The sequence below is a fragment of the Sphingobacterium multivorum genome (assembly GCF_039511225.1).
Taxonomy (GTDB): Bacteria; Bacteroidota; Bacteroidia; order Sphingobacteriales; family Sphingobacteriaceae; genus Sphingobacterium.
The window spans coordinates 2,246,749-2,304,419 of sequence record NZ_CP154261.1 but is presented as its reverse complement, the minus strand read 5'-3'; the positions used below and the strand labels follow the sequence as shown (position 1 = coordinate 2,304,419).

The following is a 57,671-nucleotide window of genomic DNA, read 5'->3' as shown; positions in this document are numbered from 1 at the left end:
ACCACTTTGTAGGAATGCCTTGTACTCTTCTACATTGTAGTTGGCACCACTCTGGGGCACCAGTTTTTTGCCCGTCGGATCAACAATGACATACAGCGGCTGTGAATTGCTATCAAATGTAGCCGCTTGAAAATCGCTGTTTTTCTTACCGATGGTATTGATCTTTTTGCCACTATACTTTGAAACAAATTGTTCGTTTGCAGCCAGCTCCGTCTTATCATCCACAAAAAGTTCGGCCATCACAAATTCTTCTTTTAATAATTTTGCCACAGCTTTGTCCGTCCAGACATTCGCTTCCATTTTACGACAATTGACGCAATTCCAGCCCGTAAAATCAATTAAAATAGGCTTGTTTAATTCTTTAGCCGTAGCTAAGGCCTGGTCGTAATCATAATAAGGATCAAATCCCTTAGGCGTGCCTCTTTCATGAAAAATTTCAGCATATTTTTTCACCTTTCCATCTGAATGCGCAGCAGCTCCGGCACTTACGCCCGAAGAAAGATCAAAATCTTGTGTTGCCGATGGTGGTAAAAAAGCGGAAATTGATTTTAAAGGCGCTCCCCATAAGCCCGGCACCATATAGACCACAAAAGAAAAAACAACGATGGCCAAAATAGTTCGAGGAACAGACAGGAATTTCAGCTCACTATCATGGGAGAACTTGATCTTGCCAATCAGGTATAGCCCCATCAAAGCAAAAATAGCAATCCATAGCGATAAGAACACCTCTCTATCCAACCAGTTCCAGTGGTAGGCTAAATCGACATTGGATAAAAATTTCAACGCTAAAGCGAGTTCCAAAAAGCCTAACACGACCTTTACACTATTCAGCCAACCACCAGATTTCGGTAAGGATTTAAGCATCGAAGGAAACATCGCAAACAAACCAAAAGGAATGGCCAGGGCAATGGAGAATCCCAGCATCCCAACTGCTGGCCCCAATCGCTCGCCTTTCGAAGCTGCCTCAACCAACAGCGTTCCAATAATCGGTCCCGTACAAGAAAATGAAACCAAGGACAAGCTGAAAGCCATAAAGAACAAGCCAACTAACCCACCTTTATCCGATTTGGCGTCCATTTTATTGACAAAGGAGCTTGGTAAGGTAATTTCAAATGCGCCAAAAAAAGAAGCCGCAAAGCCAACCAACAACAAAAAGAAAATGAAGTTGAAGATACCGTTGGTCGAAAGTGCATTGAGTGCATCAGATCCGAATGCGACCGTGATAATCATTCCCAAAGCCACATAAATCACAATAATAAATAATCCATATAACAGGGCTTTACTAATACCGCTGGCACGACTCCCCGCCTGTTTTGTAAAATAACTCACCGTCAGCGGTAGCATCGGAAAAATACAGGGCATCAATAAAGCTGCAAAACCACCGATCAGTCCCGCGATGAAAATACTCCACAGCGATTTTTTGCCTTCTGCCCCAGCTTTGGCTACGGCTGTCCCAGCTGCTGATTTCGTTCGGGCGGAATCGGCCTTGACGGTAGCGGTATCTGGGGACTCCTCAAAAGACAGTGAATCGGGACTTATCGTACCATCCGTAAACTCAAGCTCCTCCAACTTGTTTGCTGTTGTATCCGCTTGGGCAAACATTGCCCCAGGCGCAACCAGCAACAACAAAAGGATTAATAATTTAAAATTGACTTTCATGTTGTGTTATTCTTAGGTATAAATTGGTTTTTGAATAAATGAAACCCGAGGAGCTAGAGACTCCCCGAGTTAACTATAAACATATGAAACTAAATCTTTTTAAGCACCAAATACCGGATTTGGCAATCTGCAGATCGGCTGAAAACCTGAGAAATCAACGTCTGTAGAAAGATATCCTTCTTTTACCGGCTCCTCTTTCACCAAATCCGTACTTAGGTATTTTTTGTTATCATCACAAAGTAGGGTCACCACGACCGCTTCATCGCCTAGCTCCTGCTGTAATTTAATCGCTCCGATTACATTTGCTCCCGAAGAGATTCCAACAGCCAATCCCAATTGGCGAGATAGCTTCTGCGCCATGATAATGGAGTCGCCATCGTTGGCACATACGACCGTATCGAGTTCATCCAAATCCACAATGGCAGGAATAAATTCATCAGATATTCCCTGAATACGGTGTGAACCTACCTTATGCCCTGTAGTTAAAGTTGGACTTTCTGCCGGTTCCAGGGGATGTACACGGACATTTGGGTTTACCTTTCTTAAGCTTCTACCCACACCCATGACCGTACCACCAGTTCCCACACCAGCAACAAAAGCATCAGCAACTAAGCCCTGTTCTTCCAGTTGCTTGACAATCTCATAACCGGTGGTTTTCTCATGCGCTTCGGCATTATATTGATTCTCGAATTGCCGTGGAAGAAAAACACCGCCCTTCGCAGCAAGCTCTTCACTTAAACGGATACTACCTAAAAAACCACCTTCTTCTTTGCTTATCAACTGAATATCCGCACCCATACTACGGATAATATCGGTACGTTCCTTACTCAACCAATTGGGCATAATAATCTTTACCTGATGACCAAGTGCTTTACCAATTGCTGAAAAAGCAATCCCTGTGTTTCCACTTGTGGCTTCAATAACAACATCACTCGGCCGGATCTGACAATTCATATACGCTTTGTATAAAATATAAAGCGCCATCCTATCCTTGATGCTACCGGTCAGGTTGTAGTTCTCACATTTCACGAAAATTCGTCCGGGTTTACCTTTGTAAGTATACTGTAGCTCCAACATCGGTGTATTTCCGACCAATCTCCACAGATGTTTGAATCTCTTGTCCAATGCAGGCGACAAACACGCACTTAATAATTCTTGTTCAGCCATTTCTTATAAATGATTATTCTGTTGCAAAATTGACCATTGACAAGATAATATTCAACACATCACTATAATTTCAATAAAAATTAAATTAAAAGACATAAAAACCAATAAATAATTCAGAACAATAGCGTATTTTTACAGCCGTACCGAAAATATTCAGATTATGGAATTGGATGAAATAGATGTAAAATTATTACGCCTCCTACAGCAAGACGCCTCCATGAGCAATAAAGCACTATCTTTTGAGCTCAACAAGTCTATTGCTGCTGTTCATGAGCGCGTTAGAAAGCTGAAGCGGCTGGGTTACATCAAAAAAACGGTGGCGATTTTGGACCGCCACAAAATAGGCATTGGGTTAATTTCCTTTTCCCAGGTCTTTCTCAAGGCGCATACTTTTGAAGTGTTGAATGAATTCGAAAAAGAGGTGGCTAAATTTCCCGAGGTGATGGAATGCTACCAAATGGCGGGTTCTTATGACTTTATGTTACGTATTGCAACCAAAGATATGGATGCTTATCATATTTTTCTGCGGCATCGACTGGCTGTATTACCGCAAGTAAATACCGTACAGACCTACTTTGTATTATCGGAAACGAAAAGTGAGACGGCTTATCCCCTTTAAAGGTCGTATTAAAAACGAAAGAAAAGCGCTGTCATGTGTCACCGTGCTCTATAGCATATGACAGCGCTGAAAAAACATCTAATCGAACAACAAGGTTCCTGTCACATTCCAACTACTAAAACTCGTTCCTTCAGGAGCTCCCTGTGGAATCTGCACCTGCATTGTATGGTCGCCGGCTTTTAAATCCCCCAGATCAATGTAGATTGGTGGTGTTACTGTACCCGGGCACCAATTGGAGCGGCTCAGATCGGATGAAGACAGACCTGTGGCAAAATTGCCTGAAGCTGGGTTTGACAAACGGTACGAGCCACAATCATTACGCCAAGGCGTGTATTTAAAGCGTAACGAATTGTCTAGGAAAATGCGGTTTTCCTTCGGCACAAACTCATCTCCGTTCCCCCAGCCTCCATGCCCTGTGGTAATGTAGCGTAATTGCACGTTTTTAGCGTCCTGGTCCAAATGAAACGAAACAGTAAGACCTTTCTCCTTATCAAACATAGATCCATACTCCTGGCCGCCCATTTCCATCACGTTGGTTGTGGTAAATAAAGACATCGTCTTTTTCAGGCTGCCCTTTGACTCGGCATCAAAACCCGGATGCACCGTCAACTCCACACTCACCTCATGTCCGTTTTTATCATAATTGCCAATGAAGGCCCCTACATAAACTTCCTGCTCGCTCAACATACCAGCCAATTCCGTTACGTCCTGACGGTACAGTACTGAATCTTGCCAAACCTTATCCTTCAACTGAAGATAGTTAAACTGCTTAACACCAAAGGGTGTAAAGAAACGCATCAATTCAACAATGGGCTCAAAAGATGCTGTTTTTACAACGCCTTGATAAGCTTTACCATTTCCATTTTCATACGTAGGCAGGGTACCCATACCATTTTTCATGCCATCCAAAAAGCTTTGCGCCTTGTTGGTCGGGATGATAAAAACTGATCCCGTACGGTCATAGGCATCACCCTTCGATTGTTCGACCAACTGCACAAATACATTATCGCTAGTCTTTATTTTTGGGATCTTCACCTTTTTTACCAAAACAGTCCCATTGGCAAAACGCAAAATAGAATCCGACTTTACATCATCCGCAAAACGTATGCGCTCCTTCCGAAAAACAGGTATTTGGATAAAACGATTCTTCCAGATCAGATCTTTATACGAGAGTTCATCGTACAATTTTTCATTTCCTTTCAGCCGCAGTTGCTCCGGTATCGTCTTTACCTTTTCTACTTTGGTGGCAAAAGTCCGTGTATTCCCGTTGCGGATCACTTCGAGTACCAGACCAAGGTCCTGACCAAGTTCCGTGGGTGCACCTTTTACCCCTAATTTATCGGTATACCAAACTTCTATTTTATTGGAATTGATGCTGGTCTCCACTTTTTTGCAGGGATAGCCCAAGATTGTTTTAGTCTCGTTTGTCGTGTTAAATTTTTGCTTCGAAAGCGCGAGCGAATCTTTGGTTAGAATGATTGACCCGTCTTTGAGTTTAGCAATTTTAAGTAAGGCATTGCCTCCGGAACGCTCCACCACAACCCGCTCGTATGGCGGCGCCAACTGTCCCTGCATTTCCTTCGCTGAACTGACAAAAGTCTCCTTTTCATTGGCATAGACGAGGATGGCATTTTGATTGGCAGCTGTATTCCCATTGAAACTTTGGTTATATTGAATGACATAACTCGACAGCTTTTGCGCCTGCGACGACAATGACAAACATAAAATAGACGTAAAAAGAATACTTTTCTTCATAGCATGTGTATTGGTTTAGATGCAAAAATAAGAAAGGCTTTAGGAAATCCTAAAGCCTTTCTTATTTTATGCTAAAACGTTTATTTAATCAACCAGATATCCAAGAGGTAGAATACCGCAAAAATCACCGAGGCATAACCATTGGTTGTCATAAAGTCACGATTGACCCGACTTAAATTAGTCGATGAAAACAGGGTATGCTGGTAAATTAGCAATGCACCGTAAAAGGCCACACCTAAATAATAAATCCAACCGACAGGCATCAAAAATGCTGGTATTAAAATAAATATAAAAGAAAACACGTGCAGACCTTCCGAAACGCGCATGGCTCCCTTCGTTCCCAACCAAACGGGTATAGAATTCAGCTGATTGGCCCGATCAAACGCTTCATCCTGCAACGCGTAAATAATATCGAAGCCGCTCACCCAGGTCAACACTGCGAAGCCATAAAGTATCGGAACAGTCGCAAACTGTCCTGTAATAACCATATATGCACCTATTGGAGCCAATCCTAGTCCTGCTCCCAACACAAGATGGCATAAGGGTGTTATGCGCTTCGTATAGGAGTAAAAAAGCACAACAAAAAGTGCAATGGGCGACAACATAAAGCAAAGAGAATTGATAAAATATGTCGCTGCGATAAAAATCAGGCAATTTACTAACGTAAAAATCAATGCATTTTTAGCAGAAATTTTTCCGGCAGGAATATCACGCATGGCCGTTCGCGGATTAATGGCATCAATATCGCGATCCAAATAACGATTGAATGCCATAGCGGCATTACGGGCCGTTACCATACACACGAGCATCAAAACCAATAATTTCCACGAAAAGGTGTAGTCCGTTGTGTGCAATGCCAAAAAGAAGCCGATGAAGGCAAATGGTAATGCAAATACACTATGGGCAAATAAAACTAAGGACAAGTATTTTTTCATCTGAACTTAAGATCTAGCTAAAACTGTTCGTTTCCTTCGGGTTCAGGGCGAACAAATCGGCCATTAACTTCATCAATGGCTTCTAAAATAGGCTCATGGCCCATTTTCTTTTCCGCTGACGTTAGGAAAATCGGCGGCACCTCTTCAAACCACTGAAGCAATGATTTTTTAAATTTCGCAATGTTCACATCGGATTTGACGGTCGATTGCTTATCGGCCTTGGTGAAAACCAACATAAAGGGTAAACCGCATTCACCCAACCAATAGCAAAAATCCAAGTCTATCTTCTGTGGTTCATGACGGCTATCTACCAATACAAAAACACATTGCAAATTGTCCCGATGAGTAAGATACCTACGGATAAACTTCTCCCATTCCGTGCGACTTGTTTTAGAGGCTTTGGCAAAACCATAACCGGGCAAATCCACCAGATACCAGGTATCGTCGATGATAAAATGATTGATCAATTGAGTCTTACCAGGCTTTTGGGAGGTCTTGGCAAGTCCTTTCTTGTTGGTCATTGCATTGATCAACGATGATTTACCGACATTCGAACGTCCGATAAACGCATACTCCGGCAAATTGGGTGCAGGTAATTTGTCAACTCTCGTGTTACTACACACGAATTCGGCTTTTTTCACTTCCATGGAACAAAGGTACGTTAAATGAATCCCTTTGACAAGATTTGTACCGCTTCTATTCCATAAAAAAGCTTCGTCTCCCATTTTATTGGCGGGATCATAAAATGTCCCTAATTATTTTTAACTTTCACTTCAAACGATTCATCAAACGACTAAGCGCTTTCCGAAGCTGCAATAGGCAATCGGGGAATACGTATTATTAGCCAAATAAAAGAAGTCAGTATGTCATAAAAGAAATACGTCTTGTAATGAGAGGTTCGAGGAAGTCCTAAAAGAATACAGTATGCCATAAAAGAAATACAACTTGTGACTGAGAGATCCTGCATGTCAGAAATGAAATTCAGCTTGTAATAAGAAGTCCAGTAGTTAAAATGCAAGCATCACCCAACAAGGAATTTTTCGGAACTGCTGTAACAATTCAGCTGCTCAAGATACTAATCACTTAAATAAACGTCAGTCTTTGGGGAAAAAGGAATGCTTTTGACGAACTCAAAGAACGAATTAATTAAACCTTAAAATAGATGTTACTCGAAATCAATCATGTCACCAAAGATTACGCCAATCACCGTGCATTGGACGACGTATCCATTCAAATCCCAAAGGGTAAAATTTTCGGACTATTGGGACCAAACGGGGCCGGAAAAACGTCCCTGATCCGTATTATTAACCAAATTACCGCACCCGATTCCGGTGAGATTTTGTTTAATGGGGAAGCGCTGGGTCCGCAGCATATTGCACAAATCGGCTATTTACCTGAAGAGCGAGGTCTGTACAAAAAAATGAAAATCGGCGATCAAATGTTGTATTTGGCGCAACTTAAAGGACTTTCCAAGCGAGAAGCCCTAGCACGCATCCACGATTGGTGCCAGCGCCTGGACATCACATCCTGGTTGGACAAAAAAATTGAAGATCTCAGTAAAGGTATGCAGCAAAAAGTCCAATTTGTCGCCACGGTCATCCACCAACCGCAATTGATTATCTTGGATGAACCCTTTTCGGGATTTGATCCCGTCAATGCCAATATCATAAAAGAACAGATTCTCCGATTGAATCAAGAGGGGGCGACCATTATATTCTCCACACACCGCATGGAGACTGTGGAAGAGCTTTGCGATAATATTGCCCTCATCAACCGATCCAAGAAAATCCTCGATGGTTCCGTACAGGCGATTAAAAAAGAATACCGAAATCAAACCTATCGATTGGAATATACAGCCAACGAAGATAATTTTCTTCTATCCGAAGACAGCCTATTTAAGGTCATCACGTCGACAAAGCACGAAAAAACATACAACACTACAATTCAGCTAAATAACAATATTCATATCAACAATGTCTTAATGCATTTCTTACCCGAAATACAGCTCAACCAATTGATCGAAATCGTTCCCTCCATGGCGGATATTTTCATTCAAAAAGTTACACAAGTCTCACCCCTATCTCAAGATCATGCATAAAATACTACTTATCATTCAACGGGAATACCTATCCCGTGTCAAGAAAAAATCTTTTATTGTCATGACTTTTGCCGTGCCATTGTTCTTTTTTGCATTGTATGCGGGCATGTTTTATCTGACAAAAAAGAGCTTTAAAGATTCACACACCGAAGTCTTTATTTTAGATGAACAAGGCGACTTTGCGGGAAAACTGCAAAGCAATAAAAATGTAAGTTATACAATCAGTAAACTGGATCTCCAGGCACAAAAAGCGCAGCTGACCCAAAGTGAAGGAAAACAGTCGATCCTTTATATCCCAAAAGATATTTTAACAAGCCAAAGAGCCGAACTCATTACCAGTGGCAAGACCAGCTTTGTCATACAGGAGATCATTAGTGGACAGCTGGAAGAGATCATCCGTGAAAAGGAATATAAAGCCAAGGGAATTGACCTGCAGATTATCCAGTCCATTAAGCCGAAAGTCAGCATCGATGCAAAAGAAATAACAGCCGACGGCGAAGAAAAGAACAGCAACACGGCCATTGCAATGGGCCTTGGTGTCGCTTTGGCTATCTTAGTCTATCTATCCCTGTTTCTTTATGGTGCCCAGGTAATGCGTGGTATTATCGAAGAAAAGAGCAATCGTATCATCGAAGTTATTATTTCCTCGGTCAAGCCCTTTCAGCTCATGATGGGTAAAATTGTTGGAATCGGTATGGTTGGACTGACCCAATTTGTGATGTGGCTTGTGCTTACCGGGGGCTTATTTATCACAGCAACGCTACTGTTTGTCAATCCGCAGGATATGCAGGAAGTCGCCGCTAGCCAACCTGGAGCGGGTAATATGAGTACCGTATCAAAAGCTATGGCCCAGAATGGTTCTGCTTCGATCCTTACGTCGATCCAAAGCTTTAATTTCACAGAAGTCATCATTTTCTTCTTTCTGTTTTTTATTGCCGGATACCTGTTGTATAGTGCTATTTTCGCCGCTGCAGGCTCAGCTGTCGACAACGAAACAGAGGCCAATCAGTTTTCCATGCCCATTACCATGCCCTTGCTATTGACCTATATTCTCTCGTTCGGCGTCATTATCAATGATCCCAATGGACCGATAGCAACATGGTTGAGCTTTATTCCATTCACCTCACCGATCGCCATGCTCGTTCGTATACCTTTTGGTGTACCCCTATGGCAGATACTAACCTCGTTGACCTTGCTCATACTGACCTTCTTATTGGTAACCTGGGTCGCTGCACGTATCTACCGCGTCGGGATTTTGATCTATGGAAAAAAAGCAAATCTCAAAGAAATCATCAAATGGTTCAATTACAAAAGTTAGTTTTATACTGAACCTACTGTCCATAACGATCGAATATTCCCGAACAGTGTCAGAACGTTCCTATAAAAGTACAGGGCCAAATTGCAAGCAATTTGGCCCTGTACTTTTAAGCTCGCGATTAGGCTGCGATCAGATGCAGTATGATCACTCCTAAAGACAGCTCAATTAATATCTTAATTTCAATTTTTTAAAGACAAAATGCCACAGCCATATCGGTCCGACAAGTAAAAACTGTAGAAACTGTTGTCCTGTGATTTTTTTCTTTTCCTTTCCCTTACCGATAAACAGCGCGACAATAGATAGCAATGCGATTCCCAAACATACCCAGATGACAGCCGGGCCACCGTTCTTCTGTGCGTATTCCAGTTGCACGATAAAGAAACTCATACCCCCGATCGAGAATAATATCGCATAGGACAAGGTTGCAGACAGCTTTAAATAATAATAAATAACAATAGCGATGAAGAAAGAGCCCCAATTCAAAAAGGTATGCCAATTGAGTTTGACCAAGAATTCGAACTGTGGAAATGGAATCATCCAGATGCAGCCCATGATACCAAAAAACAATAATGGTAAAAAGATGGCCTGAATCAGGCGGTTGGTCGGATCCTGAAAATTAGCATCCAGCTCCGCAAAATACTTATCCACGGGGCGTAAAGGTTCGACTTCTTGAACTTTCTTCTTTTGTTTCATTCGGCAAATTTAACAAATATTGAGCATGCCTTAGGTCTTAAAAATGATAATATTCCCTATTTTTTGGTCTGCCGTAGGTCATTATCTGCTTTCAGGGCAAACAAACTCGCTTACTCCTATTCTATTCCGTAATATTGCAGCATGAAGTCTTACAAACATATCTTATTCGATCTGGACGGAACCCTGACCGACCCTGCAGAAGGGATTACAAAATGTATTGCCTATGCCTTGGAATCAAAAGGCATCCATACAGCCGATCTGAATAGCCTCAAACCCTTGATCGGTCCGCCCCTTAAAGATTCTTTCATACATACCTTTGGATTTGGGGAAAGCGAAGCAATTGCCTGTGTAGAAAAATATCGGGAGCGCTTTTCAGCCATAGGGCTGTACGAGAACATCCTGTTTGATCGCATACCGGAGCTCTTAACGCTCCTGAAAACAAAGGGGTACAGCATCTATCTGGCGACCTCCAAACCCGAAATATTCGCCCACAAAATATTACAACACTTTGAAATAAATACTTATTTTGATTTTGCGGGTGGAAGCGCTTTGGACGATTCCAGACCGACCAAAACCAGCGTCATCCAATATGTCATGGAGAAGGCCAAACTAACAAATCCACAGGAATGCCTCATGATCGGCGATCGCAAACATGATCTGATTGGCGCAAGGGAAACTGCCATGGATGCTGTTGGCGTACTGTATGGCTATGGTAGCCAAGCTGAACTCGAGCAGGAGTCACCGACCTATCTCATCCAGACAGTGCCTGACCTGATCGAATTTTTCAATTAAAAAATAGGGATCCTAAATTAAAGACAATTTAGGTTGAGTCCATTTAGGTCAACTTGATTCAAGTCTAGTCTATTCAAGTCTGGTCTATTCAGATCAATTCCAATACAGTCTATTGACACCAATTCAAGTCCATTCACCAGGCAAGACACAAGTCAATTCAGGCTAATTCTACTCAGGCCAAGTCTATTCAGAACTGTTCAAGTCAATCCCCAAACACCTTGAATAGCTGAAATCACCCTGTTGGGAAAAGCTGTTGGATTGCATAAAAAAAGCTCCAATCAAAATGATTGGAGCTTTTTTTATCCTGGATCCTCGGGATCTATTTTGCGTAAGACACCGATCTTGTCTCACGGATAACAGTTACTTTAATTTGCCCTGGATACGTCATTTCCGTTTGGATACGGTTAGAGATATCAGCAGCGAGTATTTCCGACTGCGCATCAGAGACTTTCTCACTCTCCACGATGACACGTAGTTCACGACCAGCTTGTATCGCGAAGGTCTTCTCCACCCCAGGATACGATAAAGCCAAGTCTTCCAGCTCTTTTAAGCGTTTGATGTAACTTTCTACAACCTCGCGGCGTGCGCCCGGGCGTGCACCAGAAATCGCGTCACAAGCCTGAACAACCGGAGATATTAAAGCCGTCATTTCGATCTCGTCATGGTGCGCACCAATTGCGTTACATACATCAGGATGTTCCTTGTATTTCTCTGCAAGTTGCATACCTAAAATAGCGTGTGGCAACTCTGGATTATCATCAGGCACTTTACCAATATCGTGTAGTAATCCAGCACGTTTCGCATGTTTAACATTCAGGCCCAGTTCTGCTGCCATTGTCGCTGCAAAATTAGCAACCTCACGCGAGTGCTGTAAAAGATTCTGTCCGTAAGACGAACGGTAACGCATACGCCCTACCATACGAATCAACTCGGGGTGCAGACCATGGATCCCCAAATCGATCGCTGTACGTTCACCGATTTCAACTATTTCATCCTCAATTTGCGTCCGCGTTTTTGCAACAACCTCCTCGATACGTGCAGGGTGGATACGACCATCTGTTACCAAACGGTGTAAAGCCAAACGTGCGATCTCCCGACGTACAGGATCGAAGCCAGATAGGATAATTGCTTCAGGTGTATCGTCAACGATGATCTCTACGCCTGTTGCAGCTTCCAAAGCACGAATATTACGACCTTCACGACCAATAATACGGCCCTTAATTTCATCATTTTCAATATTGAAAATTGAAACGGTATTTTCGATTGCAGATTCCGTAGCGGTGCGTTGAATCGTCTGTATAACAACCTTTTTCGCCTCTTTAGTCGCTGTCAATTTTGCCTCATCCACAATATCTTTGATTTGAATCATGGCTTGTGAGCGGGCTTCTTCGCGCAACGAATCCACCAATTGATTTTTTGCTTCGTCGGCTGTTACGCCAGCGATGCTTTCCAATTGTTTAATCTGTTGTAATTTGAGCGTTTCTACTTCTTCAGATTTCTTTTCATTCAGTTCAACCAATTTATCCAATTGCTTTTTCTTGGCATCCACCTCCTGCTTGTCGCGGTTGATGTTTTCCAATTTTTGGTTAATTGACTGCTCTTTTTGTCTTAACGTATTTTCCTTCTGGTTGATGGTATTGTTACGTTGATTGACTTCCTTTTCATGTTCAGATTTTAATTGAAGGAACTTTTCTTTGGCCTCTAACAGGCGTTTCTTTTTAATGTGTTCCCCTTCCTGCTCTGCATCTTTCAGTATGCTATTTACCTTATCCTTGGCTTCCTGTTCTTGTTTTTTAAACAACAACACCAATAGATAACGACCTATAACAACACCAACAATCAGAGAAATTATGCTATAAATTGCGATGTCCATGTATGTATAATTGTATTATTATGTTTGTTTTTATTAATTATATTCAAATTCCGGTAAAATCATCAATCGGCCTTTCCCTTACTTCGGTATGTAACAACGAAGTAGCGAGCTTACGAAGCTCGTACGACTTTCATGACAAAAAAAAACCGCAATTAAATTTAAACAGGTCTCATGTATTATTAAACTTCGTGATTACATAATTAGGCTTAGATTGTGACCCAGATGGCTTTCGCAAAATGGCCTATATCTTTTTGCGCCTGTAATATTGAAGCGTTAAGTTTAAAATAGTGACAACCCGAATTTAATTGCGGCAAATTCGTCGTTTAAGCTCTAAATATAAAGAACGTAAATTTATTTTTTAAAGAAATCCGTCAACAACTGATCAAGTTCCTGTACTGAATTTTCCAAGCCCACTTCGTGGTTTTGGGACTGCCGCTCTGCATTAAGCATACGCGTCGCAAATTGCAATACACACATGGACAACAAATCCTGCTTATCTCTCACAGTATAGTTTTCCTGCAATTCCTTTACTTTTTCATTTATCAATTTCGCAGCATGTCGAATTACTTCTTCTTCCGCGCTCTCCACCCGAAGGGGATAAACACGATCTGCGATATTTATTTTTATGGAAATCTCTCCCATTTCTTTGAGCTTTTTAACGTTGTATTAGTTTGAATCCGATAACACTTCTCCCAACTATTTCAACAAACTAATACATTTGTCTATTTCCCGCACAAAATCGTTAATTTTTTGTTTTGTGTCAAGTATTTTTTCATTAATTGCTTCCTTATCCGTTTCAGAATCTAACGTACGGGCAACTGCCAACGCTTTGACCTTCTCTTCCAACTGCTTGCTCTTATCGTTGCTCGCATCGAAAGCCACTTTTAAGGATTGTACCTCTAATTTAAGCAAATCATTTTCTTCTTGCAAGACTTCGCACAATTGAATTAAATTTTTCGTTTTCTCAACGATCAGATTCATTTGTGAAGACAATGTTGCCATAGTATAAATTGAATATTACCAATTAATGTTGTATCTCTCATTAACCACGCACTTCCGCGCCTAGTTCCTTCTCAAAATTAACAATTAATTTTTGAACTATCGCATCAATTTGCTTATCCGTAAGTGTTTTTTCTTCATCCTGCAAGATAAAGCTCAGAGCATAAGACTTTTTCCCTTCCGGAATTTTATCACCTTTATACACATCAAACACATTTACCTCCTTCAAAAGCTTGCGTTCGGTCTTTTGAGCAACAAATTGTAGCTTATCGAAGCTCACATTTTCATCGATTAAGAGCGACAAATCTCTGCGCACAGCCGGGAATTTGGAAACTTCTTTGTATTGAATGCTATTCTTACGAATAATTTTCATCAAAACATCCCAGTCAAAATCAGCAAAGAAAACCTGACCTTCAACATCTGCTTTTTTCAAATCTGCGTTTGCAATTGCACCAAACGAAACTAAACATTTCTGCCCTTTCATATAATTCAAACCATAGGCAAAATGTGCATTTGAAGCATCCTGTATTTGAATTCCTTCAATTTTCAAACGTTTGATAAGCGTATCTACAGCCGCTTTAAGGTTATAGAAATTAACGGCGTCTTTTTTGCTGTTCCATTGCTCAGCTTCATTTTTACCTGCCATGGCAAAAGCCAGATGCTGCGTTTCTTTATAGCCTTCGCCATCGAGCGCATACGTCTTACCGAATTCGAAGAACTTCAGGTCAAAGTTTCTTCGTTTTTGGTTATATTCAATCGCACTCAAAACAGAAAAAACCATATTTTGACGCATTGTGTCCAAATCCGAGCTCAATGGATTATACAATTTGACCGCCGTTTCGCTATCATCCGCATAATCCAGCTTCGTAAGAGAGTTGGACAGAATCTCACGAAACCCATTGGCTATGAGCAGATCAGCCAATTGATTTAAGACAACTTCCTTGTCTGGCTTTTCAACCGTATTTAAAGAGGCCTTAATTTGTGACTTCAACTCAATATTGTTATAACCGTAAATCCGCAACACTTCTTCCACAACGTCTACCTCGCGTGTGACATCAACGCGGTATGCAGGTACCAACACATCAAGTCCTGTTTCAGTTTCTGAAGCGACTTCAATGCCAAGAGCGACAATAATGGATTTAATTTCTTCATTTGGGATCGCCTGACCGATCAAACGAACCACATTCGCATAGCTCACGTGAAATGAAAACGGGTTAATCACCACGGGATACTCATCTTTTAGCGTCGATGAAATCGTTCCACCTGCAATTTCCTGAATCAATAAAGCTGCGCGCTTCAAGGCTTCAACCGTAATATTCGGATCGGTACCACGTTCGAAACGGAAAGAAGCATCTGTTTTTAAGCCATGTCTTTTGGAGGTCTTCCGTACAGAAACAGCATTGAAATAGGCCGATTCCAAAAATACATTGGTCGTTTCGGCTGATACACCCGAATGTGCTCCACCGAAAACACCCGCAATACACATCGGTTTTTCAGTATCAGCAATCACCAAGTCCTCTGCAGACAAGGTACGCTCCACACCATCCAGCGTAACAAATTTTTCACCCTCAGTCGCCAAACGAACAAGGACTTTATTTCCAGCAATTTTATCTGCATCAAAAGCATGCAGTGGCTGACCTAAATCGTGTAATATGTAATTGGTAACATCGACAATATTATTGATCGGACGAACACCGATAACATTTAATTTCTCTTTTAACCAATCGGGAGATTCCCCAACACGAACACCGGTAATATTGATACCACTATAACGTGGGCTTGCCTGTGCGTCTGCAACGACCACTGTCGTTCCCTCCGCCTCAGCAGCCTTAAATGCAGAAACATCTGCCTTTAACACGTGTGTACGGAAATGTGCCGCAATATCTCTTGCAACACCTAAATGCGAAGCAGCATCCGCACGGTTTGGTGTTAAGCCAATTTCATAACGGTAATCATCCTGGATATTGAAATGATCTTTCACTAAGGTCCCCACAGCAACGTCAGCTGGTAATTCAACGATACCGGCATGAGATGTACCCAAACCGATTTCATCTTCCCCACATAACATACCTTCGGAAACTTCACCACGAATTTTAGATTTGGTAATTTTAAAAGGCTCTCCGGTAAGCGGATGGCAAGTAGTACCTACTGTAGCAACAATGACTTTCAATCCTGTACGACAGTTTGGTGCACCACATACAATGTGCAATAACTCCGGTCCACCGACATCAACAGTGGTTACTCTTAATTTATCGGCATTAGGATGCTGTTCACAAGTTTTCACTTCACCAACAACCAAACCATCCAATCCACCTGGGATACTCTGCACGACGTCCAAAGCTTCTACTTCCAATCCTGTATTTGTTAAGATCAGCGATAGTTCCTCCGGTGTCGAATCTATATTAACGTGTTGTTTTAACCAATTATATGAAATATTCATCTCGAATCTGATTTGATGCACAAACTTAGATAAATTTGAGTTTATATCCAACGTCAATTTGCCGATCATCGGTGTCTTCGGTAAATTGTCGTGAAATCGTGCTGTTTCGTACGAGACAGCTTCGGGATAGCGTCGTATCAGCTTCGACATGCTAGCGGCATAAATACGACGTGCCTCCCTGTTATCTCCGAGCTAAAGACGGTTGGAAGGCTGTTAGATGCTAGTGAGAAGACGCACGAATATCGACCATGTTCAGACTCAGGGGCGAACACTAAGCGAATAAGAGCCAATTAAAGGGGGCTACACACAAGATTAAGGGAGCTCAGCTCAGGACAATTATAAAGCTATTCTTCGGTATTTTGAAATAGCGTTTGATTAGATTAAAACTGGAAGCAGTTTTTAATCAAAATCCAGTCATTTCCATAAAAATAATATGTAACTTTGTGCTTTAATTTGAAGAACGTTCAAAACAAACATTTATAATGATTCATTTCTTTGAGAACCCATCGAACACTGTATATGGTGTTCAAAGCGTAAACTCTTTATCACAAGAAGACATTACTAAACTCAACTGGCTATTCGGCAACGCCAAAAAACTAGACGACCAAAACCTTAACCATTACTTTGTAGGACCCCGTGCCGCGATGGTGACTCCCTGGAGTACCAATGCAGTAGAAATCACACAAAATATGGGCATTGCAGGAATTGTTCGTATAGAAGAATTTCAACCGGTACCAGCGGATTTCAATGACTTCGATCCAATGATTTCACAAAAGTTCAGTATGTTGACGCAGGACATGTATACCGTCAACATTACACCTGAACCGATATTGGAAATTGAAGACATCGAGGCCTACAACAAATCTGAGGGCCTAGCGCTAAATCCAGAAGAAGTAGATTACCTCAATAACCTTTCGACCAAATTGGGTCGTCTGCTTACAGACTCGGAAGTATTCGCTTTTTCGCAAGCGAATTCTGAACACTGTAGACACAAGATTTTCAATGGTACTTTTATCATTGATGGCGAAGAGCAACCAACTTCCCTCTTTAAATTAATTAAAAAGACTTCTGAAACCAATCCGAACGAGATTGTTTCTGCTTATAAAGATAACGTTGCCTTTGTCAAAGGTCCACGTGTCACACAATTTGCGCCTAAATCGGCCGACAAACCTGATTTTTACGAAGAGAAAGCATTTGATTCCGTTTTATCCGTAAAAGCTGAAACACACAATTTCCCAACTACTGTAGAACCATTTTCGGGTGCTGCTACTGGATCAGGTGGTGAAATCCGCGACCGTATGGCCGGTGGCCAAGGAGCGATTCCATTGGCGGGTACTGCCGTATACATGACTGCTTATTCGCGATTGGAACAAAATAAATTGGACCTTCAGGCAGGAACAGTTACTGAACCGGCAAAGGAACTCAACAAAACGCGTCCATGGGAAAATGCGATGCAAGAACGTCAATGGTTGTACCAAACCCCGGTTGACATCCTGATCAAAGCTTCCAACGGTGCTTCTGACTTCGGTAATAAGTTTGGTCAGCCCTTAATTACGGGTTCTGTATTGACCTTCGAGCATGAAGAGGATGGCCGTAAACTTGGTTACGACAAAGTCATTATGCAAGCCGGCGGTGTTGGCTATGGAAAACTGGATCAGGCAAAAAAACATACGCCGAAAACTGGTGATAAAGTTGTTATCCTAGGTGGTGAAAATTACCGCATCGGAATGGGTGGCGCTGCTGTATCTTCTGCAGATACAGGGGCATTTGGTTCTGGAATTGAGCTTAATGCCATTCAACGTTCCAATCCCGAAATGCAAAAACGTGCAGCGAATGCTGTTCGTGGCTTAGTAGAGTCTGATCATAACCCCATTGTCTCTATTCACGATCATGGTGCAGGTGGCCACCTAAACTGCTTATCTGAACTTGTTGAAGAGACCGGCGGTTTAATTGACCTGGATGCACTTCCTGTAGGCGATCCTACCCTATCCGCAAAAGAAATTATCGGTAATGAATCGCAAGAACGTATGGGACTTGTGATCGCTGAAGATGATATTGACACCTTAAAACGTGTTGCCGATCGCGAACGTGCACCAATGTACACCGTAGGTGATGTCACTGGCGACCACCGCTTTACTTTCGAATCAAAAAGTACGGGTGAAAAACCAATGGATTACGCCCTTGAAGATTTCTTTGGCTCATCGCCAAAAACTTTCATGCGCGATAAAACCGTAGTTCGCAATTACGCTGATCTTGCTTATGATGCAGCCAACATTCCAAGCTACTTAAACCAAGTATTACAACTGGAAGCTGTTGCTTCCAAAGATTGGTTAACCAATAAAGTAGACCGTTGTGTTGGTGGCCGTGTTGCCAAACAACAATGTGCGGGTCCATTGCAATTGCCGTTGAATAACGTCGGTGTTATGGCATTGGATTATAAAGGTAAAGAAGGTATTGCGACAACAATAGGTCACTCCCCTGTGGCGGCCTTAGTGGATCCGGCTGCGGCAAGCAGAACGGCTATTGCCGAATCGCTTTCCAACATCGTATTTGCCCCAATCAAAAATGGTCTTGCAGGAATCTCCCTATCGGCCAACTGGATGTGGGCGGCCAATAATGAAGGTGAAGACGCCCGCTTATACCAAGCTGTTAAAGCCTGCTCGGATTTTGCCATCGCGTTGGGAATCAATATCCCCACGGGAAAAGATTCTTTGTCGATGAAGCAAAAATATCCAAACGGCGAAAACGTCATTGCCCCTGGCACATTGATCATTTCTGCCGCAGGAAACTGTACTGATATTACCAAAGTGGTTGAACCTGTGCTGAACAAAAAGGCTGGATCAATCTATTACATCAACTTATCAAAAGATCAGTTCAAATTAGGCGGTTCGTCATTTGCACAAATCATCAATAAATTAGGTACTGAAGTTCCGACCATTCAAGATGCTGCTTACTTTAAAACAGCATTCAATACCGTACAGCAATTAATTCAAGAAGGACAGATCGAAGCTGGTCACGACGTCGGATCGGGTGGCTTGATTACCACCTTATTGGAAATGACCTTTGCCGATGTTAATCTTGGCGCCAACTATGACCTTTCGGCATTACATGAACCGGATAGCGTAAAAGCCTTCTTTAATGAAAATATCGCCTTGGTGTTGCAGGCAAAAGACGATGCGGCCTTCGAAGCGATCGTGAAAGATGCCGGTGTAGACGCGGTTAAAATTGGTCAGGTGATCGAAGGGAATACAGTGACGATTAAAAATCAAGAAGCTTCCTTTAGCTTTGATGTTGCTGCAACACGTGATGTATGGTTTACGACGTCCTTCCTTTTGGATTCCAAGCAATCTAAAAATGGAACTGCACAACAACGTTTTGATAATTATAAACACCAACCCCTAGCCTTTACTTTCCCAAGTCAATTTGATGGTAAGAAACCAAAAATCGACGGAACTAAAGCACGTCCGAAAGCGGCAATCCTTCGTGAGAAGGGTTCCAACTCCGAACGCGAAATGGCAAATGCCATGTTCTTGGCCGGCTTTGATGTGAAAGATGTACACATGACCGATTTGATCACTGGTCGTGAGACATTGGAAGACATCCAATTTATCGGTGCCGTCGGAGGCTTCTCGAACTCAGATGTATTGGGTTCGGCAAAAGGTTGGGCCGGTGCTTTCCTTTACAATGAAAAAGCGAAAAAAGCCTTAACCGATTTCTTTGCTCGTCCGGATACACTTTCGATTGGTATCTGTAATGGCTGTCAGTTATTTATGGAACTTGAAATGATCAATCCTGAGCATGAAATCCATGGAAAAATGCTACACAATACTTCAGGAAAACACGAGTCAAACTTTGTATCTGTAAAAGTTCAGGAAAACAATTCGGTCATGTTATCGACACTAGCTGGAAGTACCTTAGGGGTTTGGATTTCACACGGGGAAGGAAAATTCAATCTTCCGTATGCGGAAGAGCAATACAATATCGTGGCAAAATATGCTTATGAGCAATATCCGCATAACCCAAATGGTTCGGATTATAATACAGCAATGGTCTGCGACAAGACTGGCCGCCACTTGGCTACCATGCCACATATTGAGCGTTCGGTATTCCAATGGCATTGGGCAAATTATCCAAAAGGTCGTCAGGACGAAGTTTCTCCTTGGATTGAAGCATTCGTTAATGCACGCCAATGGATTGACGAGCAAGGCAAATAAAAAAAGAAAAACTCCTTCATGTATGAAGGAGTTTTTTTTTAGATATCCCTTTTGTATCCTGGTTTGTTCATCATTTGATCAAGGGAATATTTTCCAGAACCCATGACCATAAAAAAGATCAGCAAAAAGAATACGACTATAGAAAGCCACAATTCGGAATTCAAATAACTAAACCCGTGGGTAATATTAACAAAAAATACAGCCCCTACCAGTACCGGAAATAATAGTAATGAGGCCAAACGGGTTTGAAAACCTAAGATAAGGAACAGCCCGCCTACCAAATGGGTAAAAACCACATAGTGAACCGCACCCCACGATGATAAATGGAAACTACTTTGCTCAATCATGTGTTGAACAACATCCCTATCATTTACGAAACTTACACCTTTGGCAAAAATAACGATCCCTAAGGCTATTCTTAGGTAATCGATCCATTGTGGGTGATGTGCATCGCCCCAATGCTCAATTTTGTGTATCAGGTTCATAACATACCTCCTTTTTATAGATGGTTATAGCCTAATAACAATTGAACAGTAAAAAAGTTGTTTGTATGAGATGATTCACTATCAAAATGTTACGAACAGAATACATAGCCTTTACTACGCAACACTTCTGCTAAAACCAATCGTTGGCAAATGAGGCCCCACACTGTTTCCAAAATCAATCAATCAATCAATCAATCAATCAATCAATCAATCAATCAATCAATCAATCAATCAATCAATCAATCAACAAAACCGTAGGTTAGGAGAAACAAAGTCGAATGACAAAATCCCAAAACGCGGTTGTCAGCAGCCCCGCAACAATGCTAAAACCGATCACCAGATTGACCAATTTGGTATTCAGGTGGTATTGCTCGGCAATGATTCCTGAAGTGACCAAGGTTGGCATTGCCGCTTCGAATATACTGATCCGCGCAACAGCACCCTTTACACCAAGTAGTAAAGCAAATAGTAATACCAATGCTGGGGCAAGAATCAATTTATAACTCATCGCTGTACTGATCTGCGAAATCTGTTGTCGCCAACCGTCAAACTTCAACTGTAAACCAATAGAAAATAAGGCCAATGGCCCAACGGTCGCCACCAGCTTATCAAAAAAAGGCTCGGCAACCGAAAGATCAACTAATTGCGACAGCATTAAGGCTGTTATACAACCGATCAAGGGTGGGAAGCTGACTAACTTTCGAAGCATAAATTTGACATCGATCGCCTCGCCATCTTGGGCATTCGCTCGCAGTGCATTGATAATTCCAGCTGTAGAAAGCAGAATAAATGTGGTTTGGTCGCAAATAATTGCAATCGGCAACTGGGCTTCGCCAAAATAGGCGATGATCAATGGAAAGCCAATAAAGGACGTATTGCTATAACCAGCGGCCAATTCCAAACTACTGCGCGAACGCTGTTTGTAGTTTTTACGCCTACAGTACATTTCCATAAATAACCAACTACCTGCCCAAACCAGGATTGCCGAAAACACCGGAAACAGTAATTGCGATGACCATACAATCTTCGGAATATATTTGAAAGACACCGCTGGAAGGGCAAAATAAAGAATCCAGGTATTGATCCCTTTATGTGCTTCGGAGTGAATTAAATTTGTTCGCCTCAACAGCATCCCCGCCGCAATGCAAAATGCTATCATTATAAAATTGACCATGTTTTATTACCATTTTATACGACACAAAGGTGCAATAGTGCGGCAGGCAATAACATGTACAAATACATTCTTTTTATGTACATTTACAGATATATAATCAGAAGAATAATGCGCAAAAAACAGTTTGAGCCTTTGCGGATCAGTGAATTTATTGAGGATAGCTTTCATTTGCCTCCACATGAGCAGAATTATTATGAGCTTGTTTATATTCGTTCGGGCACAGGAACCCATGTGATCAACAAATTTGAACTGAATTATAAACGTGGCGATGTATTTTTAATTAGTCCGGCAGACAAGCATTATTTTAATATTGAAGAAAAGACACATTTTCTGTTTATTTTATTTACAGATACCTACTTCCTGCAGAATAAACGCAATCAAAAGCGCTACGCCTGGATTATGGAGCTGATGAATGACCGGGGATTAAAGGAACGCAAATTGGATATGGACGAGCATTATCGCCTGATTTACACCCATATCCTCGAAGCGGTCCGATTGTATAGTCATACGAGCGTCAGCGAGCGTTCGGACTGGCTATTTGATCAACTCGTCGCAATCTTTGGACTCTATAAAGAAATAGCAGATACGCAACGTTTACCCCAGCAGCATGAACTATATGTTGGCCGATCGATTTCGGCCTACATTCATCAGCATATTTTTTCGCCCGAACAACTTCAGGTCAGCCTACTGGCTCAGAAATTCAATATTGCCCCATCCTATTTTGGTATCTACTTTAAGAAGAACTTCGGCAGCAGTTTAAGAGCGTATATCAATACCTATCGGATCGAACTCATCGAAAACAGACTTAAATCGAAAGATTATACGTTGAAACAAATTGCTGCAGAACTCGGATTTACCGACGAGAGCCATCTTTCCCATTTCTACAAACGCGCCAAGGGTTATAGCCCTTTACATTACCGAACACATCTGACTAAATAGTAAGCCTTCCTGATAATACATCCTGTATATGGTTTAAAACAAATCAATTAATTGATTAATTTTTGGGCGGAATGACACTATAAAACTTCAAGCCCTCCGCTTCAAACTTCTTATATAATACAAGTAAGACATCATTTTTAAAGGCGGAAGCATTGGCAGCAAAATTTACCCAACCGGAAACACTCAGGTAGATCATCTCCGCACTGATGTCCTGTATGCTGATTCCGCTATCTCTATCCTTGATAAAATGGTCGCTATTTTCCATCGCGTCCTTAATCCATTGTTTGGCTTGGTCTAAATCTGCTTTCCGATCGATATGGAGAACAAAACTTGTCTTGCTGTATTCTTGGGATAAGGTCCAATTGACAACCCTTCCCGACAGTAAATCACCATTTGGAATAATGACATCTGCACCATCTCCCGTTTTTAAAACACTAGCGCGTATACCGATTTCCTTGACGCGCCCTTTTTTATCGGCAAGCTCAATTTGATCACCAACGCGAAACGGCTTATCAAAAACCAGAATTATGCCCGAAACAAAATTATTGATGATGTTCTGCATGCCGAGCCCGATACCAACACTCAATGCGCCAATCACGACCGTAAGTTTGTCCAAACTCATGCCCAGGGCCGAGATGGCCATAAAGAAACCGATCAAAATAATGGCCAAGCGAAAGAGCGGAAATAAGGTCATCTTCTGATTATAGACCTGGCTGAGCTGACCGTCTTCACCACCGAGAACGATCAAACTGATATTCTTCTGAAACCAATTGGCCACCAACAGTAATAAAACTGCTACAACAAGATTTCCTAAGGTAAAAGAGATGCTGCCGATGCTGCGTACTTTTCCGAAGAATGTTTCGCTTAGTGCCAATAAACTTTCAATAAACTGTAAGTTATTTGCCAGGACAATGATCGCCAAAAGCACACACACAATACGCAGAATTTCGGTGATGATTGCCAAGGTACGCTGCTCGTTGAAACGCATCCAAAAACCGGAAGTCAACCGATCTTTTTTAAACTGATTACGGACATCTGCCTTAATCATATCCGAAAAATACTGAAGTGTAAAAGACTGTACAAGCCCCACAGCACAGGCAATACTAAAACTACGTGAATGCTCCACATGCCCAATAATATTCAGCGTAATTGCCGTCACGTTGAGTATCGCAAAAATCACATAAATAAAATTACTGATATAGCCCGGACTATCCGCATTCTTTATACGCCGTTTCGTATAACTGACCAATCCTAAAGCAATCAAATTGAAGGCAATACAAACGATACGTAAAAACAGGTCGTCGCTTACGATCATATTGACAAATACATCCAGGATATAGAATACAATAAGGATAATGGCAATTTTACGCTGCAATCCACTCATGCGATGCCTGAGCAAAAACATGAAGATTAACATAACGACCAATTGGGAAGCCTGCAAAATGAAACTTGGTGTAAAGAAGTTTACAAAGGGCAACAGTGTCAGGAGAAAAATAATGGTTTTCCCAACAACTGCGTCAATCGCAAGTTTATGTTCAGGATCATTTTGCCGAAGGACATAAGACACCCGTACAATCCAGTAGCAATAACCCAATCCCAGTACAATCAACAGGATACGGCTCGCCCAATCCGTGCGATTCACATATTTGTCTATCGACTTATTGTTACTGTAATTACTCCGGATATTATTTAAGATCACATCTTTAGAGATGGCTGCCGTATTGGCTTTCCATATCGAACTTTTAGCGGTCACGGAATCGGCTTTTTTGCTTCCGGTTTTTATTTCGTGAACGGCTTCGATCCGAATCAGATGACGTTGATTTTTAGCAATAAGTTCATCAATCGTCCGATTGATCGCTTCCAGCGAATCTTGTTTTGCAGCTAGTTTAAGCTGCGCATTGTCGAGATATTGATACGCTCTACTGTGATTATTGGCACTGATATCATAGCGGTTGATCAGCGTCTTGATCTGATCTGCTGTCACATTGAGGCTATTGGAATAATTGCTGATACTGCCTTTAATAGACTTCAGCTGGCTGATTTCTTCATGGATACTATTTTTTATTAAAGCAATACTATCTTTAGCCGATCCAGCATTCGTTGTCAAGTAGCCATTGGATTTTTCATTCAGCTGCGCGATAAGCTCAGCCATGGAAGCCGTACGAATATTGGATAAAAAGTTTAGATTTACTTTGCGCAGATCATTGCGTAGTTCATTCCGCAGTGAGTCATTTCCAACCCGTGTCGAATCCACATTCGACCGTCTACTTAGGCTGCTATGGTTCGCCGTGCGATCGCCTATCTGATTCTTCCGAACCTGAACGGAGTCCTGTGCAAATCCGTGCAGCTGAAAAGCCAAGAGACTTAAGACAAAAATAAAACGCTTAACAATGCCCAATTTCATACTTCTAATTTTGTTGATTTTCTTTCCCGGCAATAGGTAGTCAAATGCCATGGAAACTACAAATTGCAAAGAAAGGACCAAAGGTTTTTCTCCGACAAAAATAACTTATCTCCTGTTAAAATCGAATAGCATCCGAGAGTTTTAGTTCTTCCAGCCGTTTTATTTTATCATCACGATAAAATAAATTCATCGTCTCAAAAGGAATCAACTTCAAGTCTTTATTGACGATGTGGACACAAGATTTCTTAACCGCACGAACATCAAAATCGTAGGCATCCATAAAATTCATAATGATAATACGGAAAAGATTATCGTAATCAAGATCAGGTGCGCACACTTCCGGCAAACAGCAAAGCAATTGATTTACTTTCGGCTTTACCTTATCCACCGAAATTCCGGTGCTAAATATATCCAGCAATTGCATCTGAACCCCTTTGTCCTGTTCATAGACAATGGTATTGCGCGATTGGTTATTTAATAAAATAGCCGGATCAATATGCCGGGTCAAGGGTATCCGCTCATCGCCTATCTTTAGGATATAACCCATCGCCAAGGCATCAGGATTACAAGGAACAGGAATAATATCATGTGGATCCAATAGGGAATATTGATTCAGGATTTCCTGACGTACCTCAGTCAGTGTCATTTTATGCTGCTGTGCATCGGCGGCATTTCGCCCGGCAATTTCCACCGGTTGAAAAGTTACCCCGCGTACACATCGCTGTTGTAAAGCGTACTCCAAGATTTCCCCGATTTCATCATCATTGGTTCCCTTTTCTAAGACCACAACCAATGTTGTACTCAGATTGAGCGCATTTAATTTGTCAATGGCCTTTTTTCGGACATCCGTGAGATCTTTGCCCCGAAACTTTTCGAGCACGGATGGGCGAAAAGAATCAAACTGGAGATAGATTTCAAATTCAGGCGCATAGGTGGCGAGTTGCTCAGCAAAACCGGGATCATTGGCAATTCGGATACCATTCGTATTGAGCATGAGATGCTTAATAGGTTTTGTCTTCGCAATGTCTAAAATCTTAAAAAAATCAGGGTGTATGGTTGGCTCTCCACCGCTGATCTGAACCACATCTGGTTCACCCTCACTTTCGACGATTTTGTCAAACATCTGTTCAATCTCTTCCAGCGAGCGATGTCGTCCGTAGTGGGGCGACGACATGGCGTAACAAGTTGGGCAGGTCAAATTACAACGGTCGGTGACCTCAACAATGGACAAGCAGCTATGCTGCTCGTGATCTACACATAAACCGCAATCGTATGGGCAGCCATAATGTACTTCGTTGTCAAATTTCAACGGTGTTTCGGAGGCTTTATTATAATTCCGAATGTTCTTATAATAGTCAACATCCGTCGCAATCAGCGTTTTGAAAAAACCATGATCGGGACAGTTTTTGGTCATAAATACCTGTTCATCCTCGATAATAATCTTGGCACCCACACGCGAAAGGCATGTTGGACATAGGCTAATGGTATAATCGTAGTACGTATAGTTTCTTACTGGCATCGTTCTGATTTCTAGTTCATAAAGGTAAGTCCGCAGGCAAGCCCTCCTGCCAGCATTGCTCCAATTCCGCCCAACAATACTTTAAGCCAGGGATTGACATTAAACTTCGACTCCTTATTACCTGCTTTAATAATCGAGCCGATAATAATAACCAAAAGTGCAATGCCAATCACAATAGCACCTATAGTAAGAAGAAAAAGTCCTAGCATCGCGGTACTTTCCGATCCAAATGATCCTTCAAGCAAATACATGATTCCTATTTTTTGATTAAACGTTCATTTTTTAATAAATAAATATAATAAATTATCACCACGATGCAGGTAATTTGTATGGTACTTAGCCCCAAAAGTATAATTGCCCGCGGCTTAATAAAGTCCAGCAGGAAACGAAAACCAAAATAACTAAGCATAAAAAGCTGAAACAACACACCATTTCGATAATTGTATCGTCGTTTAAAAAGTTGGAGCGTTACAAATAAAAGCAGCAAAAATGCGATTTCATACAGCGCAACTGGATGCCGTTTGTAGGCATCGCCCAAGTACATCCCCAATGGAGAGGTAGTGGGTAAACCGTAGGTCTGCTCGAACACACCCGTGTAAAAACATCCTATTCTGCCAATGGCAATTGCGGTAATTAAAGGAAAGACCATGCGATCCCCGGTACTTTCTTTTTTACCCATGATCTTTTTCATCCCTTCTACGGCAACCAAACCTCCTGCCAAACCACCGATTATCGTATTATTCACCCAGATGTAAGTCCATTTATGTGTCGCATTGAGCAACTCAGCAGGACGCTCGAGGGAACCGATAATATGCGAGCCGATTAAAGCGCCTAAGCCGGCAGCAATAACAATAAGAAGTGAATTGATATGCCCTAAACTTTCCTCATCCTTCCATTTGAGCAGTTGGTAATAACGCATCCCTATAAACATCCCCAACCCTTCCATAAAAGGATGTAAGAGAAATGTTTTTCCAAACAAATCTATCGTAACCGGAAATTCAATTAGCACAAGCATAAACAAGTATACGAAAGACGATCAACAAAATGATAAACAAAATTGCTTACCAAGCAGATAGGACGCCAGCATTTAAAAACCAAAAAAGCCAGTCCGAGAAATGGACTGGCTTAAGAATAATTATTTTACGACAGCTATTAAAGCTGATTGCTATACACAAACCGTATTTCCTCACGGAGGTTATAACGCGAAGCCATCACTTCGCCATAGGCGCCTGCAGAACGAATGGCAATTAAGTCGCCACGTTTTGAGACCGGAAGTGGCACTTCCTTACCAAAACAATCTGAAGATTCACAGATAGGTCCAACCACATCATAATTAATGGATTCCACCGTATCGTTCGCACTAATATTCTCAATTTTATGATAGGCCTGATACAAGGCTGGGCGCATTAATTCAGTCATTCCTGCATCCAATACCAAGAAATTCTTCTTGACACCATTTTTGACATACAAGACACGGCTTACCAAGCTTCCGCATTGCGCAACCAAAGCCCGTCCCAATTCAAAGTGCACTTCTTGCTGTGCTGTACGCTCCAGGAAGCGGTCGAAAATATCAAAATAGGCTTCAAAATCGGGAATTGTATTCCCATCCGGGTTTTTATAATCTATTCCCAATCCGCCACCGACATTCAATACACGGATTTGTGTACCGCGTTCTTCAAACCAGTTTTTCCATTCATTGACTTTCACACACAGGCTTTTGAATACGGTCATATCCGTAATCTGTGAACCGACGTGAAAATGAAGGCCTACCAATTCAATAGACTCACATTTTTTAAGCACGGCTGCACATTTTTCCAAATCGGCATTGGGCACACCAAATTTGTTTTCATCAAGCCCTGTTGTAATATAATGATGGGTATGTGCATCCACGTTTGGATTGATCCGTAAAGCTACATTCGCTTTTACATCTTTCTTTGAGGCAAGCTCATTGATGACCTCAAGCTCCTGAATGGATTCAACATTAAACGCGAAAATATTTTGATCGAGCGCGTAATTGATTTCCTTATCGGATTTACCAACTCCTGCAAAAGTGACTTTTTTGGAATCAAAGCCACACTCAATGGCTTTCTTCACCTCATTGCCACTCACACAATCCGCACCAAAGCCGACCGCTTGAATCGCCTTCAATAACTCGTCGTTAAAATTGGCCTTTAATGCATAATGAACATGAAATCCCCGTTTGTGCGAAGCAGCATGCGCAGTCTCCAGGGTCTTGTTTAACACATCCAGATCATAATAATAGAACGGCGTTTCTTTCTCTGCAAACTCCGCCGCAATACCTGTATTTATCATATAAAAACCTAATTCTTAAAATAAGCGATTGTGCAATGAACGTAATGCTTCAGTTTTATGATCTGAATTCAATAGAATTGACACGTTAAAGTCTGAACCACCATACGAAATCATACGAACCGGAAGGTGTTTTACAGCATCAAGCACGCGGGCGGCATAACCATGGCTATTTAAACCAAAATCGCCTACAACGCATACAATGGTCTGATCACCATCCACTGTTACTGAACCAAAATCCTCCACTTCTTTGATGATATCTGCCAAATTTGTGGTATCATCAATCGTCAATGATACCGCAACTTCCGACGTTGTGATCATATCGATTGGTGTTTTATAACGCTCGAATATTTCAAAGACACGGCGTAGGAAACCGTAGGCAAGTAGCATTCTCGACGAATGGATATGAATTGCCGTAATACCGTCTTTCGCTGCTATAGCACGGATACAACCTTTCTGTGCACCGTCTTTACTGATCAATGTCCCTTTTGCATTAGGTTCCATCGTATTCAAAAGGCGAACTGGAACGTTATATTTTTGTGCTGGGAATACCGATTGTGGATGTAAGATTTTAGCACCAAAATAAGCCAGCTCCGCTGCCTCATCAAAGCTTAGATGTGCAATTGGTGTGGTTCCTTTGACAACACGGGGATCATTGTTGTGCATCCCGTCGATGTCAGTCCAGATCTGAACTTCCTCGGCACGGATTGCTGCCCCGATCAAGGAAGCCGTATAATCTGAACCTCCACGGCGCAAATTATCAATTTCACCAAAAGAATTACGGCAAATAAAACCTTGCGTGATAAATAAGGTATTTTCTGGACTCTGGACCAAAATATGGCTTAGCTTTTCGCCAATGTAATCAACCATAGGCTCATTGTCTTCATCAATTTTCATAAAGTCCAGGGCTGGCAACAGCACGGATTTTACGCCAATTTCATTCAGATAAAAATGCCATAAAGCGGTAGACATCAATTCGCCTTGTGCTAAAATAACTTTCTCCTCGATCGGTGTAAACAATTCGTTGGCCAAGGTAGAAATCAGGTTAAAATGGTAATCGATCAATTCTTTACCATTTTTATATCCCTGTTCAGTACTGAAAAGTTCTTTAATAAGGTCTTCGTACTTATCCTTATGCTTCTTGACCAACTCTTTAGCTTCGTCCTTCTTACCTGCTGTGTAAGCTTGACCGATTTCAACCAAAGCATTTGTCGTTCCAGCAACTGCGGACAACACGACGATCTGACGTTCAGCAGGGTTTACAATATCCAACAACCCTTTGATACGTGCTGCACTCCCCACGGAAGTACCACCAAATTTTAAAACTTTCATACTGAAGTTACAATTATTAAATTTCTGTGTGCCAATATAGGCAATTCATGAATTTATATTAAAAAAAATGCGGCACAAAATCATGAAAGTTTTGTGCCGCATACCTTTATGTTATGCGGAAGAATTACTTCTTCAAGTTTTCGATCAGTAGACCAGCCAATTCTTCGCCGATTCTTTCTTGAGCTTCATTGGTCGCCGCCCCAATATGTGGAGTCAACGAAATTTTCGGATGTTTTAGGATCTCCTCACGTGGAGTAGGTTCGTTGTCGAATACATCTAAACCAGCAAATGCTACCTTGCCCGAATCCAATGCTTTCACCAATTCCAATTCATCAATAACACCACCCCTAGAAGCATTGACTAAGCCTACACCATCTTTCAATAATGGGAACTCAGCAGCTCCGATCGCTGGTTTATCCAAAAATGGAACGTGTAAAGAGATAAAATCAGAAACTTTCAATAGCTCGTCCATCTCCACTTGTTGAATAGGCACTTCAACTTGGATACCACCTGAAAGTGTTATAGTCAACGCTTTTGGTCCTTCAAACAAATCCGTGTAAACCACATCCATTCCTAGACCAATGGCGATTTTGGCAACTTCGCGACCGATACGGCCAAATCCAACGATACCAATCGTCTTACCACGAAGCTCTGTACCGGCACCATATGCTTTTTTAAGGGCGCCAAATTTTGTGTTGCCCTCAACAGGCATTTTTCTGTTGGCATCGTATAAGAAGCGTACACCATTCAATAGGTGAGCAAACACCAGCTCAGCGACGGATAGCGAAGATGCCGCCGGGGTATTGACAACAGCAATGCCTTTTGAACGGGCATATTCTACGTCAATATTATCCATGCCTACTCCACCACGGCCGATAACTTTCAAATTAGGGCAGCCATCAATCAGGGCCTGACGTACTTTAGTTGCACTACGTACCGTGATTGCGTCATAAGCAAGAAGCTTTTCCGGAAGCTCTTCTTGCGGGATATGCGTCGTATCTACACTATGACCGGCATCTTCCAGCATTTTTTTTCCTAGTGGATCGATACCGTCATTCGCTAATATTTTCATCTTTATAATTCGTTTTTAAAGGTATCAGTACCATTCAACTTATTGGAAGATCCAATCCCGTGAATACGATACGACCTTTATAATTCTTAATCTAACTAATTATTTGTTCGTCAACTGTTAAATTCCAGCAACATTCATACGACATTAGGCCGTATGCGTGTCCTCAAATTCTTTCATGGCATCAATCAACGCATTTACGCTACTTAATGGTAAAGCATTGTAAATTGAAGCTCTAAACCCACCTACAGAACGATGACCTTTGATGCCAATCAGATTACGTTCTTTCGCCAAAGCCAAAAATTCAGCTTCCAACTCTGGTGTATCCATCACAAAAGTAACATTCATGCGCGAACGATCTTCAACCGCTGCAGTACCTTTGAACAATGGGTTACGGTCGATTTCATCATATAAAGCGCGTGCTTTGATGATATTCTCTTGTTCCAATACCGCAACACCGCCTTTTGCTTTTAACCAACGTAGATTTAACATCGAAACAAAGATCGAATACACAGGCGGCGTATTGTACATTGAACCTCCATTGATATGCAATTGATAATCCAACATCGATGGAAGAACACGTCCTGATTTACCTAAGATATCATCTTTAACAATCACGAGTGTGACACCTGCAGGTCCCATATTTTTTTGAGCACCGGCGTAGATCAAATCATAGTCAGCCACGTTGATTTCGCGTGAAAAGATATCCGACGACATATCAACCACCACGGGCAATGTTGTCTCAGGTTTATCAAAAACCTCCGTACCGTAAATGGTATTGTTGGCTGTATAATGAAAATATGCAGCATCTGTTGGGATGGCATATCCTTTAGGGATGTAGGAATAATTTTTATCAATCGACGAAGCTACAACATCTACTGTACCGAATTTTTTAGCTTCTTTTAATGCTTTTGTAGCCCAGACACCCGTATCCAAATAAGCAGCCTTACCGCCTTCTGGTAAAAGATTCAACGGTGCCATTGCAAATTGCAAACTCGCCCCGCCTTGAAGGAAAAGAATCGAATATCCTTGAGGTACTGCCAATAACTCACGTACTAATTGTGTGGCTTCATCTATCACTGCTTCAAACTCTTTGGAACGGTGAGAGATCTCTAAAATTGATAAACCGGTGTTGTTAAAATCAATTACAGCTTCTGAGGCTTGTTGAAATACTTCCTTTGGCAGAATACATGGACCTGCTCCAAAATTATGTTTCATTGATGTTATAGTTTGTTTGATTGCTATTGTTTAACCCTAGCTAAGCAATCCGTTGTTTAAAAACCAAAGGTAAAATAAAATTATATATTTTTCAACTAATCTGTTTTTTTATTGAAAATTTATAAAATTCTAAATGATTTCAATAAAAAGATCGCACAACAAACAGCTAATTCAATGCAAAAAACATCAAATAAGCAACACTTTCCACGCCATATCTACCTGATTATCTTGCAAATACTCCTTAGCCTTGAGCTGAAGATGGGTATTGCGAGAAGATTGATCACCAATAAAGGCATTTAGCAATTCGTAAATTTCAGGGAGACTCGTTATCTCATCTACCTCCTGTGGGGTGGGTAAACGGTCGATCTGAGCCAACTTCATTTTTTCGTTCTCCGTAAAAACAGTCGATTCCTTTATAAAAGGCGGCAGCTGATTGTAATCCATAAAAAAGCAGAAATTTTATTCAAATTTCTGCTTAATATCTCAGAAAATAAAATTCTTATATTTTTTCAATAATTCGATCTGCAAATTCACTTGTTTTAACTAAGGTAGCATCATCCATCAAATTGTAAAAATCCACCGTCACCGTTTTAGCCAGTATCGTTTCTCCTAAAGCCTTAACAATTGCCGCTGCAGCTTCCGTCCAACCTAGATATTCAAACAGCATGACACCACTCAAAATAACCGATGAAGGATTCATGGTATTGGTATTTGCAAAGCGAGGTGCAGTACCATGGGTGGCTTCAAAGACAGCATGCCCTGTTTTAAAATTGATGTTAGCCCCCGGAGCAATCCCTATCCCGCCAACCATAGCGGCTAGCGCATCAGAAATATAATCGCCGTTCAGATTCAACGTTGCTACAACAGAAAAATCCCGTGGATTAAGTAGGATCTGCTGTAAAAAATTGTCGGCAATCATATCTTTAATCAAAATTTTACCGGAATCCAAGGCCGCCTGTTGTTCTTGGTTGGCAACCTCGGCACCCTTTTCTTCTTTCGTTCGCTCCCACTGTCCCCAAGTATACGTTTTGTCAGCAAATTCCGTTTCAGCAACCTCATAACCCCAAATCTTAAAAGCTCCCTCCGTAAATTTCATGATATTTCCTTTGTGGACAATCGTAACGGAAGGCAGATTATGATCAATAGCATGTTCAATCGCTGCGCGGACCAATCTTTTCGACCCCTCCTCAGAAACCAGTTTGACACCGACGCCTGTCGTGGACGAGAAATTGTAATCGATATCAAGCTCGTCATGCAAGAAATCCTGAAACCTATTGGCTTCAGCTGTTCCTGCCTGAAACTCTATTCCAGCATAAATATCTTCGGTATTTTCGCGAAAGATCACCATATCCACATACTCGGGATGTTTGACTGGTGAAGGTACACCCTCAAACCATTTTGTCGGGCGTTGACATACATAGAGATCCAAATCCTTACGCAACGCAACATTCAACGAACGGATTCCTCCGCCTACTGGCGTGGTGAGCGGCCCTTTGATTCCAACCAGGTACTCTTTTAATACATTCAGCGTATCTTTTGGTAGCCATTCGCCTGTTTCGTTGAAAGCTTTCTCACCTGCCAACACCTCCTTCCAGGTTATTTTCCGTTTTCCGCCATACGCTTTCTCCACCGCCTGATCAAAAACACGCACTGCCGCATGCCAAAGGTCGGGACCAATACCGTCGCCGATAATAAAAGGAATTGTTGGAAAATCTGGAACCTGTAAAGTTCCTTCACTTGACATTGTAATCTTATTTGACATAACCTTCAATTTTAACGGACAATAACTATCCCTTATTAAACATATTTCCGATTTCTTTGCTAATTTTTCTAAAGATTGGTGCAGCTTCAACATCTTCATATTCGTCGATGTGCGCATTTTCCACTCTACTAGGAAACACTAAAACAAGATTTTCGTTTGCATAAATACGATCTAATTTCTTTGCTACTCCATCCAAAGAATCACGATAGGAAACTTCTCCATTTCTAGCCGACACAAAAATAAACATCGCATCCTCCTCCTTAAACGCTTTAAGGCCCTGTAAATTGTCCCAGTTGTCGTAATGTTTGAATGTGACAGGAACAGAATTTTTCAATTCGACGAGATGTTCTTCAATGGCAGCGGCAGAACGTGTATCAACCACAAAAGTGATAGACAGGGATAATTCCTGGGCAAACTTAACCACCTTCTCCAGCCAGTATTCGAAACCAAATTCCGCCTCGCACATCGGTGGTGCAAAAACGACAATGGACTTATTCGAAATAAAAGGTTTTTTAAAATGACATAACATCACATTAGCCGAGGTTCTATTTAAAATACTTTCCGTTTTCTCCCCGACAAACTTATCCATAAAATTGGCCGCACTTGGCCAGCCCAAAACAATACAATTGGCAGAAACCTCTTTTGCCGAACGCGCAACGCCGCTGGCAATGTTTAAATCTATTGTAGCACTTATATTCACATTTGTTTCACTACCCGAAGCATATCTGACCATATTGTCCAGGTTCTTCCGTGCTTTGGACATGTTTAATTGTGCCTGTTCATTATCTTTCACAACGGACACAATATTGACAGGATAGGAACATTTCTTGCTTTTAATGTAGGTTGAAAAATCCAAAATCGGCTCCATATTATCCATATTAGCGATAGAAATCAAGATGTTTTCATCTTTTTCCTTCACCACATCAGTATGTTCTTCGTCCTGTTCACCATCCATAACCACTTTACGTGAGGCATTTCCCGTCACCACCGTGGCGACAATGCAGGTCACCAAAATCAGTAGAATTGTACCATTAAGCACATTTTCATCGATAATGCCGTTCTTATGTCCAACCATGATAACCGCCAGTGTTGCTGCGGCATGCGCACTACTTAAACCAAATATTAGGTTACGTTGACCACGGCTGTATTTAAAAACGATCTGTGTCAGCCAGGCGGCCACATATTTTCCGACGATAGCCACAACGGTCAGTGTTCCGGCAATAATCAGGGCCTGCGGCCCCTTCAAGATCACGCTGACATCGACAATCATTCCCACAGATATCAAGAAGAAAGGAATAAAAATCGCATTGCCAATAAACTCGATCCGGTTCATCAAAGCCGAAGAATGTGGAATCAGTTTATTGAGGGCGAGACCGGCCACGAAAGCCCCAATAATCGGCTCAAGGCCGGCAATTTCCGCTAGAAAGGCCGCAAAAAAAACAACCGAGAGAACGAAGATATAGTTGGATGTTTTCTCACTCCCCAAGCGCTCAAAAAACCATTTCGCGATCCTTGGAATAACACCAAACATGATAAATAGAAAGATAGCAAAGGAAATGGCCAGTGTAATCCAAAATTCATTGCCTATATTTCCCTGGGAAATACCGGTAATCACAGCAAGAATAATCAACACGGCCGTATCCGTCAGGATTGTTCCACCGATCGTTATCGCCACAGCCTCCATTTTTGAAATACCATAGCTATTGACGATGGGATACGAAACTAGCGTATGGGTAGCAAACATGCTTGATATCAACAAACTCGGCAAAACACCGTAACCCAATAAAAAGTGACAAACGGGATAACCAATACTGATCGGCACGATGAATGTTAGAAAGCCAAAGAGCAAGCTTTTATTTTTGGTCTTTTTAAATTCATTCATGTCCAACTCAAGGCCGGCAATAAACATGATATAGAGCAGGCCGATTGTTGAAAACAGCGTTATGGCCGAGTTTTTTTCCAACCAGTTGAGTCCATGTGGCCCAATAACAACGCCAGATATAATTAATCCTATAATACCCGGCACCTTAATCGGGCGCAGCACAATCGGTGATAACAGGATAATAAAAAGTACCAGTGAAAATATAAGTACAGGATTTTGTAAAGGTGCTTCGAAAGCGTGGGAAATATGCTCAAAAGTTTTATTCATAAGTGCTTGTATACTAGCCGTAAAATATAAATATTTATTTTTCTATATAGCTCGAAAAATAGTTAACAGCATTAAAAATACGATTTTTTAAAGAAAGCGAAGCCTAAAAAGAGTGTTACTTAAAAGAAATGGCTTTAATCGGACTAATCTTGGTAATAAGCATTGACGGAATAAATAAAGAGATCATTCCGATAAACACAACCGCCAAATTGACAAGAATCACATCAGACCATTGAAGTTGAACGGCCACATAGGAGATATAGTAGGTCTTCTCATCCAATTTAAAGAAATGGGTAAAATCCTGAAAAAAGTAAAAACCGAGGCCAATAAGATTACCGATTAACAATCCGAGGCCGATCAGGTACAAGGCACTGTACATGAAGACGCGGCGAATTCCGGCATTGTGATACCCCAACGCCTTTAAAATACCGATCATTGAAGTCCGCTCAAGAATGGTGATCAGCAAGGCGGAAATCATATTGATAATCGCCACGACCGTCATCAGGACAAAAATGATTTTGGTATTCATATCCAGCAATTCCAACCATTGAAAAATATCGGGAACCTGATCCTTGATATTGATGGCCTGCATATCGATAGGCAACAGATCTTCCACCCTATTCGTTGTCTGTTCGAGTTGACTAAAATCTTTAATCCGAATCTCATAGCCCCCTACTTCATGATCATCGAGGTTGCTCAGTTTGCGGATGACGTTTAGCGAACCGATCACATAAACCTTATCTAGTTCTTCGGAACCCGTATTAAAAATGCCCTTAATGACAAATTTACGTTTGCGTATAGGATCCTGCACGAAATACATGATAAAGTCGTCACCGACTTTTAGGAGCAGTCGATCAGCGAGATACTTGGATACTAAAATCTGATTATCGGCATTATCCGATTTAAAGTCTATCATATTCCCTTCCACCAGCATACGCTGAAAGGGCTGCTGATTATACAATGAATCAATACCCTTGAGAACCACGCCTTCAACCTCGTCGTTCACATTGATGATCCCGGCCTTGGTCGCAAAGGAACTGATTGAGCTGACTTGGGGAATCGCCAATATGGACTTTCGGACCTCGGGTGTAAGCGTTATCGGTGAATTTTCGTAAGACTTATTTAAGTCGTAACGCAACACCAATACATCGGCAAAAAAACTCCGTTGTTTACTGATAATCTCTCCCTTAAATCCGCGCAATACCGCAATAGAGATAATAATCGCTGCAATGGCAAGAGCAATAGCACCAATAGTCACCCGAACGATCAATTTTGAGAACGTTCTTTTTCCAGAAAATGCGATCCGATTTGCTAAAAAATAAGGAAAATTCAAGCTTTCAATATATTTATGTAACTTCGCAAAGTTATAAAAATTTGTTATTTACAAAACTGAAATGACAAATAATTAGGCGTTTTTCAGTAGGCTATTCCATGAGGATGCCCCTGTGCTGGTTTAAAGAGTTTTATAAAAATTACAATTATGATGCGTATTATTTTCATGGGTACTCCCGATTTTGCTGTAGCTTCTCTTGAAGCGCTGATTCAGTCTGGCGAACAAGTTGTCGCTGTGGTTACGGTACCGGACAAACCAGCGGGACGTGGACAAAAAATACAGGAGTCTGCTGTAAAAATATTTGCTACGCAACATAACATTCCCGTCCTTCAACCTGTGAAACTTCGCGATGAAGCATTTTTAGATGAACTGAAAAGTTTTCAGGCTGATCTACAGGTTGTGGTGGCATTTCGCATGCTCCCTGAGATCGTCTGGAATATGCCCAAATTTGGAACAATCAACGTTCACGCCTCACTCCTTCCACAATATCGGGGTGCAGCACCGATAAATCATGCCATCATCAATGGCGAGAAAGAATCGGGCGTAACGACATTTTTACTACAGCACGAAATCGATACGGGAAACATCTTATTGTCGAAAAAAGTTGCCATCAAAGAAACTGATAACGCCGGCGATCTTCACGACAACCTCATGGTAGCTGGGGCAGAAACCCTCCTTCAAACGATTCAGCAATTAAAGGCAGGAACCTTACAGCCTAAGTCTCAAGAGGTCCTTCTCACAGGGGAACCGCTCAAACATGCACCAAAAATTTTCAAAGAAGACTGTAAAATAAACTGGGATCAGCCCACTGCGCAGGTGTATAACTTCATTCGTGGTTTAAGCCCTTACCCAGCGGCATTTACCCTCTTAAACGATAAGGTCCTAAAAATCTATCGCACAGAAAAAGAACTTGTCAATACAGCTACACTCCCTGGAACCATAGAAACTGATAAGAAAAGTTTCTTAAAAATTGCGGCACAAGACGGCTATATTGTCATTACTGACCTTCAGCTTGAAGGCAAGAAAAGGATGAATGTAGTCGATTTTTTAAAAGGCTATCGATTTTAACCTTTTTCATCACCACCATCATAATATTGCAGCAAATCACCAGGCTGGCAGTCTAGCGCTTTACATATCGCTTCAAGAGTATCTAATCGCAATGCCTTCGCCTTTTGATTCTTGATGATTGAAAGATTGGAAAGGGTAATTCCGACGTTGTCACTCAATTGGTTAAGTGACATCTTTTTCTCTTTCATTATTTTATCCAAGTGAATTAAGATTGGCATAATATAATTTTTATTCTTTTAAATTTATTTAATGTCACTAATAAAACAAAAGATCCATCTTTTTGTTTTATCATAAAATTATCATTTTAAAATAAATTTGAGGAATGCATAGCGCATAGTAAATCAGCTACCGTTGAGTTAAATTGTCTAGAATAAGAAAAAAAATTAAACCTTTTAGCTCTTTAAATATCAAACAGTTGAATATTACAGCAATGGATAAGAAGAAAAAAAATATTAGAATGGAATAGTTTTTGATGATTAAAAATTGAAACTCAAAAAAGCCTAACTCACTAAATATGAGTGGCTAGATAATCAATTTTCCATTAATAATTCAAAAATTTTTCGTATTTTCGCAAACATTTCTTAGAGAGGAGAATTAATAAAAATTAATGAGACAGCTCAAAATTACACAATCTATCACCAATCGTGAGTCACAGTCTTTGGACAAATACTTACACGAAATTGGTAAAGTAGACTTAATTACAGCAGAAGAAGAAGTAGAATTAGCACAGCGTATCCGCGAAGGCGATCAAGTTGCCTTGGAAAAATTGACTAAAACCAACCTTCGTTTCGTAGTATCAGTAGCAAAACAATATCAAAATCAGGGTTTAACCTTAGGTGATTTAATCAATGAAGGAAACCTGGGCTTAATTAAAGCAGCTAAACGTTTTGACGAAACAAAGGGGTTTAAATTCATTTCTTATGCCGTTTGGTGGATTCGCCAATCTATTCTTCAAGCAATTGCTGAACAATCGCGTATCGTACGTCTGCCATTGAACCAGGTTGGTTCATTGAGCAAAATCAGTAAGGCTTTCTCAAAACTAGAACAAGAATACGAACGGGAACCGTCTCCAGAAGAATTGGCGGATATCCTTGAAACCACAGTAGACAAGGTTTCGGATACCCTAAGCAACTCTGGCCGTCACGTATCTATGGATGCTCCCTTTGTTCAAGGTGAAGAAAACACACTTTTGGACGTTTTGGAGAACCATGATCCAGACACAGACAGTTCTTTGATTGATGAATCTCTGTCAGAAGAAATCAAACGATCATTGGCAACATTAACAGAAAGAGAACGTGAAATTATCGTACTTTTCTTTGGCTTAGGTTCCAATCACCAATTGTCGTTAGAGGAAATCGGAGAAAAATTCAATTTGACACGTGAGCGTGTTCGTCAGATCAAAGATAAAGCTCTTCAGCGTTTGAGACACACTTCAAGAAGCAAAATCTTAAAATCCTATTTGGGTTAACAAGAGATACTTATTAGACATTTTGGCAATCCCAATCAGAAATGGTTGGGATTTTTTTTGGGTTGCCTACTACGCAGGCAACCCTTCTGTTTTCCAAGACTCCTGTTATTTAGAATCCGGCATCAAAATAAATTCAAAAAGTCGATCTCTTTTCAAATATTTTCCGGCAACATCCTGCACCGACTTCGAAGTTACCTTCTTCAAATTGTCTATTCTACGTGTATATCGTGCAAGATCAAGATCATTCTGATAGGAACTTGATATATAATTCAGCCAATAACCATTTTCACGAAGATTCAACTCATTTTGTCGCTGTTGTTCTGCTAGGAACTTTTCGATATCTCCATTTTCAGGGCCTTTTTCCTGAATCTTCTTGACTTCATCCAAGGCCGAAGCGATTAGGGCATCAGCCTTATCTACTGCCGAACCAAAACCAATGGAAAAAGCATAACGTGCTTTTGGCAGCTTACTGAAACTCGCCCGAGCGCCCACACCATAAACTCCACCTTCTTTTTCACGGAGTCTTTCCAATAATTTGATCGTCAAGACACTCTCCAAGGCTTCCATATTGACATTTTCAGTTTCATTATAGGAATAATCCCCATAGTAAGCCAATTGCGTACTTGCTTTTTCTTCTTTGCCCTTATGAACAACCACGCGCTCGCCCTTGCTCGGCTCTAGGATATTTAAATCCTTATAGGTCTCGCCTCTTTTAAGGGCCGGCAACGAAGCCAGGTAGGTTTCTAAATAAGGCTTGATCTGATTCTCGTCAAATGACCCCACGATTGTGAATACAAAATCCGAAGCATCAGCAAATCGTTCTTTGTAAATTGTCAAAGCACGCTCCCGATCAATTTTATTGATCGTTTCTACCGTTGGATTTTGCCGGCGGATATTGTTGCCATAAAGCACTTCTTTCACTTTATCCGAGAATACATTATTTGGATTGCTCAATCTATTTTCCAAAGATCCTTTTGCCCGGGTCATGGTACTCTGGAAAATATCCTGATCCAATCGAGGCTCGGTAAAATAACCATAAATCAATTCAAAAGCATTCTTCAAGCCTTCTTTATCTGTGCTACCTGAAATACCTTCATAACGTTCGGAGATATACGGAGAGATCGAAACATCTTTTCCTGAGAGATACTTCGTAAGCTCAACGTTGTTCATTTGTCCAACACCGCTCGCATCAATTAAAGAAGATGCATTGGAGGCTGAGAAGTAATCTGCATCACTATAGCCTGATGTTCCACCCGGACTATACGCCATAATCTGTATCTCATCATTTTTAAAGTCCGTAGGCTTTAGGATTACTTTCACACCATTGCTTAAGGTCAATTCTTTCGCTTGAACGGCGTCAATACTTTTTGACGATACAACAGTGCCTTTTACGGGCTCTTTTGAAAGCAAGGGAAGATTGGAAACTTTATCTTCATATGCTGTCACGGGGCTCTCTTCCACTGCCTTCACCCAACCCATCACGGTGGACTCAGCGGGTAAGTTGGCCTTATCCTTTTCTGGCCCCATAACTAAAACATCGCGGTTCAGATCGGTATAATATTTTTTCACCAAACCATTCACTTCCGACAGTTTCAACGTTGGTAACAACTGTTTAGTCAAACGATAAGCGTTTTCATTACTTAAAGCCGGTTCATCATCAATAAAATAATTGAGATAACGGTTTACATAGCTATCCGATTTCTTTTTATCACGCTCGATAAAAGACATCTCGTTACCCTTTTTCATATCGGCGATGGCCCGATCCAACTCCGTCTGTGTAAAACCGTATTTTTGAATGCGCTCAAATTCGGTTAACATCGCTTTAAATCCGGATTCCAACTCGCCTGGTTTAGGCACTACCAACAATGAAAAAGTATTAAGGTTAGCAACAAAATCGCTGATACTTCCACCTGCCTGCATAAAAGGAGGGTTCGGTTGTTGCATCAATTCAGAAAAACGACCCGCGATCATCTGATTGAACACATTCTTCAACAGCTCGTTTCTGTAATCTCCTACCGTGGAAACCTTTTCTTTTTCGCTTTTGATCAAAATCTGTGCAACAGTGTAGGGCAGTTCCGGATCTGAAATAGCCAAGAACTGGTTCTTGTTTAACAGATCGACACGATATTTTTTACGCTCCAACGCTTTTTTGGGCATTTTCATATCGGAAAACAATACTTTCACCCTTTCTTCCATTTCCTTGGGATCAATATCTCCAACGATGATCAGGGCCTGTAAATCCGGGCGATACCAGTCTTCATGGAATTTGCGTATTTCTGTGTAGGGAAATGTTTTCAGTATCTGTTCCGTTCCGATCGGCAAACGTTTGGAGTAAAGGGAACCATTGAGCAACATCGGAAAGTACTGATCCTGTAAACGCTGCTGTACTCCTCTTCCACCTCGTTTTTCTTCGAGGATAACACCCCGTTCTTTATCAATTTCTTCGCCATCCAACAAAGCGTCCTGAGCCCAATCGCGCATCACCTGCAAACCATTTTTTAAAAGTTCAGGATCGTCAGAAGGAATGGGTAGCTGATAAACGGTCTGGTCAAAGCTGGTATAGGCATTGAGGTCCGATCCAAATCGAACACCCGCTTTCTGCAGGTAGTTAACCAATTCATTCTTTGGAAAGTGCTTCAGGCCATTGAAGTTCATATGCTCTAAAAAATGTGCCAGACCGAGCTGTTTTTCATTTTCCAGAATAGAGCCGGCCTTCATGCCCAGATACATGGTAACACGACCTTTAGGTTCGCTATTTTTACGAATAAAGTATGTAAATCCATTTTTCAGTTTCCCTGTGACGACTTCATTGTCGAAGGGTAATTTTTGATTCAGGGCCAAACTATCTTGGGATAGAATCGCGCGCGCTTCCGCAGTTAACGTGGTTGGCATTTTTGCTTCTGCTATATAGAACGTAGCCGGTAATAGAAAAGCTAATGCGAGTGGTTTAATGAATTTCATACAAAAAAATGTCTTTTTTCAGTTATTTTTGCTAATTGTTTTATATTAGGGTAAACGGAACAGGAGATCAATTGTCCCGATAAATCGTAAAATACAGATTAATACTTTTTTCATTATCCAAGGAGGAATCGGGACCCGCTATAAGGGAACGTCTCTTTGTATTACTTATAATCTGTAAAAATTCCACTTAAAAATACAGAATAACTTTCGAAAAGAACAACAGTTAATTGTAATTTTGTTGCAAATGGATTTTGAAAACTGGAGTGATATAAAAAAAGAATTCGAACAATTCTTAAAGTTCGAAAGAGGCTTAAGCGTTAATTCAATTGATGCTTACTTAAATGACGTATCCAAATTTCAGATCTACTGCGAAGACAATCATTTGGTTTTAAATACCGTCACGAGAAAGAACATACAGGAGTTTTTGGCTTGGTTGCAGGAGTTTAATATTTCACCCTTCACACAATCCCGGCTGATATCTGGTCTGAAGACTTTCTTTAACTTTTTGATGATCGAGCATGAATTAGTCAACAATCCGACAGACCTTCTTCAGGCACCACGCTTGGCACGCAAGCTGCCCAGCGTTTTGAGCATACATGAGATTGACCAATTGATCGCGGCAATCGATCTCTCTTCACCCGAGGGTGAGCGTAATAAAACGATCATCGAAATCTTATACGGATGTGGTCTCCGTGTTTCCGAACTTGTCACACTCAAAATATCAAACCTTTTTTTAGACGTCGAATTTATCAAAGTTGAGGGTAAGGGAAGCAAAGAACGCCTCATTCCAATTGGTCAACACGCCATTAAACACCTTCGCATCTATTTAGAAACAATCAGACCTCATATCAAGATTAAGGCCGGAAATGAAGATATTGTATTCCTCAACAGAAGAGGCGCCGCATTATCCCGGGTCATGATCTTCTTGATCATCAAAGAACTTGCCTTAAAAATTGGTTTACAAAAAACCATCAGCCCACATACCTTTAGACATAGCTTTGCGTCACATCTGGTGGAAGGTGGTGCCGACTTAAGAGCTGTACAGGATATGCTCGGTCATGAAAGTATTACTACGACCGAAATATACACACACATCGATAGGGACTACCTTCATTCCATTATTACGCAATATCATCCACGGTCGTGATGAATGTCCGATCACCTTTTGCCAGCTCGGCCATCCAAATGAACTGTACTGCTTTATTCAGGGGCAATCGTGCTAGCCAACTCTCATTCCACATGGCCCGCCCGATGCTAAGCATATATGGAAACTATTAGCATTGACGTAAAAAAAATAGAGAATTGACGAAAGCTAAACGCTAAAATACTGACGATAAGATGCCTTAAAAATTGATTGCTAAAAGATATAATTTTATCACAAAGATTGTTTGTAAGATCTAGAAAATAGTATATCTTTGCGAGACGTTCCCGTAGTTCAATGGATAGAATTTCAGATTCCGGTTCTGACGATGTGGGTTCGACCCCCGCCGGGAACACATCCTATTTAACAACAAAGACTATCCTAGGATAGTCTTTGTTGTTTAGAAGCTCTTTTGCAATAACTTGTGTTGCGAAGCCGTAAAAATATTCCGGAAGATGATATTGATTTCATGACCAAGGGCTGCCCCTGAAATTCCGGTATGTGGATAGAGTCGTATTGTATTTGTCAAAATAGATTCCACAAAATCCCGGCTTTGTATCCCTATCTGTTCATAAATCGCGGCATTATCATTGCCATCGTGAAGATTTACCCAAGAAAGAGCGGCCAAATTCATGATGGCTTCCCTCCGATTGGCATAATCCTGCTGAAGGTCATCCAGCAACCTAAACGCAGCCTTACTTTCAGACTTTTCCCATTTAGATTGATTGCCTTTCATTACAAACAGTTTTTCAACCAGATCCAGAAAGCGTTTGTGCATGCCCATAAAGTTTGCCAATAAAGTCAATTCTGCAAAAGGCATAAAGGGATATTGGTACAACGGCTCGCCACGTGCACTTTTTGCCGCATCAATCTCAAAAGACTGCCTACCATCGACAAGAATGTCTTCAAGTGAAAAAGAATGCGAAGCCGTAGCCTCCAATCCAAATGTATCCCAATCATAGTGAATCAGTACATGATCCCGATCGACAAAAAATGACTTGATCAGTGGTTCACCGTTTTCATCCAATACGGGTTTTCCCGCCTCCTGAATTGCGGCATTTAATGTGAAGTGCGTTAAATGTGGCGCTCCGGTAGCATATCTCCAGAAACCACGGAGTCGATAGTGGTCCCCTTCACGCGTAGCAGTCCCTGATGCCTGTCCACTACCCCCGAAACAAACCCGATCCGTTTCGAAAATTTGATTTCCTATAAGGGGATCAATAAAACCGACAAACAGATTTGCTCCTGAACATAACGTGACTGTCCAGGCTAATCCCCCATCCCAATAAGCCAGCTCAGCCAATAAACTGAGTCCTTCAGGTACACTTAACCCCAATCCACCTAATGCACGGGGAACCCAAATCTTAAACCACTTCCGACGGTAAATCAGCTGCAATTGTCCATCTGACAACGTTTTCTGCTGAATTCCTTTTGCCTGATTATCTTTCAGTATAGCGATATCTTCGCTATTGAATTGCATATCTTTCTTCACGTATTATTCTCCTCCAATTAAAATACCCACTAAATGCCATAACAAATAAAAATAACGTCAAGCCCGAATAAAGAAACAGCCCTTTATGGATCAGTAAAGGAATTGCCATCAGATTACTGATATTCAACAATATCCAGTTTTCTATCTTCCGCTTTGCCAATAACCACATCCCTGCCCAAGCTGTACAGGAAACTGCAGAATCCCAAAGCGGTACATCAGAATCTGTTAAGTGTACCAATCCGAAATAAAACAAGAGAAAACCGGCGGCACAAATTCCCCCGACTATCCACCATTCTTTCGGCTCACAGTGTGTTATGGGCGTAGCTACGTCACGACTATATTTCCAATAGATCCAGCCATAGATGCTCATGATCAAATAATAGAGATGTAGCAATATTTCGGCATATAGTTTCGCATGGAATAATACGTATACAGAAATTAAGATCCCAATAATCCCAAAAATGTAATTGATGGATTTATTTTGCCGGGAAAACCAAACTTGTAAAACACCAAAGGATACCCCTAGCCATTCCGCAATGGTGGCCTGTTGAATCTGTTTTATAAAAGCTTCGAGAATTGTTTCAGAAGTCATCGCCTTGTTTATTATTTCGTGTCATTCATAATAAACCTATGGGAGAGAAACGGCTATTTTGATTGAAATTAAATCCCTACGCCAGCATTACCTGGATCAGGTATATAAAAGCGATTGTACAAGGAGGTACAATCGCTTCTATTGGGTATAATCTCAGCCGAGAATGACCACGGTCATTCCAAGCACCCCATAAGTATATTTTCGGTCGAATTGATTATTCTATAGCAATCAATTTCAACGCTTTGTGCGTACGCGTACGCGTTTCTTTACAAAGTTGCGCATCGTCGTTCAATGATTTCCCATGCGAAGGAATCATCTCACGTAGTTTTTTACGGTATTCATCTGATTTGGCACGTTCAGGAAAACATTTCTTCAACAGGCTGATCATAATAGCAACAGAAGTGGAAGCCCCAGGAGACGCTCCTAATAGCGCAGCAATAGAACCATCGGCACTAGACACTACCTCTGTACCGAATTCCAAAATTCCACCTTTCTTTTCATCTTTTTTGATGACCTGAACACGTTGCCCTGCTTTTTCAATGACCCAATCTTCCAATTTAGCTGTAGGCATAAATTGTTTTAAGGACTCCAGTTTATCTTTAGGTGACTTCATGACTTCAGTAATAAGATACTTCGTCAAAGGTAAATTATCAAGTCCGGCTGATAACATCGGACGGATATTAGACAATTTGATAGAAGCCGGTAAATCGAAGTAAGACCCCTGTTTTAAGAACTTCGTTGAGAAGCCTGCATAAGGTCCAAACAATAAGGCTTGCTTGCCATCAATATAACGTGTATCCAAGTGCGGTACCGACATTGGCGGCGCACCGACAGAAGCTTTACCATATACTTTCGCATGGTGTGTATTAATGATCTCTTCATTCACACAACGTAGCCATTGGCCTCCCACCGGGAATCCACCATAACCTTTTGCTTCTGGTATGCCGGATTTTTCCAACAATAACAAGGAGTGACCACCGGCACCAATGAATACAAATTTTGCTTTGATTTCTCTCTTCTTTCCTGTCTTTAAATCTTTGACTTCCACTTCCCAACGACCATCGTCTTCACGATCGATGTCAATTACTTCGTGGTTTAAGGAAATCGAAATATTTTCTTTATTTTCAAGATTTGCGATCAAATCACGCGTCAATGAACCAAAGTTCACATCCGTACCGAGATCCATTTTTGTTGCAGCGATTTTTTCGTCTGCCGCACGTCCTTCCATCATTAATGGAATCCATGATTTCAATAATGTTGTATCTTCCGTATACTCCATTCCCTTAAACAAATTTTGGGTCGTCAACGTTTCCCATCTTGTTTTTAGAAATTTAGCGTCTTTTTCACCAAAAACCGCACTCATGTGTGGAATGCTACGGATAAAATTTTCAGGTTGTGCAATAATGCCTTTATCAACAAGATAGGACCAGAATTGCTTAGACACTTCAAATTGCTCGGCAATTTTCACTGCTTTATCAATCTTGACAGAACCATCTTTCTGTTCGGGGGTATAATTCAACTCGCATAAAGCAGAGTGACCCGTGCCAGCATTATTCCATGCGTCAGAACTTTCAGCAGCCACAACATCCAAACGCTCAAGAATTTCAATATTAATGTCTGGGCTTAATTCATTGATTAGAGTACCCAAAGTAGCACTCATAATACCGGCGCCGATTAGAACAACGTCAACTTCTTTATTTGATTTTTTGCTCATGTTTTTGTGATTGATGCAAATTTAATATAGTTTTTGGTAAACGTCCAAGTCTTTTGTCAAAAAACTGTACTTTTTAGAACCACTTATTCAAAAATACCATTGATTTATTAAAATAATCCTAAGTGAGCGATCGCTTACCGTAAAATTCTAAAATTGTTTATTAAAAACACTCCCCTACTCCAAGATAAACACCAGGTCAGCACACAATGTTTTTCTATTTTAACCCGTTATTTATCGAAAGATTTTGTGTTATAATATAGTTTTAACATTTTTGCAGAACATCGACGGGCAATAGCGTATACAGTAGCTAAAAAAAGATCATGTATTCGCTCATACGACGGCATCGGGAAAACACAGGAACTGTGGCATAACCAAGATAAACCAAACGGAAACGAGTTCATATATCGTCTTGAATTCCAAGAACAAACGGACTGTGAACGAAAGACAGCGCGTGGAAAATGGCCATAAATGCCTTGGCGTGAATAATGGAAGAACAAATAACTTATACAGATGAAAATACTTGAAGGAAAAATTGCTTTAGTAACAGGAGCATCAAAAGGAATCGGAAGGAAAATTGCAGAAGTGTTTGCACAACATGGTGCTAACGTCGCTTTTACGTATCTTTCTTCTGTCGAAAAAGGACAGGCACTTGAACAGGAGCTTCAAGCGTTCGGCACCAAAGTAATTGGGTATCGCTCTGATGCTTCAAAATTTGAAGAAGCAGAACAATTAATCAACGCGATCGTTGCTGACTTTGGCGGATTGGATATCGTTGTCAACAATGCCGGCATCACAAAAGACGGCTTATTAATGCGTATGACTGAAGAGAATTGGGATGATGTATTAAATGTCAACTTAAAATCTGTTTTTAACGTTACAAAAGCTGCTTCGAAAATTATGATGAAAAACCGTAAGGGTTCATTTATCAATATGTCATCCGTTGTTGGTGTTCAGGGAAATGCTGGTCAGGCAAATTATGCTGCATCAAAAGCTGGTATCATTGGGTTCACAAAATCTGTCGCTAAAGAATTAGGTTCTCGTAATATCCGTGCAAACGTAGTTGCTCCAGGCTTTATACGTACCGAAATGACAGATGTACTGGATCCTAAAGTTGTGACAGGATGGGAAGCTGGAATTCCATTGAAACGTGCTGGCCAACCAGAAGATGTTGCCAATGCATGTCTTTATTTAGCATCTGACTTATCGGCATACGTAACCGGACAGGTTCTTCCTGTTGATGGTGGTATGTTATAAAATATAACAGGCTAAGGTCAAGTTTTCTTACCTTGACCTTAGCCTGTTCTCTAGTTATACTTCACGACCTATCCTAATCTATCCCCTCTATTCCGGTTATACTGGACAAAGACACTCTACTTCTCCTTCTGTTTATAGAATTCTCTGTCTCCAAATGCCCGTATTGTTAATAATACCAAATATCTTCAATAGGCTTCTGATAAGAAGGAATCTATAGATCGCCTCCAATATTTACAAATTTTCGTTAATTTTGTCGATCAAATTTAAATGCTATGGCGAACTGGAAGGATTTTTTTGAAATTAAAACCGAAGATGATTTTAATCAGCATTGTTTAGATACCTACCGATTCCAAAGCCAGCATTGTAAGGTTTATCGTGACTATATCAAACTCCTCGGCAGAGAAAAAGACCTTATTCAGCACTATACGGATATTCCTTTTATGCCTATTGAATTTTTTAAGACGCAACAGGTTATTGCTGAAGGAATGGAGGCTGAAATCGTATTCTCGAGTTCGGGTACAACGGGTATGGTCACCTCAAAACATTTAGTCGCTGACCTCCGTATTTACGAACGCACTTTCCGTCGTATTTTTGAAGACTTCTATGGTCCACTAAGCAATATTGCCGTACTTGCCCTTCTACCCTCATACCTCGAAAGAAGTGGTTCATCTTTAATCTACATGATTGATGATCTCATGAAGCAAAGTGAGCAACCTGAAAGCAATTATTTTCTCTATAACCACCAAGAGCTTTACGATACACTTGTGGCGCTCAAAAATAAAGGCACAAAAACAATCCTTTTCGGCGTAACGTACGCCCTACTCGACTTCATTGAACAATACGCTTTTGAATTTCCTGAACTGATTATTATGGAAACTGGCGGAATGAAAGGTAAGCGTAAGGAAATGGTCAAACAGGAAATCCATAAACTCCTGGAAGAAGCCTTTTCCGTCCATGGAATCCATTCGGAATATGGCATGACAGAATTACTCTCACAAGGTTATTCTTCAGGTCAGGGAATTTTCCATTTTCCCAAATGGATGAAAATCTTGATTCGCGACACCAATGATCCATTGAGCCTAATTCCCATGAATAAAACTGGTGGTATCAACGTTATCGACCTTGCAAATCGTTACTCGTGTTCATTTATAGCCACGCAGGATTTGGGTAAAGTATATCCGGATGGATCTTTTGAAATATTAGGACGTTTTGACCAAAGTGATATCAGGGGATGTAATTTGTTGGTTCAATAATGATCCAACATGATTCAGCACGGGTTTTGTGATGATTCTTTATATTCCCAAATAAATGAAAGCGTAGGTGGTGAAACACATAGGGCAATTAAATTAAAACACCTGTTCATGATGTGTGAACAGGTGTTTTTTCATTCGAAATATGATCTTTATTTCAGGCTCGGATCTTCAAAGGTATTGCCCGATCGCATATCCCCCGAATCATATCCCTTTTTAAACCATTCCATACGTTGAGCGGACGTACCATGCGTAAATGATTCAGGAACAGCATAGCCCTGTGCTTCTGTCTGTAATTTATCATCTCCCACTGCTTCGGCGGCTTTCATACCGTCCATAATGTCATTGTAATCGATTTTTATATCGGTATATTCATTGAGATAATGCGCCCATACTCCGGCATAAAAATCGGCTTGTAGTTCGGTCATCACAGAGATCCGATTATTTTCACGTTCACTCATTTGCCCACGGGCCTGATTGGTCTTTGGTAATAAACCCACCAACTGTTGGATATGGTGTCCAACCTCATGGGCAATTACATACGCCATGGCGAACTCTCCCTTTGCCCCGAATTTATCCGACAGTTCTTTACTAAAGCTCAGATCCAGATAAATCTTTTGGTCGCCAGGACAATAAAAAGGCCCGTAAGAGGCCTGTCCCATGCCACAACCATCCGTTTGTGTACCACCATCATAAAAAACAAGGGTAGTAGGCGTATAACTCTTCTGCATCTGCTCTTTAAACAGCTTAGTCCAGACATCCTCTGTACTTTGGAGTACAGTCAAGGAGAATTCGGTTAGCCTTTTTTCTTCAGGATTCAGTTCACGTGGTTGCCCCGACTGTTCTGTCTGGGCCCCCATATTTTGGGCTTGCTGTAAGAGTTGCATCGGATCTCCACCCATCAAAAATCCAATGACCAAAACAATAATTCCACCAATTCCTCCTAAAGCAATTTTTCCACCACCCGACATTCCGCGACGGTCTTCAAAATTACCACTTTGCTTTCCTCCTTGCCATTTCATAGTATTTCTATATTACAGTTAATAATCTTTTCTAATGTTGGTTAAACACAAATTCGGTACCAATGTTCTACATGAAGTAGATTTATTTGAATAAAAAACTCACGCTACAATTTACATCATAGCTCGCTCATATCACAAATTTACCGGTAAGAAAAGATAGTCATCAGCAAAAACAATGCTTTAAAGGGACAAAAACAGGAGTTATTCCCTCAGTCGTGATATTCGTCATTGTACATCAAAACAAATTTGGCTAAGTTTGGGCTTTCAAAAAAACTGACATGAAATTAGAAGAACAATTACAAGCGAGAGCTGGCGGAAAATGTGAGCTGACAGGCGAAGATGCCACTTTAATTGCTTATACATTACCACCGGAAATAACATCAAATTTGGACAATACTTTACTGATTTCAGAAACATTGGTCAATCAGCTCAACAAAACGGAGCAATTAAATCCGGACGATTGGAAATTCCTTCCAAATGCGATGTGGTCCGAGAACCCATCGGTACAAATTGTATGCTGGCGTATGTTAAACCGACTAAAAAATGAAGGTTGGGCGTCTGAAGCATTGGATATTCTATATTTAGACGATGAGACACTAGCTGAAGCTAAGAAAACTGGAGACCATGAAAATGACGGCTATGTTTCATTTCATGAAGATAGCATCGGGCAACGACTATTGGAGGGCGACACTGTTGTTCTAACAAAAACGCTTGATGTGAAAGGCTCCTCTTTAAAAGCGACTTTAGGTACCGTGGTTAAGAATATTCGACTTGTAGCAGACAATATCGAACAAATTGAAGGAAAGATTGAAGGTCAAACCATCGTGATTCTGACCAAATATCTCCGTAAACAAAATTAAGATAGACTTTTCGTCTAAATAATTAAGGCTTAAACTGGGGAACTCCCGTTTAAGCCTTAATTATTTAAATAGATACTAGTTGCCACTATTGCGGATAATTCCGCACAAATTCGAAACGATAGTTTGGATGTTGTTTGAGACTATCGATCAAGTCCGATAATAGCCGCTGCCCTTTTTTCGTTTGGTACATATTGTCATGTGTCAAGAGCACAACATTGTTCTTTGTATAAGACGTACCTTTGCGGAGTAAATTCTTCATTTGGGTATACAATTGATTCACCGACAGGTCCGGTTTCCCTGTAACACCATTAATCTTCCACTCACAATCCCAACCAATTACTTTATAACCATTTTGGTGTAGTAGCTCGGCCGTCGAAGCCCCACTTTTCAAATCAACCTTTTTGCGGTCTCCGATATACCAGATATTTCGTCCCGGCAGCCGCACTATCTTATGTGTTAAGCCCAGCGATTGCTCAGCAAGTTCAAAATCTTCAAAGGCCGTCTGCGCATTCGAATAGAACGTACTGTACTTATTATGTGCATGCCAGTAACTGTGGTTGTAACAATCTACTAATGGATTATTTTTATAACGTTCTGTAAAGCCGTGTAACTTCTTACTCATCTTGTCATGATTACCAATCAGAAAAGCATTGATTTTAATGCCTTTTGCTGTCGCAATGGAATCAAGGTGCTGACTTCCATTTAAGGGTCCATCGTCAAAAGTGAGATAAATATAACGTGGAGAAACAGTATCAGTCAACAATGCCGTTGTATCTTTAGCTCCTTTATAGTCCACATCTTCTTCCATTTTTGTAATGGTGTCTTTCCGTAGGGAATCTACTTTACTTATTGAATCCTGCACAGCCAGCAAGCTATCCTTTTTTGGTAGCATAGAGTCAACAGCCCCCACATTTTGCACCTTATTTGTCCCACTTTGATTGCAGGAGTAAAATCCCAAAATAGATATACTTAACCCTACCCATACAACACCCGAATTAACTACTTTTCTCATTACAAAAATTAACTTACCATCACAATTATTTCACAAATACTCAAAATCATCTAAAATAAGCTGATTTCAGTCCCGTGTTGCGCAAAATTAATATATTTTTCATTAATCAAGCTGTTATGTTATTTAATTTATTGTGCATGGCACTCAAAGCGTCATGATTTCGCATGCCTCCAGCGCTACGAAAGCAGACCAGCTGTTATTTCCGGCCAAAAAAAAGGAACCTATGTTGATATAGATCCCTTTTTTATTCTGTTATTTAGCTACTCAATTAATCCCGATGTCTTCCGCCATGACCGTTACCTCGCCCGTGTCCATGTCCCTGATCATTGCCACGCCCATGACCACCTTCGCGACCTCGTCCATAACCGCGGTCGTTTCCTCTATCGTATCCCCGACGCTCACCCCATGAATGTTCGCGGCTTACCCGACGCTCGCTTGCAAATGAATATCCACCACCATGATGACTGTCTCGAATGGCGACCTGTCTTCCCCGATAACCGCCATAACGGCTTCTGTAGCGATCGTGATGATGCCAAGGCGTGCGATCGTTGATTACTACTTTATGCACCCGATAAAAATCGTAATGTCTATATCGTCTCGGTAAACTTGCTCTTCTTATCCAGCCGCCGTTATCATAATAAACGTAACATCTCGCGGGTACATCGTAATACATATTGTATTCTGGCATATAATAATAACGCGCGTAATCATAACCCGCTGGTCCCCAACTAGGCTGACTTCCAATATTGACACTGATACTCACTTGCGCCTGTGCAGCTCCCGCCGTAAAAAGGCCTGCAATAATCGCCGCCGCATAAAACAATTTTTTCATAAGTAGCTCCTCCCTTAGTTTGTAATTTCTTCTTTACAATACGACAACAAACAGTATGCAAAAGATTAATGTTCAAATGTTAATTTTTGTTAACACAACAATAAAAACCTCATTTTGAACAGGTTGAAAATAGTGTAATTCACAAAATACCCCAAACCTTTTTGAAGGATCCGTTGTTCAGATTGATAGGACTTTAATGAATAATTACCATGAGTATATATAACGTAGGCATATTTGTCGGCAGTTTAAGAAAGGAATCTTTCAATAAAAAGATCGCACAGTTTATTCTCGACCAGGAGGAATCGAAATTTAGCTATCGCATGATTGATATCGGCGATCTCCCCTTATATAATCAGGATTTTGACGATGCTGGTAACCCACCGGCTAGCTATACCCGTTTCCGTCAAGAGGTCGCGTCCTTGGATGCTGTGCTTTTTGTTACCGCAGAATATAACCGTTCGATTCCAGCGGTATTAAAGAATGCGATTGACGTGGGTTCGAGACCCTATGGAAAAAATACATGGGATGGTAAACCTGGCGCAATAATTTCCTCATCAACGGGAGTTTATGGGGGCTTTGGGGCCAACCATCATTTGCGTCAATCACTTGTCTTCGTCAATATCCCAACGATGCAGCAACCTGAAGCTTATCTGGGCGATATCGGCAGCTGTATCGGTCCAAGTGGAACAGTGGAATTAGCAAAAACCAAAGATTTTCTCCGCAGCTTTAAAACAGCATTTGAGCAATGGGCTGAGCGAATCATTCATACAAAAAGGCAGAATTAAGTTCTGCCCTTTTGTATGAATGATCAAATTAAACTAGTCTTGTTCATCACTGAGGTCATAGTTCCAATGCTGTAATTTTTCCTGTAAGATCCGCGATATCTTATTGAAATAGCGCTTTTGCTTATAGCCCATTACCCATTGTACCCCCTGTACAGCATTGGTACAGAAAATCTCATCTGCCCGTTTCATGATTTCGGGGCTTATCTGTGCTTCCACCACTTCTATACCTTCATCCTGTGCCATGTCCATGACTACCCGACGCATCACCCCTTCAATACATCCTTCGGATAATGCTGGTGTATAAAGCACCTTTTCATAATAGACAAAGATATTTGAAATTAAGGATTCACATAGGTAACCTTCCTGATTTAGAATTAACACATCATCAAAAGCCATTTTCTTTTTATAGATGCCAGCTAACACATAAATCTGCGCATTTAAAGATTTAATCTTTGAAAGATCGCTATAAGGTTTTTTGAATTCATTGTACAGCCCTACAATCAAACCGACCTTCTTATCGCGAAGATTAGGTTCTATGCGCTGCACCTGCAAAACAAAACCAGGTTTATTACTCGTCGGACTATACAATCCGCCACCAGATCTAAATACGATCAACCGGATACGAACCTGCTGTCCCAACATATTGTTTTTACGGATTAATTCTTCGGATCTCGAACGAATAAAAAATGCATCGAAAAGGTTTGCATCATCCAAATGAATCAACTCCATTCCTTTTTGTAAACGCTCGACATGAAAATTTAGAAAGCGGATATCACCATCCTTATACAACATCGTTTCGAACAGTCCGTCCCCATAACGAAAACCTCTATTCTCAATGCTAAATATTTCCTGATCTTCCGGCACTACATTGCCATTGAAATTGATATAGTTTGTTGGCATCTTAATTTTGTTCTAAATTTTAATCATGTTCTATAGCCATTGAATTTGCCGCATATCCGCGCCACTTTTCTAAAGCTAAACGAAAATCTTCCGGATATGGTACCTCAAAATACATATTTTCTTTTGTAGAAGGATGAATAAATCCCAATACTTGAGCATGAAGTGCTTGTCGCGGCAGCAATGAAAAACAGTTATCCACAAACTGCTTGTACTTTGAAAACACGGTACCTTTTAAAATCTTATCGCCGCCATACATGGCATCATTAAATAGCGGATGACCAATAGATTGCATATGCGTACGAATTTGATGTGTACGTCCCGTTTCTAATTGACATTCTATTAGGGTAACATAGCCCAGTCGCTCCAAAACTCGGTAATGTGTCACTGACCAACGCCCCTTGTCTTCACTATCATACATCGCCATGATACGTCTGTCTTTTAGATGACGTCCAATATAACCTGTGATTGTTCCGTCCTCTTTTAAATCTCCCCAAACTAATGCAATATATTTACGGGTAATGCTGTGATCGAAAAACTGCTTTGCCAAAAAGGCCATTGATTTTTCATTTTTAGCAATGACCAATAATCCGGAGGTGTCTTTATCGATTCGATGCACTAAACCCGGGCGATCGGAGTTTCCAGGTAGCTGTGGCAGCTGCTGTATATGATACGTTAATGCATTGACCAAGGTTCCTGTATAATTATTATATCCTGGATGCACGACCATTCCCGCCTCCTTATTCACGATCAACACATCGTCATCCTCGTATTTGATATCTAATGGAATGTTTTCAGGATAAACTTCGTTATCCCGTGGCGGATCAGGTAGCACTAATGTAATCACATCATCAGGTCTAACCTTATAGCTCGCCTTGATCTCCTTACCGTTAACCATGACAGAACCAGCTTCAATAGCATGCTGAATTTTGCTCCGCGTAGCATTTTCCACCCTGTTCATCAGATATTTATCAATGCGGAGTAATGCTTGCCCCTTATCCACCTCAATACGTAGATGCTCAAATAATTCCTGTTCTTCCTGATCTTGCGATCCAATTTGTTCTGTC

The 57,671-nt window shown here is 41.0% G+C and carries 48 protein-coding genes and 1 tRNA gene (2 of these 49 only partly in view); 14 read left to right on the top strand and 35 right to left on the bottom strand.

All coding sequences use genetic code 11. The features are described from left to right. A protein-coding gene (locus AAH582_RS09360; protein WP_430459045.1) for a protein-disulfide reductase DsbD family protein crosses the window boundary here: on the bottom strand, positions 1–1,602 show its 5' portion. 27 nt of this gene lie to the left of the window's left edge; 1,602 of the gene's 1,629 nt are visible here — the first part of the coding sequence; it begins with the start codon at positions 1,600–1,602; its stop codon lies off the left edge, out of view. Between the two features lie 156 nt (positions 1,603–1,758). Further along, positions 1,759–2,826, bottom strand: a complete 1,068-nt coding sequence (locus tag AAH582_RS09355; protein WP_046675840.1) for a PLP-dependent cysteine synthase family protein — start codon at positions 2,824–2,826, stop codon at positions 1,759–1,761. A gap of 160 nt (positions 2,827–2,986) precedes the next feature. Between AAH582_RS09355 and AAH582_RS09350 the strand changes: the two genes are divergently transcribed. After that, positions 2,987–3,445 carry an Lrp/AsnC family transcriptional regulator gene (locus AAH582_RS09350; RefSeq protein ID WP_046675839.1) on the top strand — a complete coding sequence of 153 codons (459 nt, stop codon included), beginning with the start codon at positions 2,987–2,989 and terminating at the stop codon, positions 3,443–3,445. Positions 3,446–3,523: 78 nt separating this feature from the next. On the opposite strand, the gene AAH582_RS09345 is transcribed toward AAH582_RS09350, so the two are convergent. From AAH582_RS09345 to yihA, 3 genes are all read right to left on the bottom strand, one after another. Further along, entirely contained in the window at positions 3,524–5,200 is a 1,677-nt protein-coding gene (locus tag AAH582_RS09345) for a PNGase F N-terminal domain-containing protein (RefSeq protein ID WP_343321920.1), read from the bottom strand. Between the two features lie 80 nt (positions 5,201–5,280). Further along, entirely contained in the window at positions 5,281–6,135 is an 855-nt protein-coding gene (locus AAH582_RS09340) for a UbiA-like polyprenyltransferase (RefSeq protein WP_343321919.1), read from the bottom strand. Positions 6,136–6,152: 17 nt separating this feature from the next. Continuing rightward, a complete protein-coding gene (gene yihA, locus AAH582_RS09335) occupies positions 6,153–6,782 on the bottom strand; it encodes a ribosome biogenesis GTP-binding protein YihA/YsxC (protein WP_046676372.1) in 630 nt (209 codons plus the stop codon). 515 nt (positions 6,783–7,297) lie between these two features. On the opposite strand from yihA, the gene AAH582_RS09330 reads away from it, so the two are divergent. Next, on the top strand, positions 7,298–8,233 hold the full coding sequence (locus tag AAH582_RS09330; RefSeq protein ID WP_343321918.1) for an ABC transporter ATP-binding protein: 936 nt from the start codon (positions 7,298–7,300) through the stop codon (positions 8,231–8,233). After that, complete coding sequence (locus tag AAH582_RS09325; RefSeq protein WP_343321917.1) at positions 8,226–9,551, top strand: ABC transporter permease; 1,326 nt, start codon at positions 8,226–8,228, stop codon at positions 9,549–9,551. The genes AAH582_RS09330 and AAH582_RS09325 overlap by 8 nt, the downstream gene beginning before the upstream one ends. A gap of 165 nt (positions 9,552–9,716) precedes the next feature. Here the strand turns inward: AAH582_RS09325 and AAH582_RS09320 are convergent, their stop codons facing one another. Continuing rightward, entirely contained in the window at positions 9,717–10,244 is a 528-nt protein-coding gene (locus AAH582_RS09320) for an Mpo1-like protein (RefSeq protein ID WP_046675834.1), read from the bottom strand. A gap of 141 nt (positions 10,245–10,385) precedes the next feature. Here AAH582_RS09320 and AAH582_RS09315 point away from each other — a divergent pair, with 141 nt between their 5' ends. Next, complete coding sequence (locus AAH582_RS09315) at positions 10,386–11,036, top strand: HAD-IA family hydrolase (RefSeq protein WP_070569715.1); 651 nt, start codon at positions 10,386–10,388, stop codon at positions 11,034–11,036. 319 nt (positions 11,037–11,355) lie between these two features. Here AAH582_RS09315 and rny read toward each other — a convergent pair whose 3' ends face one another. From rny to pheT, 4 genes are all read right to left on the bottom strand, one after another. Then, positions 11,356–12,909, bottom strand: coding sequence for a ribonuclease Y (gene rny, locus AAH582_RS09310; RefSeq protein ID WP_046675832.1), 1,554 nt, complete (start codon positions 12,907–12,909; stop codon positions 11,356–11,358). Between the two features lie 351 nt (positions 12,910–13,260). Beyond that, positions 13,261–13,551 carry a cell division protein ZapA gene (locus AAH582_RS09305; protein ID WP_046675831.1) on the bottom strand — a complete coding sequence of 97 codons (291 nt, stop codon included), beginning with the start codon at positions 13,549–13,551 and terminating at the stop codon, positions 13,261–13,263. Between the two features lie 54 nt (positions 13,552–13,605). Further along, positions 13,606–13,911 carry a hypothetical protein gene (locus AAH582_RS09300; protein ID WP_046675830.1) on the bottom strand — a complete coding sequence of 102 codons (306 nt, stop codon included), beginning with the start codon at positions 13,909–13,911 and terminating at the stop codon, positions 13,606–13,608. A gap of 40 nt (positions 13,912–13,951) precedes the next feature. Continuing rightward, the gene (pheT, locus tag AAH582_RS09295) at positions 13,952–16,348 is read right to left on the bottom strand and encodes a phenylalanine--tRNA ligase subunit beta (protein ID WP_343322355.1); all 2,397 of its coding nucleotides are present in this window, start codon (positions 16,346–16,348) and stop codon (positions 13,952–13,954) included. A gap of 482 nt (positions 16,349–16,830) precedes the next feature. Here pheT and purL point away from each other — a divergent pair, with 482 nt between their 5' ends. Continuing rightward, positions 16,831–20,562, top strand: a complete 3,732-nt coding sequence (gene purL, locus AAH582_RS09290; protein ID WP_343321916.1) for a phosphoribosylformylglycinamidine synthase — start codon at positions 16,831–16,833, stop codon at positions 20,560–20,562. Positions 20,563–20,600: 38 nt separating this feature from the next. Here the strand turns inward: purL and AAH582_RS09285 are convergent, their stop codons facing one another. Together AAH582_RS09285 and AAH582_RS09280 are read right to left on the bottom strand one after the other, a co-directional pair. Continuing rightward, on the bottom strand, positions 20,601–21,047 hold the full coding sequence (locus tag AAH582_RS09285; protein ID WP_046675828.1) for a DoxX family protein: 447 nt from the start codon (positions 21,045–21,047) through the stop codon (positions 20,601–20,603). A 259-nt stretch (positions 21,048–21,306) separates the two neighbouring features. Then, positions 21,307–22,221 carry an AEC family transporter gene (locus tag AAH582_RS09280; protein WP_343321915.1) on the bottom strand — a complete coding sequence of 305 codons (915 nt, stop codon included), beginning with the start codon at positions 22,219–22,221 and terminating at the stop codon, positions 21,307–21,309. Positions 22,222–22,329: 108 nt separating this feature from the next. Between AAH582_RS09280 and AAH582_RS09275 the strand changes: the two genes are divergently transcribed. Continuing rightward, on the top strand, positions 22,330–23,160 hold the full coding sequence (locus AAH582_RS09275) for an AraC family transcriptional regulator (RefSeq protein WP_343321914.1): 831 nt from the start codon (positions 22,330–22,332) through the stop codon (positions 23,158–23,160). 55 nt (positions 23,161–23,215) lie between these two features. Here AAH582_RS09275 and AAH582_RS09270 read toward each other — a convergent pair whose 3' ends face one another. From AAH582_RS09270 to AAH582_RS09215, 12 genes are all read right to left on the bottom strand, one after another. After that, a complete protein-coding gene (locus AAH582_RS09270) occupies positions 23,216–25,615 on the bottom strand; it encodes a mechanosensitive ion channel family protein (protein ID WP_053003928.1) in 2,400 nt (799 codons plus the stop codon). Positions 25,616–25,679: 64 nt separating this feature from the next. Beyond that, the gene (locus AAH582_RS09265) at positions 25,680–27,083 is read right to left on the bottom strand and encodes a radical SAM protein (protein ID WP_046675825.1); all 1,404 of its coding nucleotides are present in this window, start codon (positions 27,081–27,083) and stop codon (positions 25,680–25,682) included. An 11-nt stretch (positions 27,084–27,094) separates the two neighbouring features. Further along, complete coding sequence (locus AAH582_RS09260; RefSeq protein WP_046675824.1) at positions 27,095–27,334, bottom strand: hypothetical protein; 240 nt, start codon at positions 27,332–27,334, stop codon at positions 27,095–27,097. Positions 27,335–27,339: 5 nt separating this feature from the next. Next, complete coding sequence (locus tag AAH582_RS09255; protein ID WP_343321913.1) at positions 27,340–28,098, bottom strand: prolipoprotein diacylglyceryl transferase; 759 nt, start codon at positions 28,096–28,098, stop codon at positions 27,340–27,342. Between the two features lie 137 nt (positions 28,099–28,235). After that, on the bottom strand, positions 28,236–29,396 hold the full coding sequence (gene lysA / locus AAH582_RS09250) for a diaminopimelate decarboxylase (RefSeq protein ID WP_343321912.1): 1,161 nt from the start codon (positions 29,394–29,396) through the stop codon (positions 28,236–28,238). Positions 29,397–29,411: 15 nt separating this feature from the next. Continuing rightward, positions 29,412–30,725: an aspartate kinase gene (locus tag AAH582_RS09245; RefSeq protein WP_343321911.1), complete on the bottom strand. Its 1,314-nt coding sequence runs from the start codon at positions 30,723–30,725 to the stop codon at positions 29,412–29,414. Positions 30,726–30,849: 124 nt separating this feature from the next. Further along, positions 30,850–31,797: a D-2-hydroxyacid dehydrogenase gene (locus tag AAH582_RS09240; protein ID WP_343321910.1), complete on the bottom strand. Its 948-nt coding sequence runs from the start codon at positions 31,795–31,797 to the stop codon at positions 30,850–30,852. A 144-nt stretch (positions 31,798–31,941) separates the two neighbouring features. Further along, positions 31,942–33,012 carry a 3-phosphoserine/phosphohydroxythreonine transaminase gene (gene serC / locus AAH582_RS09235; protein WP_343321909.1) on the bottom strand — a complete coding sequence of 357 codons (1,071 nt, stop codon included), beginning with the start codon at positions 33,010–33,012 and terminating at the stop codon, positions 31,942–31,944. Positions 33,013–33,198: 186 nt separating this feature from the next. Beyond that, entirely contained in the window at positions 33,199–33,456 is a 258-nt protein-coding gene (locus AAH582_RS09230; protein ID WP_046675818.1) for a hypothetical protein, read from the bottom strand. Between the two features lie 55 nt (positions 33,457–33,511). Beyond that, positions 33,512–34,774: an NADP-dependent isocitrate dehydrogenase gene (gene icd / locus AAH582_RS09225; protein WP_046675817.1), complete on the bottom strand. Its 1,263-nt coding sequence runs from the start codon at positions 34,772–34,774 to the stop codon at positions 33,512–33,514. A 25-nt stretch (positions 34,775–34,799) separates the two neighbouring features. Beyond that, entirely contained in the window at positions 34,800–36,923 is a 2,124-nt protein-coding gene (locus AAH582_RS09220) for a cation:proton antiporter (protein WP_046675816.1), read from the bottom strand. A 115-nt stretch (positions 36,924–37,038) separates the two neighbouring features. Continuing rightward, on the bottom strand, positions 37,039–38,256 hold the full coding sequence (locus AAH582_RS09215) for an ABC transporter permease (RefSeq protein WP_046675815.1): 1,218 nt from the start codon (positions 38,254–38,256) through the stop codon (positions 37,039–37,041). Between the two features lie 150 nt (positions 38,257–38,406). Here AAH582_RS09215 and fmt point away from each other — a divergent pair, with 150 nt between their 5' ends. Then, the gene (gene fmt / locus AAH582_RS09210) at positions 38,407–39,324 is read left to right on the top strand and encodes a methionyl-tRNA formyltransferase (protein ID WP_343322354.1); all 918 of its coding nucleotides are present in this window, start codon (positions 38,407–38,409) and stop codon (positions 39,322–39,324) included. On the opposite strand, the gene AAH582_RS09205 is transcribed toward fmt, so the two are convergent. Continuing rightward, positions 39,321–39,542: a helix-turn-helix domain-containing protein gene (locus AAH582_RS09205; RefSeq protein ID WP_046675813.1), complete on the bottom strand. Its 222-nt coding sequence runs from the start codon at positions 39,540–39,542 to the stop codon at positions 39,321–39,323. The genes fmt and AAH582_RS09205 overlap by 4 nt on opposite strands. Positions 39,543–39,931: 389 nt before the next feature. Between AAH582_RS09205 and AAH582_RS09200 the strand changes: the two genes are divergently transcribed. Further along, complete coding sequence (locus AAH582_RS09200; protein ID WP_028068906.1) at positions 39,932–40,792, top strand: sigma-70 family RNA polymerase sigma factor; 861 nt, start codon at positions 39,932–39,934, stop codon at positions 40,790–40,792. Between the two features lie 105 nt (positions 40,793–40,897). Here AAH582_RS09200 and AAH582_RS09195 read toward each other — a convergent pair whose 3' ends face one another. Continuing rightward, a complete protein-coding gene (locus AAH582_RS09195) occupies positions 40,898–43,753 on the bottom strand; it encodes a M16 family metallopeptidase (RefSeq protein ID WP_343321908.1) in 2,856 nt (951 codons plus the stop codon). A gap of 244 nt (positions 43,754–43,997) precedes the next feature. On the opposite strand from AAH582_RS09195, the gene xerD reads away from it, so the two are divergent. Beyond that, a complete protein-coding gene (gene xerD / locus AAH582_RS09190; protein WP_343321907.1) occupies positions 43,998–44,900 on the top strand; it encodes a site-specific tyrosine recombinase XerD in 903 nt (300 codons plus the stop codon). Here xerD and AAH582_RS09185 read toward each other — a convergent pair. After that, the gene (locus tag AAH582_RS09185) at positions 44,875–45,015 is read right to left on the bottom strand and encodes a hypothetical protein (RefSeq protein WP_343321906.1); all 141 of its coding nucleotides are present in this window, start codon (positions 45,013–45,015) and stop codon (positions 44,875–44,877) included. The two genes, xerD and AAH582_RS09185, sit on opposite strands and share 26 nt — an antisense overlap. 162 nt (positions 45,016–45,177) lie before the next feature. On the opposite strand from AAH582_RS09185, the gene AAH582_RS09180 reads away from it, so the two are divergent. Beyond that, positions 45,178–45,249 (top strand) — tRNA-Arg (locus AAH582_RS09180). A gap of 45 nt (positions 45,250–45,294) precedes the next feature. Here the strand turns inward: AAH582_RS09180 and AAH582_RS09175 are convergent. The 3 genes from AAH582_RS09175 to AAH582_RS09165 form a co-directional block, all read right to left on the bottom strand. Next, positions 45,295–46,374, bottom strand: a complete 1,080-nt coding sequence (locus AAH582_RS09175; RefSeq protein ID WP_343321905.1) for an acyl-CoA dehydrogenase — start codon at positions 46,372–46,374, stop codon at positions 45,295–45,297. After that, positions 46,361–46,978 (bottom strand): nicotinamide riboside transporter PnuC, encoded by a 618-nt coding sequence (gene pnuC, locus AAH582_RS09170; protein ID WP_156167728.1) that lies wholly within the window; start codon positions 46,976–46,978, stop codon positions 46,361–46,363. The genes AAH582_RS09175 and pnuC overlap by 14 nt, the downstream gene beginning before the upstream one ends. A 214-nt stretch (positions 46,979–47,192) precedes the next feature. Next, positions 47,193–48,692 (bottom strand): malate:quinone oxidoreductase, encoded by a 1,500-nt coding sequence (locus AAH582_RS09165; RefSeq protein ID WP_046675809.1) that lies wholly within the window; start codon positions 48,690–48,692, stop codon positions 47,193–47,195. 510 nt (positions 48,693–49,202) lie between these two features. On the opposite strand from AAH582_RS09165, the gene fabG reads away from it, so the two are divergent. Next, the gene (gene fabG / locus AAH582_RS09160; protein WP_343321904.1) at positions 49,203–49,946 is read left to right on the top strand and encodes a 3-oxoacyl-[acyl-carrier-protein] reductase; all 744 of its coding nucleotides are present in this window, start codon (positions 49,203–49,205) and stop codon (positions 49,944–49,946) included. Between the two features lie 272 nt (positions 49,947–50,218). Further along, on the top strand, positions 50,219–51,199 hold the full coding sequence (locus AAH582_RS09155) for an acyl transferase (RefSeq protein ID WP_343321903.1): 981 nt from the start codon (positions 50,219–50,221) through the stop codon (positions 51,197–51,199). A gap of 149 nt (positions 51,200–51,348) precedes the next feature. On the opposite strand, the gene ypfJ is transcribed toward AAH582_RS09155, so the two are convergent. Beyond that, positions 51,349–52,218 carry a KPN_02809 family neutral zinc metallopeptidase gene (ypfJ, locus tag AAH582_RS09150; protein ID WP_046675806.1) on the bottom strand — a complete coding sequence of 290 codons (870 nt, stop codon included), beginning with the start codon at positions 52,216–52,218 and terminating at the stop codon, positions 51,349–51,351. A 278-nt stretch (positions 52,219–52,496) separates the two neighbouring features. Here ypfJ and AAH582_RS09145 point away from each other — a divergent pair, with 278 nt between their 5' ends. Beyond that, positions 52,497–53,078 (top strand): PhnA domain-containing protein, encoded by a 582-nt coding sequence (locus AAH582_RS09145; RefSeq protein WP_046675805.1) that lies wholly within the window; start codon positions 52,497–52,499, stop codon positions 53,076–53,078. 85 nt (positions 53,079–53,163) lie between these two features. Here AAH582_RS09145 and AAH582_RS09140 read toward each other — a convergent pair whose 3' ends face one another. After that, positions 53,164–54,090 (bottom strand): polysaccharide deacetylase family protein, encoded by a 927-nt coding sequence (locus tag AAH582_RS09140; RefSeq protein WP_343321902.1) that lies wholly within the window; start codon positions 54,088–54,090, stop codon positions 53,164–53,166. A 268-nt stretch (positions 54,091–54,358) separates the two neighbouring features. Further along, complete coding sequence (locus AAH582_RS09135; RefSeq protein ID WP_115048048.1) at positions 54,359–54,922, bottom strand: hypothetical protein; 564 nt, start codon at positions 54,920–54,922, stop codon at positions 54,359–54,361. 209 nt (positions 54,923–55,131) lie between these two features. On the opposite strand from AAH582_RS09135, the gene AAH582_RS09130 reads away from it, so the two are divergent. Continuing rightward, positions 55,132–55,707, top strand: coding sequence for an NADPH-dependent FMN reductase (locus AAH582_RS09130; protein WP_343321901.1), 576 nt, complete (start codon positions 55,132–55,134; stop codon positions 55,705–55,707). Positions 55,708–55,740: 33 nt separating this feature from the next. Here the strand turns inward: AAH582_RS09130 and AAH582_RS09125 are convergent, their stop codons facing one another. Beyond that, the gene (locus AAH582_RS09125; RefSeq protein ID WP_046675801.1) at positions 55,741–56,607 is read right to left on the bottom strand and encodes an aminotransferase class IV; all 867 of its coding nucleotides are present in this window, start codon (positions 56,605–56,607) and stop codon (positions 55,741–55,743) included. 19 nt (positions 56,608–56,626) lie between these two features. After that, a protein-coding gene (locus AAH582_RS09120) for an RluA family pseudouridine synthase (protein ID WP_046675800.1) crosses the window boundary here: on the bottom strand, positions 56,627–57,671 show its 3' portion. It continues 2 nt past the right edge of the window; only the last 1,045 of its 1,047 coding nucleotides appear in the window; only part of the start codon is in view: it crosses the right edge, with 1 base visible at position 57,671; its stop codon occupies positions 56,627–56,629.

Excerpts from the sequence above, each read along its gene's own strand:
- fmt (WP_343322354.1), top strand. The coding sequence starts at position 38,407 with ATGCGTATTATTTTCATGGGTACTCCCGATTTTGCTGTAGCTTCTCTT.
- AAH582_RS09155 (WP_343321903.1), top strand. The coding sequence starts at position 50,219 with ATGGCGAACTGGAAGGATTTTTTTGAAATTAAAACCGAAGATGATTTT.
- AAH582_RS09130 (WP_343321901.1), top strand. The coding sequence starts at position 55,132 with ATGAGTATATATAACGTAGGCATATTTGTCGGCAGTTTAAGAAAGGAA.
- AAH582_RS09265 (WP_046675825.1), bottom strand. The coding sequence starts at position 27,083 with ATGCCAGTAAGAAACTATACGTACTACGATTATACCATTAGCCTATGT.
- icd (WP_046675817.1), bottom strand. The coding sequence starts at position 34,774 with ATGTCAAATAAGATTACAATGTCAAGTGAAGGAACTTTACAGGTTCCA.
- AAH582_RS09165 (WP_046675809.1), bottom strand. The coding sequence starts at position 48,692 with ATGAGCAAAAAATCAAATAAAGAAGTTGACGTTGTTCTAATCGGCGCC.
- AAH582_RS09185 (WP_343321906.1), bottom strand. The coding sequence starts at position 45,015 with ATGCTTAGCATCGGGCGGGCCATGTGGAATGAGAGTTGGCTAGCACGA.
- AAH582_RS09315 (WP_070569715.1), top strand. The coding sequence starts at position 10,386 with ATGAAGTCTTACAAACATATCTTATTCGATCTGGACGGAACCCTGACC.
- fabG (WP_343321904.1), top strand. The coding sequence starts at position 49,203 with ATGAAAATACTTGAAGGAAAAATTGCTTTAGTAACAGGAGCATCAAAA.
- AAH582_RS09330 (WP_343321918.1), top strand. The coding sequence starts at position 7,298 with ATGTTACTCGAAATCAATCATGTCACCAAAGATTACGCCAATCACCGT.
- AAH582_RS09355 (WP_046675840.1), bottom strand. The coding sequence starts at position 2,826 with ATGGCTGAACAAGAATTATTAAGTGCGTGTTTGTCGCCTGCATTGGAC.
- AAH582_RS09270 (WP_053003928.1), bottom strand. The coding sequence starts at position 25,615 with ATGGCATTTGACTACCTATTGCCGGGAAAGAAAATCAACAAAATTAGA.
- AAH582_RS09125 (WP_046675801.1), bottom strand. The coding sequence starts at position 56,607 with ATGCCAACAAACTATATCAATTTCAATGGCAATGTAGTGCCGGAAGAT.
- rny (WP_046675832.1), bottom strand. The coding sequence starts at position 12,909 with ATGGACATCGCAATTTATAGCATAATTTCTCTGATTGTTGGTGTTGTT.
- AAH582_RS09230 (WP_046675818.1), bottom strand. The coding sequence starts at position 33,456 with ATGGATTACAATCAGCTGCCGCCTTTTATAAAGGAATCGACTGTTTTT.
- AAH582_RS09240 (WP_343321910.1), bottom strand. The coding sequence starts at position 31,797 with ATGAAAATATTAGCGAATGACGGTATCGATCCACTAGGAAAAAAAATG.
- pheT (WP_343322355.1), bottom strand. The coding sequence starts at position 16,348 with ATGAATATTTCATATAATTGGTTAAAACAACACGTTAATATAGATTCG.
- lysA (WP_343321912.1), bottom strand. The coding sequence starts at position 29,396 with ATGATAAATACAGGTATTGCGGCGGAGTTTGCAGAGAAAGAAACGCCG.
- AAH582_RS09195 (WP_343321908.1), bottom strand. The coding sequence starts at position 43,753 with ATGAAATTCATTAAACCACTCGCATTAGCTTTTCTATTACCGGCTACG.
- AAH582_RS09200 (WP_028068906.1), top strand. The coding sequence starts at position 39,932 with ATGAGACAGCTCAAAATTACACAATCTATCACCAATCGTGAGTCACAG.
- AAH582_RS09350 (WP_046675839.1), top strand. The coding sequence starts at position 2,987 with ATGGAATTGGATGAAATAGATGTAAAATTATTACGCCTCCTACAGCAA.
- AAH582_RS09275 (WP_343321914.1), top strand. The coding sequence starts at position 22,330 with ATGCGCAAAAAACAGTTTGAGCCTTTGCGGATCAGTGAATTTATTGAG.
- AAH582_RS09220 (WP_046675816.1), bottom strand. The coding sequence starts at position 36,923 with ATGAATAAAACTTTTGAGCATATTTCCCACGCTTTCGAAGCACCTTTA.
- AAH582_RS09325 (WP_343321917.1), top strand. The coding sequence starts at position 8,226 with ATGCATAAAATACTACTTATCATTCAACGGGAATACCTATCCCGTGTC.
- AAH582_RS09285 (WP_046675828.1), bottom strand. The coding sequence starts at position 21,047 with ATGAACCTGATACACAAAATTGAGCATTGGGGCGATGCACATCACCCA.
- AAH582_RS09135 (WP_115048048.1), bottom strand. The coding sequence starts at position 54,922 with ATGAAAAAATTGTTTTATGCGGCGGCGATTATTGCAGGCCTTTTTACG.
- AAH582_RS09245 (WP_343321911.1), bottom strand. The coding sequence starts at position 30,725 with ATGAAAGTTTTAAAATTTGGTGGTACTTCCGTGGGGAGTGCAGCACGT.
- yihA (WP_046676372.1), bottom strand. The coding sequence starts at position 6,782 with ATGGAAGTGAAAAAAGCCGAATTCGTGTGTAGTAACACGAGAGTTGAC.
- AAH582_RS09175 (WP_343321905.1), bottom strand. The coding sequence starts at position 46,374 with ATGCAATTCAATAGCGAAGATATCGCTATACTGAAAGATAATCAGGCA.
- AAH582_RS09300 (WP_046675830.1), bottom strand. The coding sequence starts at position 13,911 with ATGGCAACATTGTCTTCACAAATGAATCTGATCGTTGAGAAAACGAAA.
- AAH582_RS09140 (WP_343321902.1), bottom strand. The coding sequence starts at position 54,090 with ATGAGAAAAGTAGTTAATTCGGGTGTTGTATGGGTAGGGTTAAGTATA.
- AAH582_RS09280 (WP_343321915.1), bottom strand. The coding sequence starts at position 22,221 with ATGGTCAATTTTATAATGATAGCATTTTGCATTGCGGCGGGGATGCTG.
- xerD (WP_343321907.1), top strand. The coding sequence starts at position 43,998 with ATGGATTTTGAAAACTGGAGTGATATAAAAAAAGAATTCGAACAATTC.
- AAH582_RS09260 (WP_046675824.1), bottom strand. The coding sequence starts at position 27,334 with ATGTATTTGCTTGAAGGATCATTTGGATCGGAAAGTACCGCGATGCTA.
- AAH582_RS09305 (WP_046675831.1), bottom strand. The coding sequence starts at position 13,551 with ATGGGAGAGATTTCCATAAAAATAAATATCGCAGATCGTGTTTATCCC.
- ypfJ (WP_046675806.1), bottom strand. The coding sequence starts at position 52,218 with ATGAAATGGCAAGGAGGAAAGCAAAGTGGTAATTTTGAAGACCGTCGC.
- AAH582_RS09340 (WP_343321919.1), bottom strand. The coding sequence starts at position 6,135 with ATGAAAAAATACTTGTCCTTAGTTTTATTTGCCCATAGTGTATTTGCA.
- AAH582_RS09320 (WP_046675834.1), bottom strand. The coding sequence starts at position 10,244 with ATGAAACAAAAGAAGAAAGTTCAAGAAGTCGAACCTTTACGCCCCGTG.
- AAH582_RS09205 (WP_046675813.1), bottom strand. The coding sequence starts at position 39,542 with ATGCCAATCTTAATTCACTTGGATAAAATAATGAAAGAGAAAAAGATG.
- serC (WP_343321909.1), bottom strand. The coding sequence starts at position 33,012 with ATGAAACATAATTTTGGAGCAGGTCCATGTATTCTGCCAAAGGAAGTA.
- AAH582_RS09345 (WP_343321920.1), bottom strand. The coding sequence starts at position 5,200 with ATGAAGAAAAGTATTCTTTTTACGTCTATTTTATGTTTGTCATTGTCG.
- AAH582_RS09255 (WP_343321913.1), bottom strand. The coding sequence starts at position 28,098 with ATGCTTGTGCTAATTGAATTTCCGGTTACGATAGATTTGTTTGGAAAA.
- pnuC (WP_156167728.1), bottom strand. The coding sequence starts at position 46,978 with ATGACTTCTGAAACAATTCTCGAAGCTTTTATAAAACAGATTCAACAG.
- purL (WP_343321916.1), top strand. The coding sequence starts at position 16,831 with ATGATTCATTTCTTTGAGAACCCATCGAACACTGTATATGGTGTTCAA.
- AAH582_RS09145 (WP_046675805.1), top strand. The coding sequence starts at position 52,497 with ATGAAATTAGAAGAACAATTACAAGCGAGAGCTGGCGGAAAATGTGAG.